At 63.1% G+C, this 56877-nt stretch carries 56 protein-coding genes and 3 pseudogenes (1 of these 59 only partly in view); 34 read left to right on the top strand and 25 right to left on the bottom strand.

Features of this window, described 5'->3' with window-relative positions:
* The 4 genes in view from B4383_RS09290 to B4383_RS09275 are tightly spaced (at most 13 nt apart) and all read left to right on the top strand, a layout consistent with a single transcriptional unit that may run on beyond the window.
* On the top strand, window positions 1-414 hold the 3' end of the coding sequence (locus tag B4383_RS09290) for an oligosaccharide flippase family protein (protein ID WP_078290436.1). The gene continues 885 nt to the left of window position 1, outside the view; only the last 414 of its 1299 coding nucleotides appear in the window; its start codon lies beyond the left edge, outside the window; the stop codon is at window positions 412-414.
* Window positions 411-1415 carry a glycosyltransferase gene (locus tag B4383_RS09285; protein WP_078290435.1) on the top strand — a complete coding sequence of 335 codons (1005 nt, stop codon included), beginning with the start codon at window positions 411-413 and terminating at the stop codon, window positions 1413-1415. Before B4383_RS09290 ends, B4383_RS09285 begins: the two co-directional genes overlap by 4 nt.
* On the top strand, window positions 1402-1983 hold the full coding sequence (locus B4383_RS09280; RefSeq protein WP_078290434.1) for a YdcF family protein: 582 nt from the start codon (window positions 1402-1404) through the stop codon (window positions 1981-1983). The genes B4383_RS09285 and B4383_RS09280 overlap by 14 nt, the downstream gene beginning before the upstream one ends.
* A gap of 13 nt (window positions 1984-1996) precedes the next feature.
* Window positions 1997-3142, top strand: coding sequence for a glycosyltransferase (locus B4383_RS09275; protein WP_078290433.1), 1146 nt, complete (start codon window positions 1997-1999; stop codon window positions 3140-3142).
* Here B4383_RS09275 and B4383_RS09270 read toward each other — a convergent pair.
* The gene (locus tag B4383_RS09270; protein WP_078290605.1) at window positions 3139-5526 is read right to left on the bottom strand and encodes a hypothetical protein; all 2388 of its coding nucleotides are present in this window, start codon (window positions 5524-5526) and stop codon (window positions 3139-3141) included. The two genes, B4383_RS09275 and B4383_RS09270, sit on opposite strands and share 4 nt — an antisense overlap.
* Window positions 5527-5957: 431 nt before the next feature.
* On the opposite strand from B4383_RS09270, the gene B4383_RS09265 reads away from it, so the two are divergent.
* The 10 genes and pseudogenes from B4383_RS09265 to B4383_RS09220 all read left to right on the top strand — a co-directional run bounded on the left by B4383_RS09265 (window position 5958) and on the right by B4383_RS09220 (window position 16512).
* Window positions 5958-6815, top strand: coding sequence for an ABC transporter permease (locus B4383_RS09265; protein ID WP_078290432.1), 858 nt, complete (start codon window positions 5958-5960; stop codon window positions 6813-6815).
* 1 nt (window position 6816) lies between these two features.
* Window positions 6817-7674: an ABC transporter permease gene (locus tag B4383_RS09260; RefSeq protein WP_078290431.1), complete on the top strand. Its 858-nt coding sequence runs from the start codon at window positions 6817-6819 to the stop codon at window positions 7672-7674.
* Window positions 7675-9242 (top strand): annotated as a pseudogene (locus B4383_RS09255) (MlaD family protein).
* Entirely contained in the window at window positions 9239-10297 is a 1059-nt protein-coding gene (locus tag B4383_RS09250; protein ID WP_078290430.1) for an MlaD family protein, read from the top strand. The pseudogene B4383_RS09255 and the gene B4383_RS09250 overlap by 4 nt, the downstream one beginning before the upstream one ends.
* Window positions 10290-11336 carry an MlaD family protein gene (locus B4383_RS09245; RefSeq protein WP_078290429.1) on the top strand — a complete coding sequence of 349 codons (1047 nt, stop codon included), beginning with the start codon at window positions 10290-10292 and terminating at the stop codon, window positions 11334-11336. The genes B4383_RS09250 and B4383_RS09245 overlap by 8 nt, the downstream gene beginning before the upstream one ends.
* The gene (locus B4383_RS09240; RefSeq protein ID WP_078290428.1) at window positions 11336-12463 is read left to right on the top strand and encodes an MCE family protein; all 1128 of its coding nucleotides are present in this window, start codon (window positions 11336-11338) and stop codon (window positions 12461-12463) included. Before B4383_RS09245 ends, B4383_RS09240 begins: the two co-directional genes overlap by 1 nt.
* Window positions 12463-13743: an MlaD family protein gene (locus B4383_RS09235; RefSeq protein ID WP_078290427.1), complete on the top strand. Its 1281-nt coding sequence runs from the start codon at window positions 12463-12465 to the stop codon at window positions 13741-13743. Before B4383_RS09240 ends, B4383_RS09235 begins: the two co-directional genes overlap by 1 nt.
* Complete coding sequence (locus B4383_RS09230) at window positions 13740-14990, top strand: MlaD family protein (RefSeq protein ID WP_078290426.1); 1251 nt, start codon at window positions 13740-13742, stop codon at window positions 14988-14990. The genes B4383_RS09235 and B4383_RS09230 overlap by 4 nt, the downstream gene beginning before the upstream one ends.
* 37 nt (window positions 14991-15027) lie before the next feature.
* Window positions 15028-15696, top strand: a complete 669-nt coding sequence (locus B4383_RS09225) for a hypothetical protein (protein ID WP_078290425.1) — start codon at window positions 15028-15030, stop codon at window positions 15694-15696.
* 18 nt (window positions 15697-15714) lie between these two features.
* Window positions 15715-16512 (top strand): mannan-binding protein, encoded by a 798-nt coding sequence (locus tag B4383_RS09220; protein WP_139360648.1) that lies wholly within the window; start codon window positions 15715-15717, stop codon window positions 16510-16512.
* 68 nt (window positions 16513-16580) lie between these two features.
* On the opposite strand, the gene B4383_RS09215 is transcribed toward B4383_RS09220, so the two are convergent.
* From B4383_RS09215 to B4383_RS09195, 5 genes are all read right to left on the bottom strand, one after another.
* Window positions 16581-17861, bottom strand: a complete 1281-nt coding sequence (locus tag B4383_RS09215; RefSeq protein WP_078290424.1) for an acetyl-CoA C-acyltransferase — start codon at window positions 17859-17861, stop codon at window positions 16581-16583.
* Between the two features lie 78 nt (window positions 17862-17939).
* Complete coding sequence (locus B4383_RS09210) at window positions 17940-18308, bottom strand: hypothetical protein (RefSeq protein WP_078290423.1); 369 nt, start codon at window positions 18306-18308, stop codon at window positions 17940-17942.
* A gap of 4 nt (window positions 18309-18312) precedes the next feature.
* Window positions 18313-18687, bottom strand: coding sequence for a DUF4345 family protein (locus tag B4383_RS09205; protein ID WP_078290422.1), 375 nt, complete (start codon window positions 18685-18687; stop codon window positions 18313-18315).
* A gap of 144 nt (window positions 18688-18831) precedes the next feature.
* Window positions 18832-20016: an NAD-dependent formate dehydrogenase gene (locus B4383_RS09200; protein ID WP_078290603.1), complete on the bottom strand. Its 1185-nt coding sequence runs from the start codon at window positions 20014-20016 to the stop codon at window positions 18832-18834.
* Between the two features lie 156 nt (window positions 20017-20172).
* Entirely contained in the window at window positions 20173-21063 is an 891-nt protein-coding gene (locus B4383_RS09195; protein WP_078290421.1) for a LysR family transcriptional regulator, read from the bottom strand.
* Window positions 21064-21187: 124 nt separating this feature from the next.
* On the opposite strand from B4383_RS09195, the pseudogene B4383_RS09190 reads away from it, so the two are divergent.
* Window positions 21188-22272, top strand: a pseudogene (locus B4383_RS09190) (FUSC family protein); the annotation flags it as partial.
* 230 nt (window positions 22273-22502) lie between these two features.
* Here the strand turns inward: B4383_RS09190 and arsC are convergent.
* Window positions 22503-22844, bottom strand: a complete 342-nt coding sequence (gene arsC / locus B4383_RS09185; RefSeq protein ID WP_078290420.1) for an arsenate reductase (glutaredoxin) — start codon at window positions 22842-22844, stop codon at window positions 22503-22505.
* 410 nt (window positions 22845-23254) lie between these two features.
* On the opposite strand from arsC, the gene B4383_RS09180 reads away from it, so the two are divergent.
* From B4383_RS09180 to B4383_RS09165, 4 genes are all read left to right on the top strand, one after another.
* Window positions 23255-23428, top strand: a complete 174-nt coding sequence (locus B4383_RS09180; RefSeq protein WP_078290419.1) for a CsbD family protein — start codon at window positions 23255-23257, stop codon at window positions 23426-23428.
* Window positions 23429-23513: 85 nt separating this feature from the next.
* Window positions 23514-23693 (top strand): DUF6131 family protein, encoded by a 180-nt coding sequence (locus tag B4383_RS09175; RefSeq protein ID WP_078290418.1) that lies wholly within the window; start codon window positions 23514-23516, stop codon window positions 23691-23693.
* 55 nt (window positions 23694-23748) lie between these two features.
* Window positions 23749-24000, top strand: coding sequence for a hypothetical protein (locus B4383_RS09170; protein ID WP_139360647.1), 252 nt, complete (start codon window positions 23749-23751; stop codon window positions 23998-24000).
* Between the two features lie 101 nt (window positions 24001-24101).
* Window positions 24102-25373 carry a fatty acid desaturase gene (locus B4383_RS09165; RefSeq protein ID WP_078290416.1) on the top strand — a complete coding sequence of 424 codons (1272 nt, stop codon included), beginning with the start codon at window positions 24102-24104 and terminating at the stop codon, window positions 25371-25373.
* Here the strand turns inward: B4383_RS09165 and B4383_RS26620 are convergent.
* From B4383_RS26620 to B4383_RS09155, 3 genes are all read right to left on the bottom strand, one after another.
* Complete coding sequence (locus tag B4383_RS26620) at window positions 25370-25528, bottom strand: DUF6307 family protein (protein WP_176126695.1); 159 nt, start codon at window positions 25526-25528, stop codon at window positions 25370-25372. The two genes, B4383_RS09165 and B4383_RS26620, sit on opposite strands and share 4 nt — an antisense overlap.
* Before the next feature lie 156 nt (window positions 25529-25684).
* A complete protein-coding gene (locus tag B4383_RS09160) occupies window positions 25685-26245 on the bottom strand; it encodes a hypothetical protein (protein ID WP_078290415.1) in 561 nt (186 codons plus the stop codon).
* A 184-nt stretch (window positions 26246-26429) separates the two neighbouring features.
* The gene (locus B4383_RS09155) at window positions 26430-27233 is read right to left on the bottom strand and encodes a GAF and ANTAR domain-containing protein (RefSeq protein ID WP_078290414.1); all 804 of its coding nucleotides are present in this window, start codon (window positions 27231-27233) and stop codon (window positions 26430-26432) included.
* Between the two features lie 410 nt (window positions 27234-27643).
* Here B4383_RS09155 and B4383_RS09150 point away from each other — a divergent pair, with 410 nt between their 5' ends.
* The 3 genes from B4383_RS09150 (at window position 27644) to B4383_RS09140 (ending at window position 30149) form a co-directional block, all read left to right on the top strand.
* Window positions 27644-28525 (top strand): slipin family protein, encoded by an 882-nt coding sequence (locus B4383_RS09150; RefSeq protein WP_078290413.1) that lies wholly within the window; start codon window positions 27644-27646, stop codon window positions 28523-28525.
* Window positions 28525-29373, top strand: a complete 849-nt coding sequence (locus B4383_RS09145; protein ID WP_078290412.1) for a universal stress protein — start codon at window positions 28525-28527, stop codon at window positions 29371-29373. The genes B4383_RS09150 and B4383_RS09145 overlap by 1 nt, the downstream gene beginning before the upstream one ends.
* A 230-nt stretch (window positions 29374-29603) precedes the next feature.
* A complete protein-coding gene (locus B4383_RS09140; protein ID WP_078290411.1) occupies window positions 29604-30149 on the top strand; it encodes a DUF5994 family protein in 546 nt (181 codons plus the stop codon).
* A gap of 27 nt (window positions 30150-30176) precedes the next feature.
* Here B4383_RS09140 and B4383_RS09135 read toward each other — a convergent pair whose 3' ends face one another.
* Window positions 30177-30791: a TetR/AcrR family transcriptional regulator gene (locus tag B4383_RS09135; RefSeq protein WP_078290410.1), complete on the bottom strand. Its 615-nt coding sequence runs from the start codon at window positions 30789-30791 to the stop codon at window positions 30177-30179.
* Window positions 30792-30856: 65 nt separating this feature from the next.
* On the opposite strand from B4383_RS09135, the gene B4383_RS09130 reads away from it, so the two are divergent.
* Window positions 30857-31300 carry an MmpS family transport accessory protein gene (locus tag B4383_RS09130; protein WP_078290409.1) on the top strand — a complete coding sequence of 148 codons (444 nt, stop codon included), beginning with the start codon at window positions 30857-30859 and terminating at the stop codon, window positions 31298-31300.
* Window positions 31297-34167: an MMPL family transporter gene (locus tag B4383_RS09125; RefSeq protein ID WP_078290408.1), complete on the top strand. Its 2871-nt coding sequence runs from the start codon at window positions 31297-31299 to the stop codon at window positions 34165-34167. The genes B4383_RS09130 and B4383_RS09125 overlap by 4 nt, the downstream gene beginning before the upstream one ends.
* Before the next feature lie 3 nt (window positions 34168-34170).
* Here the strand turns inward: B4383_RS09125 and B4383_RS09120 are convergent, their stop codons facing one another.
* On the bottom strand, window positions 34171-34650 hold the full coding sequence (locus B4383_RS09120) for a MarR family transcriptional regulator (RefSeq protein ID WP_078290407.1): 480 nt from the start codon (window positions 34648-34650) through the stop codon (window positions 34171-34173).
* Between the two features lie 63 nt (window positions 34651-34713).
* Between B4383_RS09120 and B4383_RS09115 the strand changes: the two genes are divergently transcribed.
* Window positions 34714-35082 (top strand): VOC family protein, encoded by a 369-nt coding sequence (locus B4383_RS09115; RefSeq protein ID WP_078290406.1) that lies wholly within the window; start codon window positions 34714-34716, stop codon window positions 35080-35082.
* Window positions 35083-35119: 37 nt separating this feature from the next.
* On the opposite strand, the pseudogene B4383_RS09110 reads toward B4383_RS09115, so the two are convergent.
* Together B4383_RS09110 and B4383_RS09105 are read right to left on the bottom strand one after the other, a co-directional pair.
* A pseudogene (locus B4383_RS09110) lies at window positions 35120-35862 on the bottom strand (SRPBCC domain-containing protein).
* A 53-nt stretch (window positions 35863-35915) separates the two neighbouring features.
* The gene (locus B4383_RS09105; RefSeq protein ID WP_078290405.1) at window positions 35916-37427 is read right to left on the bottom strand and encodes an NAD(P)/FAD-dependent oxidoreductase; all 1512 of its coding nucleotides are present in this window, start codon (window positions 37425-37427) and stop codon (window positions 35916-35918) included.
* Window positions 37428-37501: 74 nt separating this feature from the next.
* Between B4383_RS09105 and B4383_RS09100 the strand changes: the two genes are divergently transcribed.
* The 4 genes from B4383_RS09100 to B4383_RS09085 are packed head-to-tail and all read left to right on the top strand — an operon-like array spanning window position 37502 to window position 40369.
* On the top strand, window positions 37502-38134 hold the full coding sequence (locus tag B4383_RS09100) for a TetR/AcrR family transcriptional regulator (protein ID WP_078290601.1): 633 nt from the start codon (window positions 37502-37504) through the stop codon (window positions 38132-38134).
* Between the two features lie 25 nt (window positions 38135-38159).
* Window positions 38160-39257, top strand: coding sequence for an alcohol dehydrogenase catalytic domain-containing protein (locus B4383_RS09095; RefSeq protein WP_078290404.1), 1098 nt, complete (start codon window positions 38160-38162; stop codon window positions 39255-39257).
* Complete coding sequence (locus B4383_RS09090; RefSeq protein WP_078290403.1) at window positions 39254-39697, top strand: thioesterase family protein; 444 nt, start codon at window positions 39254-39256, stop codon at window positions 39695-39697. Before B4383_RS09095 ends, B4383_RS09090 begins: the two co-directional genes overlap by 4 nt.
* A 6-nt stretch (window positions 39698-39703) precedes the next feature.
* Window positions 39704-40369 (top strand): enoyl-CoA hydratase/isomerase family protein, encoded by a 666-nt coding sequence (locus B4383_RS09085; RefSeq protein WP_078290402.1) that lies wholly within the window; start codon window positions 39704-39706, stop codon window positions 40367-40369.
* Here the strand turns inward: B4383_RS09085 and B4383_RS09080 are convergent.
* The 3 genes from B4383_RS09080 to B4383_RS09070 all read right to left on the bottom strand — a co-directional run bounded on the left by B4383_RS09080 (window position 40331) and on the right by B4383_RS09070 (window position 43010).
* A complete protein-coding gene (locus B4383_RS09080) occupies window positions 40331-40762 on the bottom strand; it encodes a hypothetical protein (protein ID WP_139360675.1) in 432 nt (143 codons plus the stop codon). The genes B4383_RS09085 and B4383_RS09080 overlap by 39 nt on opposite strands.
* Window positions 40759-41187, bottom strand: coding sequence for a MarR family transcriptional regulator (locus B4383_RS09075; protein WP_078290400.1), 429 nt, complete (start codon window positions 41185-41187; stop codon window positions 40759-40761). Before B4383_RS09075 ends, B4383_RS09080 begins: the two co-directional genes overlap by 4 nt.
* 89 nt (window positions 41188-41276) lie before the next feature.
* Window positions 41277-43010: a hypothetical protein gene (locus B4383_RS09070; RefSeq protein ID WP_078290399.1), complete on the bottom strand. Its 1734-nt coding sequence runs from the start codon at window positions 43008-43010 to the stop codon at window positions 41277-41279.
* Window positions 43011-43363: 353 nt separating this feature from the next.
* Here B4383_RS09070 and dinB point away from each other — a divergent pair, with 353 nt between their 5' ends.
* The gene (gene dinB / locus B4383_RS09065) at window positions 43364-44569 is read left to right on the top strand and encodes a DNA polymerase IV (RefSeq protein WP_078290600.1); all 1206 of its coding nucleotides are present in this window, start codon (window positions 43364-43366) and stop codon (window positions 44567-44569) included.
* Here the strand turns inward: dinB and B4383_RS09060 are convergent.
* Entirely contained in the window at window positions 44566-45279 is a 714-nt protein-coding gene (locus B4383_RS09060; RefSeq protein WP_286143823.1) for a polysaccharide deacetylase family protein, read from the bottom strand. The two genes, dinB and B4383_RS09060, sit on opposite strands and share 4 nt — an antisense overlap.
* Window positions 45261-46043, bottom strand: a complete 783-nt coding sequence (locus B4383_RS09055) for a VOC family protein (RefSeq protein ID WP_078290398.1) — start codon at window positions 46041-46043, stop codon at window positions 45261-45263. Before B4383_RS09055 ends, B4383_RS09060 begins: the two co-directional genes overlap by 19 nt.
* 119 nt (window positions 46044-46162) lie before the next feature.
* Between B4383_RS09055 and yaaA the strand changes: the two genes are divergently transcribed.
* Complete coding sequence (gene yaaA, locus B4383_RS09050) at window positions 46163-46909, top strand: peroxide stress protein YaaA (RefSeq protein WP_078290598.1); 747 nt, start codon at window positions 46163-46165, stop codon at window positions 46907-46909.
* On the opposite strand, the gene B4383_RS09045 is transcribed toward yaaA, so the two are convergent.
* The 3 genes from B4383_RS09045 to adh all read right to left on the bottom strand — a co-directional run bounded on the left by B4383_RS09045 (window position 46899) and on the right by adh (window position 50684).
* Window positions 46899-48626 (bottom strand): hypothetical protein, encoded by a 1728-nt coding sequence (locus tag B4383_RS09045; RefSeq protein WP_078290397.1) that lies wholly within the window; start codon window positions 48624-48626, stop codon window positions 46899-46901. The two genes, yaaA and B4383_RS09045, sit on opposite strands and share 11 nt — an antisense overlap.
* Window positions 48627-48727: 101 nt before the next feature.
* Window positions 48728-49186, bottom strand: a complete 459-nt coding sequence (locus B4383_RS09040) for a DUF779 domain-containing protein (RefSeq protein ID WP_078290396.1) — start codon at window positions 49184-49186, stop codon at window positions 48728-48730.
* Complete coding sequence (adh, locus tag B4383_RS09035; protein WP_078290395.1) at window positions 49167-50684, bottom strand: aldehyde dehydrogenase; 1518 nt, start codon at window positions 50682-50684, stop codon at window positions 49167-49169. The genes B4383_RS09040 and adh overlap by 20 nt, the downstream gene beginning before the upstream one ends.
* A gap of 870 nt (window positions 50685-51554) precedes the next feature.
* Here adh and B4383_RS27395 point away from each other — a divergent pair.
* Window positions 51555-51617: an LEPR-XLL domain-containing protein gene (locus tag B4383_RS27395; RefSeq protein WP_078290597.1), complete on the top strand. Its 63-nt coding sequence runs from the start codon at window positions 51555-51557 to the stop codon at window positions 51615-51617.
* Window positions 51618-52510: 893 nt separating this feature from the next.
* Window positions 52511-54511: an MDR family MFS transporter gene (locus B4383_RS09025; RefSeq protein ID WP_078290596.1), complete on the top strand. Its 2001-nt coding sequence runs from the start codon at window positions 52511-52513 to the stop codon at window positions 54509-54511.
* Here B4383_RS09025 and B4383_RS09020 read toward each other — a convergent pair.
* Window positions 54474-55025 (bottom strand): TetR/AcrR family transcriptional regulator, encoded by a 552-nt coding sequence (locus tag B4383_RS09020; protein ID WP_078290394.1) that lies wholly within the window; start codon window positions 55023-55025, stop codon window positions 54474-54476. The genes B4383_RS09025 and B4383_RS09020 overlap by 38 nt on opposite strands.
* Window positions 55026-55116: 91 nt before the next feature.
* On the opposite strand from B4383_RS09020, the gene B4383_RS09015 reads away from it, so the two are divergent.
* A complete protein-coding gene (locus tag B4383_RS09015) occupies window positions 55117-56028 on the top strand; it encodes an LLM class flavin-dependent oxidoreductase (protein ID WP_078290595.1) in 912 nt (303 codons plus the stop codon).
* A gap of 18 nt (window positions 56029-56046) precedes the next feature.
* Here the strand turns inward: B4383_RS09015 and B4383_RS09010 are convergent, their stop codons facing one another.
* Together B4383_RS09010 and B4383_RS09005 are read right to left on the bottom strand one after the other, a co-directional pair.
* The gene (locus B4383_RS09010; RefSeq protein ID WP_030094381.1) at window positions 56047-56334 is read right to left on the bottom strand and encodes a hypothetical protein; all 288 of its coding nucleotides are present in this window, start codon (window positions 56332-56334) and stop codon (window positions 56047-56049) included.
* A gap of 112 nt (window positions 56335-56446) precedes the next feature.
* A partial coding sequence (locus tag B4383_RS09005) for an SRPBCC family protein (protein ID WP_176138393.1) occupies window positions 56447-56877 on the bottom strand: 431 nt, incomplete at its 5' end.

Raw genomic sequence — 56877 nt, 5'->3', positions numbered from 1 at the left:
TTGCGCGGCGCCGTCGCGGTGGCCGTGCTGGCCTCGGCCCTGCTCTGGGTACTGGCCGCACCGATCGTTCACCTCATCTTCGGAAGTGAATTCCTCGGGGCCGTCGGCCTGTTACGCGCCGAGCTTCTCATTCTTCCGGCGAGCACGATCAGTTCATACATCAGCACCGCGCTGCTACCCGTGCGTCAGGACACGCATGGAGTTCTCATCGCGTCGGTGGTGGGGACGGCCGCCTCGGTGGCAGGGCTGATCACTGCGTCCTGGAGCCACTCCGTGTGGGCATTGATCGGCGGCGTCATTGGCGCCGAATTCTGCGTCGCCATCTGGTATCTAGTCCGCGTTAGACATCTGTCGGCACAGGAGCGGACCGTGGACGTCGTGGCCGACATGACACAAGAAGGTATTCCGCGATGAAGATCCTCTTTGTCGGAGATGACTGGGTGGGCAGTAATGCCCGGTCAATGGCAGACGGATTCCGCCAAGCCGGCCATGACGTAGTCGTCGTCGACACCACGCGGGTCACCTTGCCCACCCGGTTGTCACCGGCGTGGGTGTACTCGAAGGGAATGCGCCGGCGTGCACCCTGGCTGCAGAACTCCGTACACGACCTTATCGACGGTATCGCACGAGATTTCGTCCCCGACCTGCTCTTCGGGTTCAAGACCATCCATCTGGATCAGGCTCGCCTGCTTCAGGTTCCGGCAGCCATCCGCGTGCACTACAGCCCGGATGACGTTGGGAACCCCTACAACACGACGACCGATTACCTGACGCACGAAAGCGCGTGGGATCTGGTGGTCACCACTAAACAACACAACATGCCCGAGTTGCAGGGCCGGGGAGCGCGTCGAGTGAAGTTCGTACGCAGCGCCTATGACCCCGCATGGCATCGCCCCTGCGCCAAAAGATTTGCACAGCAATATCTTGTGGGATTCATCGGAGCCAGACGCCCAGACCGATCCGGCCTGATCGCTCGACTCGGCAGCGAGCACGGAAAGGATCTGCTGGTTCGTGGTCCGGGCTGGCGACGGATGCCCTCGCTGCAGACCACCGGAGCCACGATTGGCGGAGCCGTCTACGGCGATCACTTCGCGACCACCGTGGCATCGGTGACCGCGAACCTGGTCTTGCTGAACTCCGACAACCGTGACACTCACACCTGCCGAACCTTCGAGATACCGGCGTGCGGTGGGCTGTTCGCCGGGCAACGCACCGACGAACACAGCGAACTGCTCAATGACGGAACCGAATGTCTGCTGTTCTCCGACGAGGCTGAACTTCGCGAGATTCTGCACTGGTGTGCGCGCCACCCCGCGCAAGCCGCCAAGATCGCCGAGGCGGGCCACCTGCGCGTGACCCAGGAACCGCACCGATACGTCGACCGTGCCAGGGAGATCATCGATGAGCTTCAGTGACACGAAGGAAGCACCCCACAGACCACGGTGGCGCAGTCGGATCCTCGTGGCCTGCATCACGATCACGGTGCTCATCGCGGGGTTCGTGACAGCTGGTTGGCGGGTGTACATGCATCCGCAGACCGATCCGCTACGGCCGGCCGATGCCATCGTGGTACTGGGCGGCACCCCATACGAGCGCTTCGATGTCGGGCTGGACCTCGCGCAGCGTGGATACGCACCGTACCTGCTCATCGCGCAGTCGACCGGAGCGGATGACCGCAATATGGACAAATACTGCAAGGGGCATTTCACCTTCACGGTCAGCTGCTTCATCCCCGATCCCTGGACAACCGAGGGCGAAGCCCAGGAAATACGCTCCAAGGCACAGGAACTCGGCTGGCATCACATCATCGTCATCACCTTCACGCCGCATGTTTCGCGTGCCCGCTACATCGTCGGAAAGTGCTTCGATGGCGAGCTCACCATGGTCGCCAGTCCCACACCTTCCGGAGTTGCCTTCTGGTCGTGGATGTTCGTCCGCCAGTCGGGCAGTTACGTGAAGGCCTTTTTGACCCCCGGATGTTGAGGAGCCACCACAGATGAACTCATCGCGTATCGCAATCGTCCACGAACGCTTCACCGAGTTCGGCGGCTCGGAACTGGTCGTCGCCGAGTTTATGAAGACCTGGCCGCAGGCCAAAGTCTTCGCACCCATCACCGAACCCCAGTGCCGCCGACAGGTGATGGAGGCCGCGGGCCGACTGGACGGCGCAGCGCACAAGCCGATCTACGGGACCTGGCTCGATGATGCATACGCCCTCACCGGACGCAGGTCGCACGCACCACTGCTTCCCCTGGTCCCCAGTGCCCTGGGGAGACTGCCGCTCGGCAATGACCTTGATGCGGTGCTGATCAGTCATCACTCGTTCGCCACCCAGGCGGCATTCGCCACCGAGGCGCCCGTCGTCGCGTATGTGCACAGCCCGGCCCGCTGGGCGTGGGATCGCACATTTCGTGATCACGAGATGGCAAGCCGTGCAGGTCGAATTGCCCTGTCCGCGTTAGGACGGCTCGCCCGCCGTGGAGAACTACGCGCAGCACCTCGCCTGTCGCACGTCATCGCCAACTCACACGCCGTGGCCGAGCGGATTCGCGAGTGGTGGGGGCTGCCGTCTACCGTGATCAGCCCGCCTGTGCGCATCGACCGGTTCTCTCCCGCTCCTTCGATACCCCGGGAGGACTTCTACCTGTGCGCAGGAAGGCTGGTCCCGTACAAGCGCGCAGACCTGGCCATCAGAGCCGCCCAACGGGCCAACTGCCGCCTGGTGGTGTTGGGCGAGGGGCGATTCCGCGAGCATCTCGAAGCCATCGCCGGACCCGAGACCACCTTCCTCGGCGCCGCATCTGACGAGGTCCTCCTCGACATGTACCGACGATGCCGCGCCCTACTCATGCCCGGCGTCGAGGACTTCGGGATCGTCCCCGTCGAAGCAATGGCTTGCGGGACACCGGTCTTGGCCTTAGGTGCGGGAGGCGCCCTGGACACGGTGGATCCGGGTGTCACCGGTGAGCACGTGCAGGCCGGCCCGGATGACGCCGTGGTGGCGCAGCTGGCCGCGCTGATGCGGAACTTCAACCCGACCGACTACAGCACCGACGCCATCCGGGCACAAGCATGCGGGTTCTCACCCGAGGCGTTCCGTTCCCGGATTGCCGACACCGTGCTGGGGGCCGTGCACGCCTAGTCGCCCGCGGCGTGCTTTCCTCCGCTCGAACCGGATCCGCTGTGGGAACCCGAACCGTCTGAGCCGCCACCCGCGTTCGATCCATGGGAGCCGCCGTCGGATGCGCGGTGCTTACCGCCCGAGTCACTGGGCGCCGCGACCTTGACCTTGGTCGAGGTACCCGAGGTACCCGAGGAGTCTTCGTGGTGCTTTCCACTGTCGGAGTCGTTCTTGGCCACGGACGAGTTGCCTGAATCCTTGTTCGCCTCGGCGGCCTTGGATTCGGCCTGCGCGGATGTCACGGATTCGACGGTGTTGGTGACCGTGGAGGTGATCGCGCCCCTGGTCTGCTTGATGGTGCCCTTCGCCGAATCCTTGAGCGCACTATTGGCCTTGTCGACCTTGTCCTGCAGTTTCTCCTTCATCACCGGCTTGGCGGGCTTGTTCTTATCTTTGGGGTCATCCTTCGCCTCTGCCTTGGGGGCATCTTTCGCGATGTCCTTCGCGGGATCAGCAGCGGGTTGAGCCGCGGGTTCACCGACCGGGGAAGCACTGGACTCCGAAGCGCTGGGTGCGGGCACGGAAAGTTGTGCAGGCGTGGCCTTCTCTACGACCTTCTCCTTGGCGGCAACGAGGTTCGAGGTGAGATCCAATGTCGGAGCCTCGAGCTGCTTGATGGCGGGGATCCTCGGAGTGCCCAGTTCCTTGGCCGCCGGCGCGGGAGCCTCAATGTGCTTGGCTGCCGACGCGGGTGCGTCCGCGGCCGCGAGGGCGTTCGGCACCGAAGACGAGAGCGGCGCCGGGGCCGCGCCGATCAGGCTGCCGAGTTGCGTCATCACGTCCTTGTAGAACTTGGAGGCCTGCAAGGTGTTCGATGCCGCCCCGTTGAACAGGTTCCCGTACTGCTGAGTCAGCAGGTCCGAAATCGGTGTCATGGCGGGCGTGACCAACCCCTTGTACAACGGGGTGAGCGCCTTCGCGAGTTCGACCGTCGGATCAGGGATTCCGAGCGCCGTGCTGATCAAGCCCGAGACAGTGATGAGCTGGGTGGGCACAATGCTACCCGTCGGAATCAGGTTGGGCGGGATGATTCCGAGTGGGGTATTGGCTCCGGGTGCCGTGCCAAGCTGGAATGTCGGCATGAGACCAACACCGAAGAGCGATGGCAGAGTAAAGCCCATCCCCTCGGTCCCCATGTTGAACCCACCCAACGAGTAGACGATCGGTATCGGCAACGGCCCGGAGAACGGCGTCTGCAACACCATGACGTTCTGCCCGTTGTTGATGTTGAATCCGTTGGTGCCGATGTAGTTTCCGGTCGTCACGTTGAGATTCGTCATGCCGAGCCCGAGCATCGGAATGGAGAAGTTCGACAGCGTCGTACCAATCGGCGAGTAGATGCCGTTCTGCGTCGGGATGAGAACGTGTGCGTTGAACTGACCGGCTTGCCCCAGCCCAAGCGGTGCCTTGATGCCGTTGGCCCACATCGGGATCGACAGCACGGTCTGCGGAACGTTCACCGCCCCGCCGTCGACGACCAGGGTGGGTGCTGTCGCCCACCACCCCGTCTCCATTCCCAGGGGGAATGTGTAGTTGCCGGCGCCCATCGGGACCCAGGCCGTCACGTTGGGCAAGGTGCCGTCGGGCAGGATGCGGACCGAATCAGGCAAGATCCCCAAGGGGTCCAGCGAGGCCGGAATCTTGATGTTGAGCCCACTCGGCGTCTGTACAAAGGTGTTCGTGATGGTCGTCAGACCACTGGCTTGCAACAGCGGCCAGTTGTAACCCGCCGTGAACTTGTCCTGCTCGGCAATCAGCCCGTCGACGATGTCGCTCAGGGGCGGCAGCTGGCTGACGATCGGCCCGATGATCGGGTTGTTGAACACGGTGTCCAGCGCGTTGGCCAGACCATTGACCAGGTTCGCACCCGGAATGGTCGTCGGCAGCGGGAGGTCTACGAAACCCTGCCCGGGGATCTTGATGGCCGGAATGACCCCGGGAACAGCCGTCGGGAGCGGGGTGCTCGCGAGATTCCGCAACACATCGGGCAGATCGGCGATCTTGGTCAGATTCGAGTGCGTGAGGGTCGTGCCGAACGTCGGGAGCAATCCGCCGGATCCCTGTGCGAGGGGATTCCACGCTCCCCCGGCCGCCGACCCCATCGCATTAGTCCCGGATAAGTAGCTATTGAGCGCGTTCTTATAGTTGGTGACCGCACCCTTGTAGTCCGGCGCCGCCGCAGCGGCCTGCGCCGTAGGCGCGACGAAAGCCAAGCTGGCCGTCGCGGCGACGGCCCCCGCCACGGTCACGGTGCGTTGAACAACGACCTTTGTGGATGACTTCCGATGTCGCTTAGACAAGACCGCAACCCTCTCCTTTGAGGAAACCTGAAACGTGAACAGCACTGTAAACGTGTGACCCACCTCATAGCCGGGATTTGAAAATCGTGTCTACCTGCGATTTGTCTGGTAACACTCCATGCCCAGACTCGCCTCGGTCGCTGCGCTCGCCGCGAGCAGGGGCCGTACTCACGCAAAGTGGTTGACCAAAGTTTGCTAGATCCGTCAACAAGCGTTTACGTCGAGCAACTAGACACCCGAAGCAAACACTCCAATCACCTGGCCGCCGGGGTACTACAAGCCCAGTAGACGACCGTCAATTTACGTTCACGCGTGAATCCATTTTCACGATTCGTGTGCATCCAGGAACCGAATAGCCCATGATGGCCGAGACGTACTCGTAGATTGCTGGGATTTGTGTTCCAGGTCACACAGGGAGCTGTATTGATCGCCGTAGCCGCAACCACTCTGAGCTGCGTCTGTGTGGGCCGCTTGCGATGACCACACAGGACGAGCGCCACGCCACCACCGATGGCATCGCGGCCATCCAGGATTGGACCACCGGATACGTCAAGCGTCACCCTCTTGAATCACTCAAGACCGTCGGTGAGCAGTTCATGCTCGGCGTCCGCACTATTCAATGGTTCTTCATCGACCTGTTCACCGGCCAGTTCCAATGGCAGGAGTTCGTCCGGCAGGGCGCATTCCAAGCCGGCACCGCCGTCGTCCCCGTCATCCTGGTGACCCTGCCCATCGGTGTCACACTCTCGATCCAGTTCGCGCTGCTTGCCGGACAGGTCGGTGCGACCTCACTGGCCGGCGCCGCCAGTGGTATCGCGATCATCCGTCAGGCTGCCTCCTTGGTGGCCGCCCTCTTGATGTCCGCCGCCGTGGGCTCGGCCATCACCGCCGACCTCGGCTCGCGCACTATGCGTGAGGAGACCGACGCCATGGAGGTCATGGGCGTTTCGGTGATCCGGAGGCTCGTCGTCCCCCGCTTCGCCGCCGCCATCATGATCGGTATCGCGCTTACCGGCGTCGTCTGCTTCGTCGGCTTCCTCGGCGCTTACCTATTCAATGTCTATTGGCAGAACGGCGCCCCAGGCAGCTTCGTCACGACCTTCTCCGCCTTCGCGACCCCCGGCGACATGATCCTGGCTCTCATCAAGGCCGTCATCTACGGCGCCATCGTGGCGGTGGTGGCCTGCCAGAAGGGGCTGTCCACCAAGGGCGGCCCGATCGGCGTCGCCAACTCAGTCAACGCGGCGGTCGTGGAATCGATCCTGCTGCTGATGACGGTAAAACTCGCCATCAGCCAGCTGTACATCATGATGTTCCCGCGGACGGGGCTGTGACATGACCGCGTCAACTTATGTACCCCCGATTGCGCGACCCTTCGTCGGGATCTACAACAAGGCACAGAAGCCGATCACCCGGCTTGGCCACATGGTCGCGTTCTTCTTCCGTGCGATCGCAGGCGTCCCCGTCGTGTTCCGGCATTACTGGAAAGAGTTCCTGCGGCACCTGTCCGATATCGCCTGGGGCAACGGCTCTCTGGTGGTCGGTGGCGGTACCGCCGGCGTCATGATCGTCCTCGGCATCATCGCCGGCGGACTGGTGGCCATTGAGGGTTACAACTTCCTGGATCTGTTGGGCCTCGGACCGGCCACCGGCATCATCTCGTCATTGGTCAACACCCGCGAACTCGCCCCGATCATGGCCGCGATCGCCTTCGCCACCCAGGCCGGGTGCCGCTTCACCGCACAGCTTGGCGCCATGCGCATCTCCGAAGAGATCGACGCCATGGACTCCATCGCGATTCGACCCATCCCCTACCTGGTGACGACACGACTGATGGCGGCCACCGTCGTCACCATTCCCCTGTACGTCGCGTGCCTTGCCGTCAGCTACCTGTCCTGCCAGATCATGGTGGGCATCATGAGCGGCGGATCCATCGGCTCGTACCTGCACTACTTCGGCATCGGCGTCAGCGGTATCGACATCTTCTATTCGGTCATCAAGGCCATCATCTTCGTGTGGCTCGCTTCGACCATCCAGTGCTACTACGGCTTCTACGCCAGCGGCGGCCCCGAGGGCGTGGGCGTAGCCGCCGGGCACGCCATGCGGGCCGCCATCACCCTGGTCATCATCGTCAACATGCTGCTCACCATGGCGCTCTGGAGCGTCGACGCGGGCGCGAGGTTGGGCGGCTAAATGGCGGCGAATTCCTTTGAGACAGACGGCCGCGGACCATCCGAGAAACTTCTTCTGGGCACCGGCGTTGTCATGATCGTGGTGGCCTCCCTGATCACCGGACTCATGTTGTTGAAGTCCACGGGACGTCTCAACGACTTCATCCGGGTGGTTGCCGACCTCAACAACGTCGGCGACGGATTACCGCAGAAATCCGATGTGAAGTATCACGGCGTTCTCGTCGGTGAGGTGGACGGCGTTACGCCCGCCTCCAACGGCCAGCCCAACTTCGTACACATCAACCTCAAGCCGCAGTACGCCAAATCCATCCCCAGCACCGCCACCGCCCGTGTGGTCCCCAGCAACGTGTTCGCGGTCTCGTCCGTGCAGCTGGTCGATCGCGGCCCAGGCGCTCCCATTCGCCCGGGCGCGCATATCGCCGAGGACACCCAGCTCCCGACCGTGCTGTTCCAAACGACGGTGAGCAAGCTGCGTGATGTGCTCACCGCGACCGGCCGTGGCCGCGACGACCACTCCACCGGCATCCTGGCGGCCCTCGGCGCCGCGACCGACAACCGGCGCGTCAAGCTACTCACCGGCGGCGCGCAGTTGAACCGTCTGATCGCCCAACTCAACGACATCGTGGTGACCGATACCGGTCCCTCCACGGTCAAGGCGCTGCTCGACGCCACCGAGGGCCTCAAGCAGACCGCCCCCGAGCTGATCGACTCACTGCATCAGGCCGTCATACCGATGCAGACCTTCGTCGAGAAGCGCGAGCAGCTGACCAGCCTGATCAACGGCGGTCTCACCACGGTGGGCACCACCCGGCAGGCCTTCGACAACCACACCGATCAGCTGATCGGCATCACCACTGACATCACGCCCGTCATCGGCACCTTCGCGAACAACGCATCCAAGTTCCAGATGATCTTCCAGAAGGCAACCCAGTTGGGCATCAAGTGGTTCGAAGAGCCCTGGAAGTCGGACGTAGACACCCCCAACATGCGGGTGAATCTGTCGATGACCCCCGGCTCCACGTACACCCGTGCGGATTGCCCCCGGTACGGCGACCTCAAGGGACCCAGCTGCTTCACCGCACCCGAACTCGTGGTGCGGCCCGATCTGCCGGAAACACTGCTACCCCAGAACTACAAGGTGCCCGCGGATCTGCAGCCACCCCGCGGAACCGTGGTCGGCCCCGACGGGAACCTGATGGCGGTCGGTCCGCCGTATGTCGTACCGCCGGGCGGGCCGAACCTGACGGATCCGAATCCCCCCTGCCACCGTGGCAGCCGAATCCATCACCGCGTATCCCCGGCACCGCCGACCCCGATCTGATGGAGCCGCCACCGCCCCCGCCCCCACCGCTCCCCGCCGCACCCGTTGCGCCGGGTGCACGTGACGGCGGCGGTGCACCGATCGCGCCGGCATCCTTCGGCGGGACGGTAGGCCCGGTCGGCAGCGTGGCCGAACGCGCCCAGCTCAGTGTCATCACCGATAAGCCGGCCAGCTCCTCCACTCAGCTGCTGCTCGGTCCGGTCGTGCGAGGCACCACGGTCTCGCTCGCGAAGGAAGGATCCCAATGAAGTTCCGTGGTCCGTTGATCGCGCTCGTCGTCTTCATGGCGATCGCGATGGTGTTGACGTGGCTGGTGTACGCCACGCTGCGCCGTGATGTGGCGGGCGGTACCACGTCCTACTCGGCGATTTTCACCGACGTCTACGGCTTGCGCGACGGCGACGACGTGCGCATGGCCGGTGTGCGCGTCGGTCGCGTCGAGAAGATCGAGCTGGTCAACAACAACCAGGCCAAGGTGAACTTCGCCGTCCAGGATGACCAGAAGCTGTTTGGCAACACCCTCGCGTCGGTGACGTACCAAAACATCGTGGGCCAGCGGTATCTGGGCCTGTCGCTGGGTAAGACGGGTGACACCAATGTGCTTCCCGCCGGATCGACGATTCCGCTGGAGCGCACCGATCCTTCCTTCGACGTGACCACGCTGCTCAACGGCTACGAGCCGCTGTTCAGCACGCTCTCTCCCGAGCAGGCCGACAACCTCACCAAGGGTGTTATTCAGTCTCTGCAGGGCGATCAAGCCTCGATCACCGCACTGGTCGACCAAACGTCCACGCTGACAAAGACTTTCGCTGGCCGCGACCAGGTACTGGGCAACGTGATCACCAGCCTCAGCACCGTGACAGGCAACTTGGCCCAGCAGAACGACAGCCTCGACAAGGCCATCACCAATACCCGGAAAGCGGTGTCGGACTTCGACTCTCGGAGACCGGAACTAGTCAGCTCGGTAGGCTCGCTGGCGCAAACCATGCGGCGCCTGTCGAAGATCACCGACGAGGTATACCCGTCCCTTGACGAGCTCATCACTCGCCAACCGGGCTTCGCCAAGCACATGGTTGAGATCGAGCCGAAACTAGCCTTCCTCGGCGGCAACCTGCCGCTGCTACTGAAAGGGCTGGCCCGCATCACCGGTGACGGGGCCTACGGCAATGCCTACATCTGCGACCTGAACATCACCGGTTTCTTCCCGGGCCTCAACGATGTGGTGCCGATCATCGTCAACGCCGCGTCGCCGGGCAATGTGGCCCAGCACTCCCCACGATGCAGGAACCTGGCCGATGGCTGAACAATCAAGATGGCAGCGGATCAAGAGCCGGCCGGTCGAGACCTATAACAAGACCTGGTTGGGGTTCATCGCCATTGCGGTGATCGGCGCCCTGGTGGGCGGCATGCTGTTGGTGAAGGCCATCGGTTTCGGCTACACCACATACACCGCCGAGTTCGCGCAAGCGGCGTCGCTGCGGGCGGGCCAACCCATCACAGTGGCGGGCATCCCGATGGGCACCGTCACCGGCATGAAGCTGGTCGGAGATCACGTCGAGGCCAAGCTGTCGGTCAGCGATGACGTGAAGCTGGGCAAGGACACTAAGGCCGCAATCCGGGTGACCACCATTCTGGGCTCCCGCTACCTGGACCTAAGCCCCGAAGGCCCGGGATCGTTGCCCAACAAGACCATTGACCTGGCCCACACGGAGGTCCCCTACGACCTGCAGGCGACCCTCAAGGATGCGACGAACACCTTCGATCAGGTCGACTTCGACAAGGTGGCGCAGTCATTGAGCATTCTGGGCAAGCAGCTCGACGGGCTGCCCGAGGTGGTCCCACAGGCCATGCAGAACATCCAGACACTGTCCTCGATCATCGCCGAACGACGCGATCAGCTCGGCACGCTACTGAAGAGCAGCGAGAAGGTGACCAACACGCTGCACCACCAGCAGCAGGGCATCGGAACGCTGATCAACCAGGGGCAGAACCTGATCGGTGAGTTCGTGGTGCGTCGTGGCACATTCCACGCGATGATGCAGTCGCTGACCAACCTGATCCAGCAGCTCAGCAAGATCGCCATCAAGGACCGGCCACAGCTTGACGACATGCTCAAGACGCTGCATCAGCTCACCGACATGCTCGGCCAACACGATGACTTGCTGCGCAACATCTTACAGATCACACCGGTCACGTTGCGTGGTGTTGCCAACGCCACCGGAACCGGCAATGCCATCGAGTTCAACGCGCCCAACGGCCTGGCCGTCGATTCCTGGATGTGCGCAATCAGCGGGCGTGCCAAGCAATTCGGGCTGATCCAGTACTTCAAGGACTGCAAGTGATGAACAGCAAGGGCGCCGGAAAAGGCAAGGCGGTCGCCGTCATCGCAGCCATCGCGGTCGTGGTCGCGGGGATTGTGGGTGCGGGAGCGTACTACGTGAAGTCGCAGTTGGACCACATCACGCTGACCGCCCAGTTCGACAACGCCTCCGGGCTTTACGAGTCGAATGTTGTCGCGGTACTGGGCATGCCGGTTGGCAAGATCACGAAGATCACACCGCAATCGGGATACGTCGATGTCCAGTTCACCGTCGACAAGGACGTCAAGGTGCCGGTCGATGTACAGGCCGTCACGCTGTCCACCTCGATCCTGACTGACCGCCAAGTCGAGCTATCCCCTCCCTACCGGGGCGGGCCGACCCTGCAGGACGGCGACACCATCGGCCTGGATAAGACGAAGACACCGGTCGAGTTCGACCGGGTGCTGGGCATGCTCGACAAGCTATCGGTATCGCTCAAGGGCGACGGCCACGGCCAGGGGCCCGTCGGCGACATCATCAACGCGGCCGCCGGAGTCACGGACGGCAATGGCGACAAGATCAAGTCGGGGCTTGATGAATTGTCAAAGGCGTTGCGGCTCAGCTCGGAAGGCGGCGTGACCACCCGCGAACAGATGACCACCATCATCAAGAACGTCAGCTCGCTTTTCGACGCGGCGGCCGCCAACGACGGGAAGCTGCGCGAATTCTCCACGACCATCCACCAACTCAGCAACATCATCGACGATGAGGCCCTTGGGACGGGTACCACCGGACGCCAGCTCAACGCTCTGATCACGCAGGCCGGCGATATCCTGGAAGCCAACCGCGACCACATCAAGGCCGCGGTCCTCAATGGCAACACCGCCCTCAAGACGGTTGTCGACAACCAACGCGAACTCGCCGAAACCCTCGACGTAGCGCCCCTGGCCGTGGAAAACCTGTACAACACCGTCGACCAGGACAACGGATCGTTTCGCGCACGATTCCTCACGGACAAGCTGCTGTTCGAGAGCCAGACCGGCAAGGAGATCTGCAACCTGATGGGCCTGCGCCAACTGGGTTGCAGCACAGGCACATTGCAGGACTACGGACCCGACTTCGGCCTGTCCTATGTGCTCGACGGGCTCGCGGCGATGGGGCAAAAGTGATGACTACACGTAAACGACTGGCCGCTATGGGCACAGCAACGATGCTGGCTGCCACCGTCCTCTCGGGCTGCGCGACCAATGGCCTAGGCGACCTGCCCTTGCCCGCGCCCGGAGTCGGTGCCGGCGGCTACCACCTCACCGCATTGTTCTCGAACATCCTGAACCTCCCGAATAACGCGAAGGTGAAGTTGGCCGGTGCCGATGTCGGCCAGGTCGACGACATGCGGGTGAGTAACTACACCGCCATCACCACACTGCGCATTCAGGACGGGGTACGGCTTCCCAAGGACAGCACTGCCGAACTGCGTTCCGCCACGCCGCTGGGCGATGTCTTCGTCTCGATTCGTCCCCCGGCGGACGCGACGTCGGATTCGCCCATCCTCAGGGAGGGCGACACCATCGGCCTAGATTCGACGACGGCCGCGGCGACCGTGGAATCCGTGCTGAGCTCGGCCGCGCTCGTCTCCAACGGCGGAGCGGTACGCAACCTGACCAACGTCATCAACGGCTTCGGTAAGGCAACCGGCGACCAGGGCCAGGCGTTCGGTGACCTGATCAAGGACTCCAATCGGCTACTGGGAACGTTGAATACGCGATCGGCGCAGATCTCGGAGGCTCTCACGCAGACTTCCCGGCTGGCCGACCAGCTCGACACCAAGAACCAGGAACTGACGGACATCGTGAAAGAGGCCGACCCGGCCACCGAGGCGCTTGCCGCCAACACTGCGCAGCTATCCCAGCTGGTTCTGCAGATTGGCGCCACCACCAAGCAATTGCAGAAGTTCCCGTCGATCGCGGGCACCGATACGAGCGGACACAGCCTCATCAAGGACGCGAACACAGTCGCCAAGGCCTGGAACGACGTAGCGCAAGATCCAACCGTTGATATCAATGCGCTCAACCGGCAATTCACATCTCTTATAAAGGTCACACCAAGCGACACAATCTCCGTGAGGGTAAGCATCGACCGACTGATTCTCGGGTCGATGCCGGATGCGGGATTCAAGGGCGACGTCGGCACGCACGGCCCCAAGCGCTACAACTGGGCTCAGCTGGTCGGTTCCTTCAAGTACACGCTGTGGCGCCTACAAGAACGTGTCGTGGGCAAGGGCGTGTACGGCGACGACATCCCGATGCGGCCGAGCCCAACCGAACCCGGTGTGATCGAGCGTGTTCCACCGGGCAACCTGCCTGCCCCGGGGCAAGCAGAACCCGCGTCGGCTCCTGCCCCCGCTCCCGCACCTGGAGCCACCCCCGGACCGGAGGCGATGGGCCGGTGATCGACACTCTCGCCAATGGCCTCGTCGGCTCGATTCGTGCCGCACACCGCAAGAAAATGGTGCTCTCCGGCATCGCGCTGGCCACCGTGCTGCTGGTCTCGATCGGTTATCTGACGGTGGGCGCCTTACGCGTCAGCCCGTTCTCCGGCACCTACCGCGTCAAGGTGCAGCTTCCCGAATCGGGCGGCCTGCTGCCCAACCAGGATGTCGCGCTGCATGGCGTGAAGGTTGGCACCGTGCAGTCGCTGGCTATCACCCAACAGGGAGTCGACGCGATCGCCGAGATCCAGTCGAAATACAAGATCCCCGTCTCGGCGAAGGTCCGGGTCACCGGCCTCTCACCTGCCGGTGAGCAGTACATCAACTTCGAGGGCGCCTCGAACCAGGGCCCGTTCCTCAAAGACGGCAGCGTCATCTCCGAAGGTGCTCAGGTTCCTGTCACATTGGCCAAGCTGTTGGCCGATGCGGATGGTCTGCTGGCGCAGGTGGACCCCAAGAAGCTTGAGCTCATCAAGAAGGAACTGAGCCTGAGCAAGGAGGGGCCGCGCAAGCTCACCGAGATCATCGATGGCGGCACCTTCCTGCTGAGCACCCTGGACTCGGTGCTGCCGGAGACCACCAGCCTGCTCAAGACCAGCCGCGTGGTGCTGACCCTGGCCGCCGACAAGAACGCCGGCATCAAGGCCACCGCCAATGAGCTGGGCCGCACGCTGCGCGGTGTGGAGAAGATGCAGAACGGCTACCGCACGCTTGTCGACCAGACACCCAAGACACTTCACGCGGTGGACAATCTGTTCGCGGACAACTCGGACACCATGGTGACGCTGCTGGCGAGCCTTGCCACCGCCTCCAAGCTGCTCTACCTGCGCGTCCCGGCCCTCAATGCACTGTTCCCGAACTACCGGGGTTCGGTATTCGACGCGTTGATGAGCATCATGCATGAGGGTGGCATCTGGGCGACCGCCGACCTCTACCCCCGCTATGTGTGCGACTATCCGACGCCGAGACTCCCGGGCTCGGCTGCCGACTACCCCGAGCCGTTCCTGTACGCCAACTACTGTGCGGACGAGGACCCGGCAGTCCTGATCCGTGGCGCCAAGAACGCGCCGCGACCAGCAGGGGACGACACCGCCGGACCGCCCATGGGCGCCGACATGGGGAAGAAGGCCGATCCGACACCGAAGGGACGGTTCCAGGTACCGACCACCTATGGTGGACCGACACTGCCGATCGAACCCCCGCGTTGACGCCTGACCTGCGAATCAGATTCAAGGAGCTACTACCGTGGTCGCTATGACCAAAGAAGACGTCGACTCCACAAGCGACGCCGACACGGACAAGGTCGACGAGAAGGAAGCCGCGGACACTGCCGCGGAGACCAACTCGACCGACACCGACGATGCCGAATCGACCGCTGTGTCTGATTCGGATGCGCCCAGCCTTGACGACGAAGAGGGCTCGCCATCAGCAGTGACGTGGGTGCGCTACGCCGTGATCGGGGCCGTCGCGGCAATCCTGGTGGGCGCTCTCGTCTTCTCGGGTGTCGTGGGCTGGAAGGTCTGGCAGCAACACCAGATCGACGCGGCCGGAGAACAGGCTCAGGCGATCGCTGTCCCCTTTACGGAGATCTTGACCAGCATCGACACCAACAGCGTGGACGAGAACTTCCGGCAGATCCTCAACGGATCCACCGGTGATCTCAAGAACGAGTTCACCAAGGCCAGCGTGCAGCTGCGTCAGCTGCTGATCGACAATAAGGCCGCCGCGCACGGCAAGGTCGTCAACTCGGCGATCCAATACAAGTCTCCGGACAAGGTTGTGTTGCTGATGATGGTGGATCAGAGCATCACCAACACCCAGCGGCCCGATCCGCGGATCGACCGTAGCCGGATGAAGATCACCATGGAAAAGATCGATGGCCGTTGGCTAGCGAGCAAGCTGGAGTACCTGTAAACCGCCGGAAAGGTCATCATGCGGATTTCTAAGCTCTTCACCGGGCGGGTAGCCCGAGGGGTTACGGGAGGGGCAGCCGCTGCCCTGGTAATCAGCGCGGCGATCAGTAGCGCGCCGTTGGCGTCAGCATCGGCGCAGTCCTTCTGCGGCGAACTCGGTGGCAACTTCGACGGGCTCTACTGCCACACAGTGGTGACCTCGCCGCGTAAGGCAGATCGCGATATCAAGGTCGCCATCCCCGAGTTGGTGGACAGCAACCCCGCCATCCGTGAGTACCTGCGCAATCTGTACAACAACTGGAAAGCCAAGGGCGCTGACATGATTCAGGACAGCTATGGCGAGGAGAACTTCCAGATCTTCAACCACGGCAGCACCACGTCGATCGTGTTTCACGAGGACTATCACGCCAATGGTCCGCAGGTGAACAACGCGTACCGGACCTTCAACTACGACGGTGGCAAGCGCCTGATGCTCGCCGACATTCTCAAGGGCGGCGATTTGAACGCCATCCCGCCGATCGCCGAACCCTTCATCATCGAGGCACTGGACCGGGCGGCGCCGGGGCATACCCCACAGACCTATCCGTTCACGCCCGACCGGTGGACTCCGGACAAGGTGTATTCAGGCGCCTACAAGGCCTGGGCGCTGACACCGGACGAGTTGATCATCTACATGCCGGATTACCCAGTCGCCCATGACTATCCGATCGATTACTCCCCGGGCCAGCGGGTGTACTCGATGGACGGCGGTACCGTGGAGGCGCATATCCCGATCGGCGCCATCGCACCGATCCTGAAGCCCGGGTACGGGGGCTAGAACGCAGTCAAAAATGCCCGCCTACGAGCGACAATGCTTGTAGGCGGGCATTTTCCGTTTCTGAAGGATTACTCCACGCGTTCGAGCACGGCGCTGGCGCCGTGACCACCGGCCGCACAGATGCCCAGCAGCGCGGTGCTTTTCCCGCTGAGCGCCAGCTCGTTGGCCATGGTGGTGACCATGCGGGCGCCGGTGGCACCGAACGGGTGACCAATCGACACCGAGCCGCCGTGCACATTGACCTTGTCGATATCTGGTGTGCCGACGGCCTCCGAGCGTCCGAGCCGATCGGCCGCCCACTTCTTGGAGCCGAGCGCTTCCAGCACCGAAAGGGTCTGCGCGGCAAAGGCTTCGTGGATATCGATGTAGTCCACGTCGGCGAGGGTCAGTCCCGCCTTCTCCAGCGCCCGCGGCATGGAGATGGCCGGCCCGATGAGCACCTCGTCGGCGGGATCGACGCTGACGTAGCTCCAGGACCGGAACGCGGCCAACGGCCGCAGACCAAGCGCACGCGCCTTCTCCTCGCTCATCAGCAGCACGGCGGCAGCACCATCGGTCAGCGGACTGGCGTTACCGGCGGTCACCGTGCCGTCGCGGTTGAAGACCGGCTTCAGTGTCGCGAGCTTCTCCACACTCGTGTTCTCACGGACCAGTCCGTCGCGGGTAACGCCGTTGACGGGCACCACCTCACGATCGAAGCGTCCCGACCTGATGGCGGCGGCCGCGCGATGGTGCGAGCGCACCGCGAACTCGTCCTGCGCCTCGCGGGTGATGCCGTGGATCTTGGCCATCTTGTCGGCCGACTCCCCCATCACCTCACCGGTGGTCCGCTCTTCGATCTTGGGCCGGCGCGGCAGCAGTCCGGTGAACGGCGCCAGGCTCAGCGCGGCGTCGAGATAGTCCTTCGGCTTGGGCTTACCCAGGGCGAGCGGGGCTGCGGCGTGAATGAGCTTCTGCGGCAGGTTGACTCCGGCATTGGAGGTGGAATCGGAACCACCGGCGATCATGACGTCATACTCACCACGCTCGATCGCCGCGGCCGCGGTGGTGATGGCCTGCAGACCGGACGCGCATGCACGGGTGACGGTGTGCCCCTCGACTCCGTGGCCAAGCTTGAGATCGAGCGCGATCTCACGAGCGATGTTTGGCGCACCCGCCGGCAAGATGACACCGCCCCACACGATGGCCTCGATCTCATGGGAGGAGATCTTGGTGTTATCGAGCAGACCACGCACAGCCTCGTCGGCCAGTGCGATGGTGTCGATGCGGGTGAAGTCGCCGAAGGCCCGGACGAACGGAGTGCGCGCGCCCGCGACGATGACGGCGCGGCGCTTGGCAGGAGCGGTCATGGCGGCGAGCTTACTCGCGAGTCAGTTGCCCGTTTACGCGGGTGCATCAAACGTAAAAATTTGCATCGATCCCCCCGGTCAAGACACTAAATCACTGGCAAGCTTGGACGCACCCAAGGCCATAAAGCCGCCGGTGAATGTCGCCCAGAAGACCGCCGCCGGTCGCGGCAGATCCCCACGCACCACGTGGGCGACACCGTGAGTGGTGTCGATGGTGTCGACCATCAGCGCCAATCGCTGCCAGCGCGGCCGCTCCGACTCAGGGCATGTTAGATAGCCCACGCCCAGCGCTAGCGCGCGTGCACCAAATATCCTTGTCACATAAGACAATTCAGGGGTGACTGGCACACGACTCAACCGCGCCATCAATTGCGGTGCCGCCAGACCGACGATTCCCGAAGCGACACGTCCGACCGCGATTCCTCGCAATGCTCCATTAAGGCTCATATCGTCAGGTGTCCGATCGCTCCGTGAGCGCCGCACCCGCGGCCACCTCCAACGCTGCGAAAAATCCGGTGGGCCACGGCCTTACCCGACGTTCAAACCCGCCCGACGCCAATCGCGTCAGCCCCATGCCATAGCTGGCATAACGAACTGCGGCACGTAGACCGGTGGATCGGGGGCTGTCGTCACCAGCCTGTGCCAGGGCCAGCGCGAAGGCCAACGGGATGCCTCCGTACACGGCGCGAATCTCGGTGCGTGACTCGCTGGTCGGTGCGTTGCCGCCGAACATCTGCGGCACCAGTGCGGGTTTCACCAGGGCAAAAATGCCGATTCCCGCGTAAATCCCGGCCGCCGCTTTACGCAGTGTTGTGTTGTGGCTCATGAAGGCGATGGTGCCAGGACGAGGAGGCCCAGGCACTGCCAATCGATGCCAGATCCGGCCGGATCCATGCCAACTGTTGTTGAGGTGCGCCGCCAACCCGGCCGCTGTCCGGAAATCCGTCCCCGACAGCGGCCCGTGTGTGGGCTAGGTGCCCGCGCCGGGGCTAGCCGAGCCATCCGCGGTGTAGGACTTGGCGCCGGTACCGGCCAGCTGGCCGCCCTCGACGATCAGGTATTCGTCACGGATGGGCCGCCGCTCAAAGAAGTCTTCGAGGATCTCCCGGGTCCCGGCCGCATACCTGGCCTGCGCCGACAACGTGGTGCCGGAGACGTGCGGCGTCATCGCCTCGTGCGGCATGGTGCGCCACGGGTGATCGGGGGCCGGCGGCTGCGGGTACCAGACGTCGCCGGCGTAACCGGCAAGCTGTCCACTGCGCAGGGCGTCGACCACCGCATCGCGCACCACGATCTCGGCACGGGCGGTGTTCACGATGTACGAGCCGCGACGCATGGAGTTGATCAGGTTCGTGTCGAATAGGTGATAGGTCTGCGGGTGCAGCGGGGCGTGGATGTCAACGACGTCCACGGAGCCGACCAGAGACTGCACATCCGGGTGGTACGTGAGCCCCAGTTCCTGCTCCACCTCGGCGGGCAGCCGACGAGTGTCAAAGTAATGTAGCCGCACACCAAATGGCTGGAGCCGACGCATGACCGCCTGCCCGATGCGCCCGGCCGCGATGATGCCGACATCGAACCCCTCGAGGTCGTAGGCCCGCTCAACGCTGTCGGCGATGTTCCAGCCGCCGTCGACTACCCGCTGGTGTGAAGGCAAGTAATTACGCACCAGTGCCAAGATCTGCATGACGGCATGCTCGGCGACACTGATGCTGTTGCAGTACGTCACCTCGGCGACGGTGATACCCGCCTTGATCGCCGCATCCAGGTCTACGTGGTCCGAGCCGATGCCCGCCGTCAATGCCAGCTTCAGCTTGGGCGCCTTGGCAATCCGCTCCGCACTGAGATACGCGGGCCAGAAGGGCTGGGAGATCACCACATCAGCGTCGGGCAGCTCCTTCTCGAACACCGAGTCGGGCCCATCCTTATCGGAGGTAACCACCAGCTCGTGCCCCTGCGCCTCCAGATAACGGCGCAGGGCAAGCTCCCCGGATACACATCCGAGCAGTTCACCCGGGGTGAAATCGATGGCCGACGGGGTAGGCAGGCTCTGCCCATCGGGATAACCGCCGATGATCGGGATCGAATCCCGGGCGTATACGGGCGGATAGCCCGTTACCGGGTCGGGGTAGAGCACACACAAGATCTTCGCCATGACCACTCCTCCACGGCGGTCGCAGGGCCGCCAGTTCTATTGATGCAGACGGCTTTCCAGCTATCCGATGCGTTCATTTCGACGCATCTTCAGTGTCCGGTGCGCAGTGACGGGGTGTCCAAGACCAAGTTCCGACCGCCCAATAGGTAGAGCCGATCAGGGCTGGTCGAGCGGTGCCGCCGTCTGCGCCAGTGCACGCGCCAAGAGCGACGCGGGCTCACCCGCGGTGCGCACCAGGGCCACCGGCGAGCCAAGTGTTGGCGCCTGCAGCTCCACGACTCGCGAACCTGCCGGTGCCGGCACGGTGGCGAACCAGGTCCGCGCGACGATCGCCGCCCAGCGGCCCGTCCCGACGAGGGCCAGCAGTGTCGCGACGGAGTCGGCCTCCAGGCGAGGCGACACCGTCAGTCCATGCTCGGCAGCAGCCTCATCGATCCGATCACGGTCACGCATACCCTTGTGCAACAAACATATTGGCAGGCTTAGAGCCTGCGACCAGTCGATCGGGTCGGGGGCGTCACGCAACAACCCCTCGCCCGCCACCAGCACGTACCGCTCCTCATAGAGCCGGGTCAGCTCGAGCCCTTCGGTCTGCAGCCCATCGTCGTAGACCACACCGGCATCGAGTTCGAACCGGCGGATCCGGTCCAGGATCTCCGCGGAGCGCAGGCTCGATTCGATCCGTACCCGCACCAGCGGGTGTTCGGCGCAGAACGCATCGGCCATCAGGGCGACCCGGGTGGCCGCGCCGGGCACCACACCCAGACGCAGTTCACCGGTGAGTCCGCTGCGCAGTGCAGTCACCTCATGCTCCAGCGCGTCACGGTCCGCGAGAATCCTTCGCGCCCAGAGGACCAGGCGCTCCCCCTCCGGAGTCAAGCCCTCAAAGTTCGATCCGCGCAGTACCAACGGAACGCCCAGCTCGTGTTCGAGCTTGCGGATTGCCTCCGAAAGCGCCGGCTGGGACACGTAGCACGCCGACGCCGCCCGAGCGAAGTGTCGTTCCCGCGCCAAGGCCACGAAATACTCAAGCTGACGGAACTGCATAACTCGTTCTACCACTAGCGATCGGTGCTGCCTATCGCCTCAGCGGCAATGTCTCTTGGACAGGCGCACCGGTGCGCTCACACACTGGTCCCCATTGTCACCACCCGAGGTTGGGAGAACATCCGTGGACGCATCCGCGAGGACGCGCCCCCGGATAGGCGCCCGGCCAGGCCGGCAAGACCACTGGCACGCACTCCGGGTGGCGGCCGGTCTGGCCCTGCCCGGCGTGCTGCTGCTGGCCATGGGCCGGCCCGAGCTACTGGTGTACATCGTCTTCGGCTCTTTCGCCGGGATCTATGGCCGCGCCGAATCTGGCTGGTACCGCGCACGCCAGCGGATACAGGCGGGTGGTCTCCTCTGCGTGGGAGTCACTCTCGGAGTGACGCTTTCGTCGCTGCGTGCGAGTACCTGGATGCTGGTAGCGGTGGAGGTGGCGTTCGCGACGGCAGGGTCAGCGGTGACCGACGCACTACGTCTGCGGCCAACGGGACCCTTCTTCTTCCTTTTCGCGATCGGCGCCACCGCCACCGTTCCGGCCGACCTCGTGGCTCCGCTCAGTGCCATCGGACTGTGCGTGGCGACAGCATTGCTGTCGGTCCTGATCGGCTGCGTCGGGTCGCCCAGCGGGATCTCGACTCCGTGCGTGCAGCACCGTCGCCTGCCCCCAGGTACCGGCACCCATGCACTGCGATATGCGCTAGCCGTCTCGATGGCCGGAGGGGCGGGATTAGTACTGGGCTTCGATCACGCCAATTGGGCGATGGCAGCCGCAGCCGTGCCACTGGCCGCCATCGACCCCGGACGGCCGTCGAATCGAGAGGTATCGGGAGCACTGGCACGGTCCGCACACCGCATCGTGGGAACCCTAGCGGGCCTGATGTTCACCGGAGCGCTGCTAGCCCTGGGGCTTCCACCTGTCGCCGTAGGCGCACTGGTGATAGCGCTGCTGTTCCCCACCGAGCTGTTCATGGCACGTCACTACGCGCTGGCGATCGGCTTCTTCACCCCGCTGGTGATGCTGATGACCGAATTGGCCGACCCCACAGAACCGTTCACCCTCATGCTGTATCGCGGCCTAGACACCGCAATGGGCGTCGCCGCCGGAGTGCCTGCCGCCGCGCTGGTGGGCAGACGGGGCGCGGTCCGTTAGACCTGCGCCAGATCTCTGGCCAGCCGGGTGGCGCCGACGCTCATGTAGCCGCCGGTCAGAGCCACCAGTGCGGCAGCGCTGGCGCGGGGAGTGTCTCCTCACGGCTCACCTTGGCGAGGAGGTTAGGTGCGGCCAATGAAGTGACGCCGTCCGATCGCCAGTCCCCGCAACGCACCCCCAAGGTTGTTGCTGGCAGATTCTGGATTCATATGACCTATCGTGCCGACAGCTACTTGCCCGAGCCCACAGCTACGTGCCAAATCTGCCCGAAATCAGGACATCTGCAGAATCAGAGGATTTCGTCGACGGCCTCAGTGGGGCGTGCCATCCGGGTTCCCTTCGACGTCACCACGAAGGGACGCTGGATCAAGCGAGGGTGCGCAACCATGGCCTCAAGCAAGGCGTCATCGGACGCATCCGCCAGGCGGAGGTCTTTGTACTCGGCCTCACCGGTACGCACTGCCTCACGCACGGTAAGGCCCGCGTCCAGAATCAGCTTCTTCAGCTGCGACTTGGTGGGCACATCATCGAGGTACTTCACGACGGTGACGGTGGCACCCGCCTCCTCGAGCCGGGCCAGCGCCTGACGGGACTTCGTGCACCTGGGGTTGTGGTAAATCGTTGCGTCCACAGCTTCAACTTACTAGCGCAACCGACAATTCGGCCTTGAAACACCAGCCGGACGCCAAACGTGCGCGACGAATTGCAGCTCAATCAAGCGTCGTCATGTCATTAGTCGGCGCGATTTCGTCGGCGGAATCCACCTATGTGCAGAAGGGCTAAGGTGGCGTAACATCACAGATAGCTGGGTATTTCAGCTGGTCTGGGAAGAATTTCGCCGTCCGCCGCGGAGTTCCGGGAGCATTCGCTCCGCAACCCAACATTTCCGTGATCGTAGCTGCGCCAGAGGTCTGCCATGATCGCTCTTCGTCCACCAAAGTGGTTGAAGGACACGATGACTCCTGCGAATACGAATCGCACCCAGCGACCCATGTCCGCCATCATCACGGCTCGCGATCACCCAAACGAGGGAATCCCCACATGAGCATCGGCAAGAAGATCACCTACAAAGCCCAAGCGGCAGCAGGCGCCGTCAAGAAATACCTCGGCCGCACCACCGGCAACAGCCGCCTGCGGGTCGAGGGGCGCGTTGATCAGTTCGAGGGCAACGTCAAACAAGCAGGAGAAAACGTCAAAGACGCGTTCAAACATTGAGCTGCGGCCCGACCGACCACGCTGACGACCAGGTCTGATCCCGTCTCATCTCTCCGAACATCCGCAAAGAAACTAGGCAAACATCATGATCGTTCTAGGCATCGTCCTTATCGCCCTGGGGCTCCTTCTCCCCAGCCTCGTCCCTACCTTCGCCTTCGCCCACATACTTCTAGTCCTAGGGGTCATCCTCCTGGTCGTCGGCGTGGTCTTGATGGTCGCGGGGCGGACGGGACACGCACTTGGCGGCCGGCGCCACTACTACTGACCCGAGGCGTGCGCGAACGCAACTGACCATGGACGACCTATCCAAGGAAACACACATGAGCACTATCTCCCTTGCTATCGCCGTCGTCTCGGTTGGGCTGTTCGTGCTCTCCATCGTGTTGGCATGGCAGGCCCAAAGGATGCGAAAGCAGCAGCATCACAACAAGACCGGGACCATCCGTGGCCAAGGCACTACCTCCCGCGATCACTTCAACCAGCAGCAAGACCGAGCAGAAACGCTAGACGCGGGAACACAGCAGGAGGGTGAAACTCCGGGCGCCGTCCCCAAAGAAGCGCAGAACCTGTAACAGTCCGCCAAACCACACCGACGACGTACCGGCACTTCGGTCGATGACGTGGGCCGGGAGGTGCACGTGGGTGCGGTGGTTCGGCAGAAAGCAAGGAAACTATGGCGATTACCGACGTTCCGGCGTTCGCCCACCTGACACACGCCGATATTGAAAGCCTGGCTGTTGAACTGGACGCGATCCGCCTAGACGTTGAGGAGTCCCGTGGTCATCGGGACGCGCGCTACGTCCGTCGCACCATTGCCGCGCAGCGCGGACTCGAGGTGGCCGGCCGAGTCTTGCTGACGGCCAGCTCACATCGTTCGGCGTGGTGGGCTGGCACTGCGACGCTCGGCGCCGCCAAAATCATCGAGAACATGGAGATCGGCCACAACGTCATGCACGGCCAATGGGATTGGATGAACGATCCCGAGATTCACTCCTCGACATGGGAGTGGGACATGAGCGCGGTGTCCAAGCACTGGCGACTGACTCATAACGTCATGCACCACAAGTACACCAACATCCTCGGCGTTGACGACGACGTGGGCTACGGAGTGCTGCGGGTTACCCGCGACCAGCGCTGGTCACCGGTGCACCTCGGCAACCTGTTTGTCAACGCTGTCCTGGCGATAGGGTTCGAGTGGGGAATCGGCCTGCAATCCTTGGAACTTGAAAAGTTCTTCACAGGCCAGTCGAACCGCAAGATCGCTCTTGTGCAGATCCGCGAGTTCCTGATCAAGGCCGGCCGACAGGTGTTCAAGGATTACGTCGCTTTCCCGGCGCTGACCGCACTGTCGCCCGCCGCGACCTACAATTCGACCTTCTCGGCCAACGCTATCGCCAACGTGATCCGCAACATCTGGGCCAACGCCGTGATCTTCTGCGGCCACTTTCCCGATGGCGCAGAGAAATTCACCAAGACCGACATGGCCGGTGAGCATAGAGGACAGTGGTACCTGCGCCAGTTGCTCGGCGCCGCGAACTTCGATGCGGGACCAGCACTGCGGTTTATGAGCGGCAACCTCTGCCACCAAATCGAACACCATCTGTATCCCGATCTGCCGAGCAACCGGCTCCACGAGATCGCCATCCGGGTCAGTGAGATATGCGACAAGTACGACTTGCCTTACACCACAGGATCATTCCTGATGCAATACGCCAAGACGTGGCGCACCATCGCCAAGCTCTCACTGCCCGACAAGTACCTGCGTGACACCCCCGATGACGCGCCAGAGACCCGAAGCGAGCGGATGTTCGCCGAACTCCGGCCGGATTTAGCGGACGGTCAGGCAAGTACCGCCCGCAGTCAGGGGTTGAAATCCGCGATCAGGGCGGTGCATCAGTGGAAGCATCGCCCGCACACCGGAAGATCACCGAGATACCTTCGCTAGCGCACCTTTTCGGGAATTGAGTTCAAGGCACGTAGAACCTCAACCGCAAGCTCGCCGGCGGTACTGCTGTCGAGCGATGACGCAGACATCAGCGCTTGCTTAACCAATTCAACGCGTTTGTCATAAGGAGAGGTGAAGGTCGTCTGAGAATCCATGATCTCTGTCCTATTCAGTCAGGCTTGTTTCGAGCACCGCGAGGATGCTCCGCCTGACACTGTCAACGCTACTCCTCGCACGGACGGGCCCAGGCGTTTGTGTCATTACCGTCAGTGACGCCTCATGTTTCGAGTAATCCGCACGTAAGTGATGCGTCAGCCATCTCTCTCGCTGAGGATGAGTTGCGCGATGGCGTGCCGGCTGGTGCTGATGCGGACAGCCTGGGCGTCAAGATGCTGCCAGGCCAGTTGGGGCGTGTAGCCGCGGCCGATTAGAACTCCGATGGCCTGGTTGATGTCGGTAGCTGCTTGCAGCTGGTTGGCGCTCGCACTGTCTACCACGGTGAGATCCTGGTCAAAGACGAGGTCAGTCAGTGGTTGCGTGACGAGCAAGGCCAGGTCTGCAGCGAGTTTGACGAACGCTCCCGGCACTCCAGAATGCAGAACGAGGGCAACTGGAAGACGGTTCCGGCCGCCCGACAGCATTATGCGCAGCGAGGCACGGATGTCTACGGTCGCTGGCCCATCGGCCATGAGAGTGAAGGTGATCGGCAGATCACTTTCGGAGACAATCACACTCAAGCCCAGATAGGCCGGTATCGCCGCAGCAGCATCTGCGGCCAACTGGCGCAAACTATCGGCAACGTTGGCCCCAGGCGCATCCAACGCCTGGGTGAGGATCGCCAGATCAGCGGCCATCGCCGCAGTGATCTTCACGAGGCGGATACTCCCTAAGCGCTCCCGAGCGCTGTCGAGTCGGGCAATACAGCGCATCGCGATTGCTGTGCGCCGCGGAGAACCTGGGTGTGCGGGTCAGGGCCCGTATCCGTCGCTGTACTCCACTTTCAACCCTACGCGGGTACACACAATGCGCCTCCGCTACCGGCCACAGGCAGTGAACTCAGCGCGCCGAGTGCCGGGCGCGCGCCCGGCGAACCGCCTCATCGACGATGCGTTGCGCCACGTCCGCCAACTTGCGGTGCTCGGCTTGGCTGATCGCCCGCAATTGCGTAAACGCGTCCTCGGCACTGCGTCCGCTGCGCCCTCTAAGCAGGCCGATCGCTTGATCAATTACCGGTCGCGTGGACAAAGCTGTATGCAACTGTGCGACTAAAGCCCTTGCTTGAGCGAGCAATTGAGCGTTACGTACCGCCACCGCGGCCGGTTTGGCGAACAGCTCGCCCAGTTCCGCCGCCCGCTCATCGAAGACGTCCTTGCCATGGGAGTACACATTGATCGCGCCGACCACGTGCCCCGGCAATAGCAGCGGTAGCGAAAGAGCGCTGTGCACCCCTAGCCTGCCTACGCGAGGACCGAACCGTGGCCACATTCTCTCCCCTCCCAATGAGCCGGAACGCACCGTGCGGCGCTCCAGTGCCGCCGTGATGCAGGGGCCTTCCTGAAGCATGGTGTACTGAATGTGGTCAATCTCAGAGACAAACGGCGCACTTGCTGCCAGCGCTTCGACCATATTGTCCGGATGGTCCACCCGCAACAGCGTCACCCCGGCACCATCAGCACCCGGAATGGCATGCACTGCGAAAGTTGCTACCTCCGCAAGTAATTCAGGCAACCCTTGACTGCCCGCCACCAGGCCAGCCAGATCACCGAGAGCGTTCTGCAGATCAACAACGTCGGCGCTGATGTAATCCGGACTCGTCGGCCCAATCACCGGATCGGGCGCCCCTTCGCGAAAATCAGCCACTGCTCTTGCCCATGCTCAATAGTTCGGCTCTAGCTCTGCCCAGAGCATCGTCTCTAGCCGCGCCCGGAAAGCTCGTCATTCCGAGACTACCCGTCAGGGCCGCGAACGACTAGCAACACCGGGTGCCGACTTTGAAAGTGGATACTTCCGAATGCATCTGGGTGCTCGGAGAAACGGCGTAGCGCGTTGAATCACCGGGGTGTAGCGTCAAAGGCAGCTGAGAATTACAGCTGGTCTGAGAAAGGTTCTGCTGCCCGCCGTAGAACTCGAGGAGCGAGAGCTCCGAGTCCTGACATACCCGGTGATCGTCTGCCCGTCGGGATCGCCATGCCCAGCTCGACTGATTTGCCCCCGCGCCTATCGCAGCGTTCGCCACCCAGTCTCCGACCTGATGCACCAGGGGCACGGCCATGAAGACTCCGATCATCGTGGCAGCCATCCTGATACTGCTGGGCCTGCTGGCACTGGCAATGTCCGTTCGTATTGTCAAACAATATGAGAACGGCGTGCTGTTTCGGCTGGGCCGAGTGATCGGCCAACGAGCACCTGGCCTGCGGTTCATTTTCCCATTTGTCGATGTGTTGCATCGTATTTCATTGCGGATCGTGACGATGCCGATTCAGTCTCAGGGCATCATCACCCGCGACAATGTCAGCGTCGATGTGTCTGCCGTGGCCTACTTCAAGATTATTGATGCGGTGAAATCTGTTGTGGGAATTGAGAATGTGCATGCGGCGATCAATCAGATCGCACAGACAACGCTGCGCAAGGTGGTTGGCCAGCACACGCTGGACGAGATCTTGGCCGAGACCGAGAAGATCAACCTTGATATTCGCGGGATTCTTGACGTCACGACCATCGAGTGGGGTGTCCAGGTCACCTTGGTGGAGCTCAAGGACATTCAGCTGCCCGATAGTATGAAACGGGCGATGGCGCGCCAGGCCGAGGCGGAGCGGGAGAAGCGCGCGAAAATCATTGCTGCGGAAGGCGAGTCCTTAGCAGCAGCCGCGCTCGGTGCGGCCTCGGACACCATGATGGCCCATCCGCTGGCACTACAGCTACGCAACCTGCAAACCCTAGTCGAGCTCGGCGTCGACAAAAACACCACGGTTGTGTTCCCCGCTCCCTTGATGTCAACCATTGCCGAGCTCGGTGCGTTCCTCTCACACGAGGGCGCGGCCGCCGCCAGGTCGTCGCCTCCGCCCCATCAGGTTGCGGACGAAATCAACGGCGTTGCGGCCAACGCCGGACGACGAGCAGACTCCGCGGAGCCCGAAAACTGGAGGCTCTGATGTTCAATACTGACCAGAGCGGGCCAGTGGTGGTCGGAATCGACGGGTCGAAGGCCGCTCTTTTCGCCGCCGAATCAGCGATTGACGAGGCGATTAGTCGTGATGTGCCGCTAAGCCTTGTCCACGTGACGCGACCGCTCGTGACCACGAAATCACCCGCAGCCGAAGGTCGGCATGATGAACGGTTCGCCGAATCATCTTTACGCGCAGCCGCAGCTGCGATCGAGGCGATCGGCAAGCCGGTCAAAGTGGACACCATTCTTATCCGCGGACTGCCCTCTGACGCGCTTGTCTTCGAGTCAAGAAGTGCCAGTCTCATCTGTATCGGCGCCGGCCGATTCGCGCACGCGGCCCTCGGCTCGACGGCCACCAGGCTCGCCGAGCGCGCCCATTGTCCCGTTCTGATCGCTCGCGCACCGATGCCGGACCAGCCGACAGAGCTATCCGTGCTGGAAAACGCAGCGGCCGGTAGCAGCTGGAACGCTAGCCGACAGAACTGGATCGCTGTGTGCCTCAATGGTTCTAAGGACAACCGGAATGTCGTTGACCACGCCATACGCGAGGCGCGGCTACGTCAGCTACCGGTACTTGCCATAAGCACTTGGCCGCTTAAACTCGGCGAGGGGACGAATCATGAACTCGAGCGCCGCGTCGCCAGCCTGCATGAGCAATACGGCGACGTTCACATCTACCCGGTGACAACCCGCGCCCGAATCGCCCGCTTTATCGCCCGCTGCCACGAACCAATTGCGCTCGCGGTGATCGGTACATCGGAGGCCAGGCAGGCGGTCCGGCTCTGCCGATCATCACGTGAACAATGCTGCTCGGTTCTTGTCGTACGGCCTTAGTGCGGGTTGTGAAGTGGCATCTACATCATCCAGAACTGGCCCAGAATTGCAGAAATACAATGGATTTGGCGTACTGGCATGGGAGAACCGGCAACCTGATCCTTCTTCATTCGTTCCATCAATAGGAGTAAACTGGCGCATACGACGGTGTTCAGATACTCGCTCACCGATAGGGTGCTGTGTCGTCGGAAAAATGGTCCCGGTTACGGGGCCCAGGGTAGGAGCGTCTGATGACGCATCATGTGTTTTCTAAACCCCGAAGCGGACCGGCCGTTCGTCTGCGATTGAAGCCAAAGGCACCACCAACCGGGCACGTCGATGGCGCATGGTGGCCTTACTCCAGGGATCTGATGGGCGAGCTGCCACAGCTGCTCAGGATTCTCAGTGTCCGTTTGGGTTCGATCGACCGGATCACGTATCGGGTCTCGGAGTGGTCGATAGACTCGCGGCGGATACTGTTTCTCAATCGCCTAACCCATCTGAATTGGTCACTTAGCCAGCCGAGTAACACCATCAGTGTCGAGGGAGCGGACGGGGCGCATCTCACCTTGTTGATCGTCCCACCGGACACGGAGGCCGTACCCGCCCACACCACCATGATGACAGCGGCCGCTCCCGGCAACACGGCGACCGTCGCCCAACTGCTACCGGCCAACCCAACGGAACTCGGCACGTGGATCGATACATTCGCGGCGCAGAACCGATGGGATTCTGAAGGCGGCGCACAGATGGTCGAACACCGCGATCAACGCCGCGCCGCAGGTACCAGAGCGTAAACCCCACCAGAGCTAGAAATCGGCGCGTCAGAGCTTTCGGGTCAAACTCGGCACAATGACATCGTTCACCAGCGTGCGGACCGTGCTGGCCGTTGGCGATCTCACTGGCATCAATGAACGGAACACCAAGTACCCCGGTAGCAGATCCCAGAGCTCCTCGTTGATGGCGGCCGCATCGATCTCACCGCGTTCGACGGCCGCGGCAAGTACGTCGTCGAGCAGCAACTTGCGCTGATCGACAAACTTCGTCCGAAATGCCTTGGTCAATTCGGGGTTTCGCTCGATCTCGATCAGCAGACCACGCATGACGGGCGTATTGCGCCGCACGTCCGCGAGTGCGTTCATCCCGATCTGCAACAGGTCCTCGCGTAGCGAGCCGGTATTCGGCCGAACCAGCTGCGCACGCATTCCCTCGATGAAGGCCGCCAGCACCAGCTCCGCCTTCGACGGCCAACGCCGATAGATCGTGGCCTTGCTCGCCTTGGCCTCCGCGGCGACTTCGTCGACCGACAGTCGGTCGTATCCGTGCTGCTGCAGCAATCGCAGGGTGACCGCGAGCAGCTCCACCTCCCGTGGGGTCCACTGGGAGTCCTGTCGCTTCTTGGCCGCCTTAGTCAACCCCGTTGACACACCACTCACCATGGGAGTACGGTACCGTACCGTTCCGCATAGATCGGTCAGCGACTATCGAGAGGGCGTGGGCGCTGGTGCAAGGCTGGTTCTGGAATCTGCTCAAACGATGGTGGACGGTACTGGTCGCGGCCGCAGTAGTGGCGGTGGTGGCCTTCGGCGTTACCCGGCTACACGGCGTCTTCGGCTCGAACATCGAGCTAACCCGCCCCGGCACCGAGGCCATGGAGAACACCAACTACAACCCCAAGCGCGTCTTGCTCGAGGTCTTCGGCACGGCCGGGAGCACCGCGACCATCAACTTTCTTGATGAAATGGCGCAGCCGCACCGCGTCGACAATGCGCCGCTGCCGTGGTCGCACGAGCTTGTCACCAACGACCCCACCCTGTTCGCCGACCTGCGCGCACAGGGCACTGGTGACGCAACCGGCTGCCGCATCACTGTGGACGGCGTCGTCAAGGACGAAAGGACCGTCACCATCGTGAACGGCTACACCACCTGTCTGGACAAGTCCGCATGAGTGCCGGCCACGCACAGGAGTCGCGGGCAGCGAGGATCATCCGCCGGCTGGCGGTGCCCATTGTTTTGTTCTGGGTGGCGATCGCGGCAGTGACCAATGCCTCCGTGCCGCAGCTGGAAGTGGTCGGCGAAGAACGTTCTGCCCCATTGAATGCCGCCGACGCACCGTCCACCATGGCGATGCGGCATATCGGCAAGGTCTTCAACGAGTTCGACTCAGACAGCTCGGCCATGGTCGTGCTCGAGAGTGACAAACCCCTTGGTGCGCAAGCGCATCAGTTCTACGACACGCTGGTGCAGCGACTGAAGGACGACCGTGAACACGTGCAACACGTCGCCGACTATTGGGGCGATCCAATCACCGCGGGCGGTTCGCAGAGCAAGGACGGTAAGGCCGCATACGTGCAGGTCTACGTCGCCGGCAATCAGGGTGAGGCGCTCTCCAATCAATCCGTCGACGCCGTACGCCGCATCGTCGCGGACACGCCCGCCCCGGACGGGGTCAAGGCCTACATAACCGGCGAGGCCCCGACGATCACCGATCAGTTCGAGGTAGGCAACGCGGGCTCTGCCCAGGTCACTATCATCACCTTCGCGGTCATCGCCATCATGCTGTTAATCGTCTACCGCTCGCTCACCACCACGGCACTGGTGCTGGTGACGGTGCTGGTGGAACTATCGGCAGCGCGCGGAATTGTTGCGGCACTGGGCCATACGGGCGTCATCGACTTGTCGACCTACGCCACGAACCTTCTGACTATGCTCGCCATCGCCGCCGGTACCGACTACGCGATATTTTTCGTCGGCCGCTATCAGGAAGCACGCTCCGCCGGTGAGGATCGCCTGACCTCTTACCAGACGATGTTCAAGTCCACCGCGCACGTCATCATCGGATCGGGTCTGACTGTTGCGGGCGCGTTGCTCTGCCTATCGTTTACGCGACTGCCCTACTTCCAGACCCTCGGTGTGCCTGCGGCGCTCGGCGTGCTGGTGACCCTGGTCGCGGCGCTCACCATGGCGCCGGCCGTACTGGTGATCGCCACCCGCTTCGGACTGATGGAACCCAAACGCGCAATGCGCACGCGCGGTTGGCGCCGGATCGGCACGGCCATCGTGCGCTGGCCCGGACCCATTCTTGTCGTCTCGTGCGTGGTGACACTCATTGGACTGCTCGCATTGCCCGGATACAAGACCACCTACGACGGCCGGATCTATATGCCCGCGTCAACCCCCTCCAACGTGGGGTACGCCGCCGCCGAACGACACTTCTCCGTCGCACGGCTCAACCCCGAGCTTCTCATGATCGAAACCGATTTCGATATGCGCAACTCCGCAGGCATGGTCCTGCTGGAACGGGTCGCCAAGTCCGTTCTCCATGCCCGCGGCGTGGCCCTGGTCCAATCCATCACCCGGCCCCTCGGTACTCCCATCACCCACTCCTCCATTCCCTTTCAGATCAGTGCATCAAGCGCCAGCCAGCTGATGAACCTGTCTCAACAGGAGAACCAGGCCCTGTACCTGTCTCAACAGGCCGACCAGATGACGCAAACCATCGCGGTGCTGAATAGCCAACTGGCGCTTCAGAAACAGAGCGCCGCGATCACGCACGAACAAACCCAGGGATTCCAGCAGACCGTCGCGGTCGCCCAGGACTTGCGGGACAAGATCGCCAACTTCGATGACCAGTTCCGGCCCATACGCAACTACTTCTACTGGGAACCGCACTGCTTTGACATCCCCTTCTGCGCCGCACTGCGATCCATCTTCGATGCCCTCGACGGCATCGATGAACTGGTCGACGCGCTGCAATCGGTGACCGGGAGTCTCACCAAGCTCGACGCGCTACAGCCCAAACTCGTCGATCTCATACCGCCGCAGATCGCGATTCAGGAGAAGAACCGCGACCTGACCCAGTCCAATTACGCCATTAACAACGGCACCAACACACAGAATGAGGAATCGACCCGCACCGCAACAGAATTGGGCAAGGCCTTCGACGACGCGAAGAACGACGACTCCTTCTACCTGCCACCGGAGGCATTCGACAACCCTGCGTTCAAACGCGGCATGAAGCTGTTCATGTCCCCGGATGGCAAGGCCGCGCGCATGATCATCACCCATCAGGGAGATCCGCAGACCTCCGAGGGCATAGAGCACATCAACGCGATCAAGGAAGCAGCGTTCGATGCCGTCAAGGCAACTCCGCTGGCCGACGCCAAGATCTATGTGGCCGGAACCGCCTCTGCGTACAAGGATATCGCCGACGGTCAGAAATACGATCTGATGATGGCCGCGCTGGCCTCGCTTGGCCTCATCCTGCTGATCATGATGTTCCTGACGCGCAGTCTCGTGGCGGCCATGGTCATCGTGGGAACGGTGGCGTTATCGCTGGCGGCCTCCTTCGGGATGTCAGTAGTGGTGTGGCAGTACATCTTCGGGATTCCGCTGTACTGGGTCATCTTCCCGCTGGCGGTCATCATCTTGCTGGCGGTCGGGGCAGACTACAACCTGCTGTTGATCTCCCGATTCAAGGAAGAAACCGGAGCAGGCTTGAAGACGGGCATCATCCGTGCGATTGCCGGCACCGGAGGGGTCGTCACCGCCGCTGGCCTGGTCTTCGCGGTGACGATGTCGTCCTTCATCTTCAGCGATCTGCGGGTTCTCGGCCAGATCGGTACCACCATCGGCCTCGGGCTGCTCTTCGACACCCTGGTGGTGCGGTCGTTCTTGACGCCCGCGATAGCCACCATGCTGGGCCGCTGGTTCTGGTGGCCTCTCAATGTGCGATGCCGCCCATTACCGCAACCATTTGGGCCGAAACCCGTTGGCGCCGATGACGCTACCGGACCCATCCCGGCGGGCGGATAACGCTCAACCGGGCTGCGCCAAGAGCTGGGCGCCGCCGTTACCGTCCCGCAGGGAATGAATCATGCTCTGCAGGATCCGGAACGCGCTAGACTGCTCGGTGTCGGTGAGACCGGCCAGCATTCTGACCTCGACGGACCGGACAGCGACGGTCGCCTTCTCCAGGCTCCGTCGGCCGCGAGGCGTGAGCCGCGTGGGAAGAACCTTCCCGACAGGGGCCTCCGCAGGCCTGGTCACGTGACCCTCTCGTTCCAGGGCCTGGAGCAGTACGTTCATCGACTGCCGTGTCACGAACGCGCCCCGCGCGAGTTCGGAGTTCGACAAACCCGGGCGCTGAGCCAGCAGCTCGAGACAGGAGTAATGCGTCACGCTCATCCCGAGCGGCCGCAGCACCTCCTCCATGGCCACGCGCAGGACGCTTGATGCCTCTTTCAGCAGGTAACCCAGTGACGTTTCCAGGTCGACGCCGACACCGTCTTGACTCATGTCAGAATTCTGACATAGATTGATGCTTGTCAGAAAACTGACACGTACTAAAGGAGCATCATCATGCCCGTTACCGGCCCCGACTTCATCTCACTTCAAGCAAGCGACCTCGACGCTTCGCAGGCGTTCTACGAGCAGTACCTCGGCCTCGTCCGCTCACAAGCCGGACCTCCACACGCCGTGGTCTTCGAGACGAAGCCAATCGCGTTCGCGCTCCGCGACCTCGTCCCGGGCACCAATCTCGCGTCCATTACTCAGCCCGGCATCGGCGCCGCGATCTGGCTGCACGCCACCGACGTCCAGGACATTCACGACGCTCTCGCGGCCGACGGTCACACCATCGTCACCGCGCCGATTGACGGCCCGTTCGGCCGGACCTTCACCTTCGCCGATCCCGACGGCTACCAGATAACTCTCCACGACCGCGCCTGATCGGCACACGCCACCGGACGATCGCAGTGGGTAGAATTTACTCGGGCTGCGCCCAGGGTTCGGTCGGCAGCGGGGCTCCGGTCTCCAAGAAGGACTTAAGGTTTGACAACACGGCCGCCCATCCACCGCCGACCTGTGCGCACTCCTTGGGGTCCGTCAGATCTGCATGCTGCACGGTTAACCGGACGATCCCCTGGTACGGCTGGATAAGGAAGGTGACAGTCGATTCCGAGTCCGCACCCGGCTCCGACCAGGTAATCACCAACTTACGCGGGGGTCGCTTTCCTCGACGCTACCGACCACCTCTGCGATTCCCGAATCGTTGCGCTGGTGCCCCCAACGCGAACCCTGTTGCCAGTCAGACACATTCGCATGTCCCCAGTACTGGGCGCTGAGCTCGGGGTCGGTGATGGCCTGCCACACCTTCTCGGGCGTGCTGTTGATGTAGGTGGTGTACACAAAGGTCGGTTGAGACATGCTTGACTCCTCAGCTCGCTGCTTGATCGCGCTCAGCGCTCGCAACCGCGGGCGCTCGAACTTGTCCATCCACCGTTCCTCAATCTCATACAGCGGAACCGGATTGAGATAGTGCAGCTTCTCCCGGCCGTATTTCACCGCGCTGATCAGGTTGGCGGATTCGAGCACGCCCAGATGCCGAGTCACCGACTGACGCGCCACTCCAACGCCTTCGCAGAGCTGACTCAGGGTCTGGCGGTTGCGTTCATGCAGCCGGTCCAACAGCTCCCGCCGAGTCAGGTCGGCGAGAGCCTTGAAGACCACGTCCCCCATGAGAATGGCCGGGTGCTGACTGCACCCGGCCATTACGCAGGTATTTACCTGCCTATTGCAGCAGGTGCCTCGTGGGAGGCCTTCGCCCGGCCGGATGTCGCCGACCCCGCGGCTCCGCGACTGAATCGGACGCCCTTGTCGGCGACCTTTCCGTACTTGAGCACGGGCAGCTCGCGGAAGTAGTTCTGGTACGACCGCCACGGCGCCAGCGGCACCTGGTGCGGCACCGCGCTCTCCGCGCGGGCGACATACCCGGAGACCAAGTCCTCCAAGAACGGCAGCCGCTCGCTGGTCGGGGGCTCGACCGGCCACACCACGGTCTGTCCCGTCTTAGCCATGTAGTTGAGCAGACGGCAGGTGTACTGCGACACCAAATCGGCACGGAGAGTCCACGATGCGTTGGTGTACCCGAAGGTGAAGATGAAGTTCGGCAGGCCTGTCAGCATCAAGCCCTTGTAGCTCACCGAATCCGCGGGGTTCACCTGCACACCGTCCACGACGGGCCTGAGCCCACCGGCCAGCTGAACATTCAGACCCGTTGCAGTGACGATGATATCGGCCTCAAGCTCTTCACCGGACTCCAACATGATGCCCTTGGGCGTGAACCGCACAATACGGTCAGTGACTATGGAGGCAGTGCCCTTGCGCAGGGCGCGGAACAGGTCCGAGTCCGGCACCACGCACAAGCGCTGATCCCACGGGTTGTACTTCGGGGTGAAGTGCTTGTCCAGGTCGAAGTCGGGAAGCTGGCGCTTCAGGAGCGCACGCAGGATCCCCTTCATGCGCTGCGGGTCGCGACGGCTCGTCTGGTAGCTGATAAAGCTGACCATCTGGTTCTTCCACTTCACGATCGGGTAGGCGATCGATGCGGGCAACTTGCCCTGCAGCGCCACCGCAAGCGCGTCGGTGGACGGCAGCGACACCACGTAGGTGGGCGAACGCTGCAGCATGGTGACGTGCCCAGCGGTTCCCGCCATCGCGGGGACCAGCGTCATGGCTGTCGCCCCACTACCGATGACAACGACCTTCTTGCCCGCATAGTCCAGATCCTCCGGCCAATGCTGCGGATGGATCACCTGGCCGGTGAAGTCTTCGACACCCTCGAACTCCGGCGTGAAGCCCTTGTCGTAGTTGTAGTAGCCGGTGCACGCCAGGAAGAACTCGGTGGTGAACTCGACGATCTCACCGTCATGCTCGGCGCGCACCGTCCAGAGTCCCTGCTCGGAGGACCACTCGGCGCCGACGACCTTGTGACCGAAACGGATCTTCTGGTCCACGCCGAACTCGCGCGCGGTGTCGGTGACGTACTCGCGAATGGAATTACCGTCGGCGATGCCCTTGGTGCTCGTCCAGGGACGGAAGTTGAAGCCCAAGGTGAACATGTCGGAGTCGGAGCGGATACCCGGGTAGCGGAAAAGGTCCCAGGTGCCACCGATGCGCTCGCGCGCCTCCAGCACCACGAACTTCTTGCCCGGCACGTCGCGGGTGATGTGGCATGCCATGCCAATACCCGAGATTCCGGCGCCCACGATGACAATGTCGACATGTTCGGTCATGCCAGCTAGGCTATCGACGCAGTGTCGAGAAAGTCAACAGTGTGTCGAGAACTTTATAGAATGTGCAGGTAGACGTGACTAAACCGGCTACAAGAGGCCGCAAAACGACGCGCCCGTCCGGCGATGAACGGATCCAGGCGATCCTGGCGACCGCCGAGGAGCTACTCGGCCAGCGCCCCCTTGCCGACATCTCCGTCGATGATCTGGCACGCGGCGCGGGAATCTCCCGGCCGACGTTCTACTTCTACTTCCCCTCCAAGGAAGCCGTCCTCCTCACGCTGGCCGAGCGAATCATCGAGGAAGCCGACGCCAATGTCGCGAGCATCGACCCGGCCGCCATGACGAGCCCCGCGCAATACTGGCGCGCCGTGATCAAGGCCTACTTCGACGCGTTCGGCTCCCACCGGGCCCTCACGGTCGCGTTGTCCAGCATGCAAGGAACAAGCCCCGAACTGGATCAACGCTGGTCCGAGGTGACGGAAAACTGGGTAGCCAATACGACGGTGGGCATCGAGGCCGAACGCGTACGCAGGGCGGCACCCGCGACCATCCCCGCGCGCGATATCGCCATCGCACTCAACCTCATCAACCAGTCGGTGATGCGGGCAACCTTCACCGGTCAGCAACCCGCCGTCGCGGACCACGACATTGTCGATACGCTGCTCCACGTCTGGCTCAATGCGATTTACGGAGGGGTCTGTGCCTGAGAGTCTTCGCGCGAGCAGCTCGTCCATGCGAATTCGTGCTGCGGTGCTGCACGCGGCACCGATCGAAAGGCCATACCGCGACACACACCCACTGAAAATCGTTGAACTGGAACTCGACCCACCGGGCCCCGGTGAGGTGCTGGTCCGCATCGAAGCCGCGGGGCTGTGTCACTCTGATCTGTCGGTCGTCGACGGCAACCGGATACGTCCGGTGCCCATGGCGCTCGGGCACGAGGCTGCCGGCGTCATCGCCGAGGTCGGCCCCGGTGTTCGCGACGTCTCCCCCGGCGACCATGTGGTGCTGGTCTACGTGCCGAGCTGCGGCGCCTGCAGGTACTGCTCGTCGGGCCGCCCCGCGTTGTGTCCGGACGCCGCAGCCGCTAACGGCCGCGGTGACCTCATCCGCGGCGGCACCAGACTGCACGACCTCGACGGCTCCGAGGTCCGTCATCACCTGGGCGTCTCGGGTTTCGCCGATCATGCCGTGGTGGACCGTAATTCGGTGGTCGTCGTCGGCAAAGACGTACCGCTGGACACGGCAGCACTGTTCGGGTGCGCCATGCTGACCGGCTTCGGAGCGGTCACCCACACCGCTTCCGTGCGCCCCGGCGACTCGGTCGCGGTCCTCGGACTGGGCGGTGTGGGGCAGGCCGTGGTGATGTCCGCGGCGGCCGCCGGCGCCGGCGAGGTGCTGGCCATCGACCCTGTGCCCGCCAAACGCGAGCTGGCCCTTGAACTCGGGGCCACCAGCGCGTGCGCACCGGACAACGCGCCCGGCGGTCACGACTGGGTGTTCGAGGTGGTCGGATCGGCAGCAGTGCTGGAACAGGCCTACGCGCTCACCGGCCGAGGCGGAGGCACCGTATCGGTGGGTCTGCCACATCCGGATGCGCGAATCAGCCTGCCCGCGTTGAGTATCGTCGCCGAGGGCCGCAGCATCCTGGGCTCGTACATGGGATCGGCCCAGCCGCAACAGGACATCCCGGCGATGCTCGCATTGTGGCGCGTCGGACGGTTGCCGGTGGAAAAACTGAAGTCTGGAGAGCTACCCCTCGACGACATCAACATTGCGCTGGACGCACTGGCCGACGGACACGCGGTGCGTCAGGTAGTCCGCCCATGACCAAGCCAGAGCTGCCCACCAAAGCAGACTTCCCGGTGCACCGCCTGCACCAAACCCGTTGGGCCGATAACGATGTGTACGGACACGTCAACAACGTCGTCTACTACGCCTGGTTCGACACCGCCGTCAACGGCTGGCTGATGGACGCCGCCGGATGCGACATTCGCGACCTGCCCGCCATCGGCGTCGTCGCCGAAACCTCCTGCAAGTACCTGGCCGAGGTGTCCTTCCCCGACGAACTGTCCATCGGCCTGGCCCTGGAACATCGCGGCCGCAGCAGCGTCATCTACAAGCTCGGGGTGTTCACGGTCGTCGACGGCGTCGTCGAAGACACTCCCCGCGCCCTGGGCCGGTTCGTCCATGTCTACGTGGACTCCGACGCCCGCACCCCCGTACCCATCCCCGAGCAAGTAGCGACAGCTCTCGAACAGTTGAGGTAGCGACACATGCCAGCACTGCAGCGCTCCGAAGGCATCTACACCCTCGAGCTCGGCACCGACGAGAACCGTTTCACCACAGCGAATATCGAGCAGATCAACGCACTGCTCGACGAGGTACTCGCCGATGACACCCCGTCCGCGCTGGTGGTCACCGGCAGCGGCAAGTTCTTCTCCAACGGATTGGATGTCGACTTTCTGGGCGCCAACCCCGACAAGCTCAGCTGGTACATCACCGAGGTTCAGAAGATCCTGGCGCGCTTCCTGGTGTTTCCGACACCCACCGTCGCCGCCGTCAACGGTCACGCCTTCGGCGCCGGAGCCATGGTCGCGCTGGCATGTGATTACCGGGTGATGCGTACCGATCGCGGCTTCTTCTGCCTTCCCGAGGTCGACCTCGGGATGCCGTTCACCCCCGGCATGTCGGCGCTCTGTCAGGGGAAGATGACACCCCAGGCGGCATCGGCAACCATGCCCAGCGGCCGACGTCTCGGCGGATCCGAATCCCTGAACTACCAGATTGTCGACGCGGCCGTTGCAGAAGATCAGGTGCTCTCTACCGCAACGAGTTTCGTGTCACCACTGGTAGGAAAGAACCGGGACACACTCGGCACCGTCAAGTATGGGATGTATGGCTCAATCGTGCCACTGCTGCTCGCCGGCCTGGGGTCGTGACAGCAGGGCAACGATGGCCAGCGCGACCGCGATAGCCGACGCCGCGATCGCGACCCAGAACCCGTAGCCCGTCACGATCGGCACCTTGATGTTGTTGCGGTAATACAGCAGTTCCAGCCCCAAGAGCACGAGTGCCAGTACACCCGCGGCAACCGGGGCGATGCGGTGCAGAATGTGCTGGCCCACCATGCATCCGGCCACCACGAGTAGCGCCGAAACCAGCAAGATCATCTGGCCCGCACCGAATCCCGCGGGCAGCACCACCGATCCGGTAGCGCTGCCGATGGCGTTGGCCCTGCCGCCGCCGCTGGCCGACGTTCGCAACCACGGAAGCCAGACACTGAACCCGATCACCAGACCGGTGAACGCGATCAGCCACCCAGCGCGCCTCATGGCAGTTGACTCGGAACGCATTTGGCCAGCATGGCCTTCAACGCGCGGCGCTCGTCAGCGCTCAGCTTCTCCATGACCTCGTTCTCGCCCGCGGTCACCGCCTCCACCGCCTTGTCCAGCTGGGTGCTGCCGCGCCGGGTCAGGCGAGCGGGCAGCGACCGGCCGTGATCCGCGTTCTCCGGACGGCTGATCAGACCCTCCTGCTCCAGCCGGTGCAACACGGCATTCATAGCCTGCCGGGTAACCATCGCCTGCCGAGCCAGTTCGGAGTTGGACATGCCCGGATAGGTGCGCAGGATCTGCATGCAGATGTACTCGGGCAGGCTCAGGCCCATGGGCTCCAACCGGGCCGCCACCTTGCCGCGCAGTGATGTCGCGGTACGGGTCAGCAAGTACCCCAGGGTCGCGGTTCCGTCGATATCCATGTCAATGATGTTGACTTATGTCAGTGCCGCTTACAAGCAGGTCCCCGCGCCATGTCTGGCGCGGGGACCTTTGAGCTTGTTACCGGGGACTAGTCCGACGACGCCTTGTGCGAGTCGCTGTGCGAAGAACCGTTCGAGGCGCTCGAGTGCGAATCACTCGATGAGGAGCTCGAAGCGGACTCCGACTTACCGGTGGTCGACGCGGCACTCTCGGGCTTCTTCGCAGCTGAAGAGTCATTTTCGGACTTCTTCGGTGCGGACCCCTTGTCGGACTTGGTGTCCTTGGAATCGGCCTTCTCGCTCTTGTCTGCCTTGGCCGAGTCTTCGGTCTTCGGCGCAACTCCGCCGCTGACCTCTCCGACCTTGGTGGCCGGGGTGGGCAGTTTGACTTTAGGAACGTTGACCTTCGGCTCCGCAGGCTTGACGGCATCAGCCGGAGCCGCGGGCCTGGCCGGCTCTGCCGGGGCCGCAGGCTTGACGGCCTCGACAGGGGTGGCCGCTTCCACCGGCTTGACCGGCTCAGCCGGAGCCGTCACCTTGACCGGCTCCGCCGAGGTGGCGGGCTTGACCGGCTCGGCAGGAGTGGTCGCCTTGACCGGCTCGGCAGGAGTGGTCGCCTTGACCGGCTCCAACGGGGTGGCCGCTTCCACCGGCTTGGCCGACTCAGCCGGAGCCGTCACCTTGACCGGCTCCGCCGAGGTGGCGGGCTTCGTCGCTTCCTCAAGGGTTGCAGGCTTGGCGACTTCCGATTTGGCAACTTCCGGCGTGGCGGCATCGGACTGAACCGCCGCAGTGTTCGTGATCAGCTTCGACGAGGGCGTGACCAAGGAGGTGATGCCTGGAATGGTCGGGATGGTCGGCGGCGTTTGCTTCGTAATCCCTTGCAGATACGACAACACCGCGGCCGGAACACCCGGCAACTGACCAAGAGCCGTCACAAAATCAGTGATCACCTTCTGATTCGCGGCCGTATTCAGCTGACCTGTCGCGTACCAGAAGGGAACGTTGAACGGCAGCGTCAACGCCCCACCCAACACCGTGAACACCGGCTGAATCGCCGTGAACAAACTCGGCGCCGGCGCAGCAGCCGCGGCCGTCGGAGTCGACAGCGCCGCAGTCTTCACCGTCGGAGACGCCGCCGCCGACGTCAACCCCGGAATCGACGGAATCGTCGGCAGCGTCTGCGACGGAATACCCGCCAAGTACGACAGCACCGCAGCCGGAACACCCGGCAACTGACCAAGAGCCGTCACAAAATCAGTGATCACCTTCTGATTCGCGGCCGCGTTCAGCTGCCCCGTCACAAACCAGAACGGAATGTTGAACGGCAGCGTCAACGCCCCACCCAACACCGTGAACACCGGCTGAATCGCCGTGAACAAACTCGGCGCCGGCGCAGCAGCCGCGGCCGTCGGAGTCGACAGCGCCGCAGTCTTCACCGTCGGAGACGCCGCCGCCGACGTCAACCCCGGAATCGACGGCAGCGTCTGCGACGGAATACCCGCCAAGTACGACAGCACCGCAGCCGGAACACCCGGCAACTGACCAAGAGCCGTCACAAAGTTGTTGATCGTGGTCTGGTTCGCGGCCGCGTTCAGCTGCCCCGTCACAAACCAGAACGGAATGTTGAACGGCAGCGTCAACGCCCCACCCAACACCGTGAACACCGGCTGAATCGCCGTGAACAAACTCGGCGCCGGCGCAGCAGCGGCCAAAGGCGTCGCGGCTGGACCCTGGACACCCGGCAAGGTAGCCAGCGAGCCAATGCTCGCGGGCGAAAGCGTGCCGTCGTTCGACGTCAGGACGTAAGCCTGCGTCGACACGGTCCGATGCTGTTCCGGACTGACGCTAGGAGTTTGGATCGTGAGCGCGGAAGCCGACGCGGCGATGCAAATACTGCAAACCGTCGCGGCTGCCGTGGCACGAAGTCGTATACGCACGTAAACCACCCCTTCTGGGCAAAGTTTGTGAATAGGCTGGAAGTAACCTGGAGAACTCGCCATAAACGTAGGGCACACTGCACCATGCCGCCGACCACGAACTCGATAGTTTTCCTAGCCGTAAGTCAAATATCTCCCGGTCGCCACTAAGGATTGCCCCGCGCTTCTCCGAATCAACCAGCGGTTGGGCAAATCAACCCGCTATGACTGTCGGACCCCGGTGCGAGCATCTGTTCATGACTGGAACCGCCAACATCTTGCACGCGGATCTGGACTCGTTCTACGCCTCCGTCGAGCAACGTGATGATCCAGCGCTGCGCGGCCGCCCGGTGATCGTTGGAGGCGGTGTCGTGTTGGCCGCCAGCTACGAAGCGAAGCGATACGGGGTCCGCACCGCGATGGGGGGCCGGCAGGCGCAGCAACTATGCCCTAAAGCCGTGGTGGTTCCGCCTCGTTTCGACGCCTACAGCGCGGCGAGCAAGAAGGTCTTCGAGGTCTTCCGAGACACCACTCCCCTGGTCGAACCGTTGTCCATCGACGAGGCGTTTCTCGATGTCTCTGGCTTACTGCGCATTTCGGGCACGCCGCGCGATATCGCGGCAACATTGCGGGCGGAGGTACGCCGACGGGCAGGTCTGCCGATCACCGTCGGGATCGCTCGCACCAAGTTCCTGGCCAAGGTCGCCAGCAGACAGGGCAAGCCCGATGGGCTGTTGGTGGTGGAGCCGCACCAGGAGCTGTCATTCCTGCGCCCGTTGCCGGTACAGGCGCTGTGGGGCGTCGGTGCGATCACCGCCGAGAAGCTGCGGGTGCACGGCATCCATACGGTCGCCGATATCGCCGATCTCGGCGAGTCCACGCTGGCGTCCATGGCCGGTCGGGCCATGGGTCACCAATTACATTGTCTGGCACACAATGTCGACCCACGACGGGTGCAGGGTGGACGACGGCGACGCTCAATCGGCGCGCAGTGCGCACTCGGCAGACGGCGCCGCAGCGCCGATGAGATCGACGCCATCGCGACGCAACTCGTCGAAAGGACCGCCCGCCGGATGCGTGGCACCGGACGAAGTTGCCGAACGGTGGTACTGCGGTTGCGGTTCGACGATTACACACGCGCGACGCGCTCACACACCGTGTCGCGGCCCACGACGTCTACCGAGCAGCTGCTGTCAGTGGCACGACAGCTTGTTACCCAGGCCACTGCACTCGTTGCCGAACGGGGGATCACCCTGATCGGATTCTCGGTGGCCAACTTCGACCCCTGCGGCGCAGCACAATTGGAACTTCCGTTCACGAGTTTGGCTGAGAATGCGCTGGCACTCGACAGTACCCTTGATCAACTGCGCGACAAGTTCGGCACTCGATCGGTCACCCGCGCCACCTTGCTACATGACGGCGGGCACGAGGAGTGGGGCATCCCCACCTTCGAGGACGTCTAATGACACGGCGCGGCAAGGAGCTGTGACACAGTGACGAACCGATAACCCTGCTTCTGGAGACGTTGCGAAATTTCGGGGATCGCCGAAAGTGACTCCCGTCCAGAGGAATACATCACATGCAGCAGAATGATCGACCCGGGACGCACCCGGGATACAGTCTCCTCGACGATCGCTTCCCGTGTTCGCGGCCCGCCGGAGTCGGGCTCGACATCCCACATCACGGTGATGCGGTCATGGGACGCGAGATACCGCGGCAACCCGTAGAGCTTCTTGCCGTAAGGCGGGCGGAAGGTTATGGCACCGCTGAATCCCGTTGCCCGGATTTGCTTATCGGTGTTCTCCACTTCCTCCCGCACAGTGGTCGGAGTGACGAAGACCAGTCGGCGATGGGTGTAGCTGTGGTTACCGATCTCGTGACCGGCCGCGGCGATCTGGCGTCCCGACCACGGATTCCTTGCGAGATCCTGCCCAACCAGATAGAAGGTGGCTGGAATGTGCGCACGCTGGAGCGTCACCAACACCTCGGAGGTGCGGCCGCTCGGCCCGTCATCAAGCGTGAGCGCGACCACCTTCTCATCGGTGGCACAGTGCGCGACAAGGGTTCCCGCTAGCTGAAAGGTGCGCGCGTTCACCAAGAAGTAGAGCTCCGTCATCGCCGCGAGGACGATGACGAGGCCTACCGCAGTCGCAATCAGGAATCGACGGAGCACAACCAGAAGGTACCGCCGGTGGTGTCCTGAATCAGCGCCATCCGGCCGTAAGGGGTGTCCTGCGCGGCCGTGAGCACCACACCACCGAGCTCGGCGGCCTTGGTCGCACTGGCATCGGTGTCGTCGGTGCCGAAATACACGGCCCAATGCGCCGGCACCCCCTCGGGGAGCGTCCACTGGCCCACTGTCGCGTCGTTAACTCCGGCGATCGGCTCCCCATCATGCTGGGCGCACGCATACCGGAACTCCTCGGAATCGCCCTCTACCTTGGTGTCCCATCCGAGCACCTTGGTGTAGAAGTCGACCGCCTTGTCGTACTCACGGGTGTTCAGTTCATGCCACACCGGCGCGCCCGCCTCGGCGACCAGCTGGAACCCCTTGTGGGCCAGCGGCTGCCACAGCCCCACCACGGCGCCGGAGGGATCACCGAAGAGCCCCATATATCCGAGCTGCGGAACTTCCATGGCCTCCATGCAATGTGCACCACCGTTGTCGACTGCCTTCTGCAGCGTGGCGTTGATGTCATCGGTGGCGAAGTAGGTAGTCCAACTGTCGGGAGCATTCCACTCCGGATTGTTCGCGATCATTCCTGCGACAGCCTTGCCGTCCTTGTGCGCGTTAATGTAGCCCCCGTACTCGGAGCCCGCTTCCTGCAGGGTCCAGCCGAACAACGCGCTATAAAAGGCCCTTGATTTCTCAACATCCGACGAGGCAAGGTCGATCCACGCGGGGGCGCCGAGTGGAGTTTCTTCACGAGTGGGCATGGGGTCTCCTTGTACTGGATGGGGCACTCACCCATATCGACCATCCGGACCACCAAAACTCATCGCAGCTGCGGACCCGCTGCGCCGTGAACGGCGGCCAGTTCGCTACGGTCTGTGGCGTGATCGTGTTGCTGCCGCCCTCGGAAACCAAACGCGAGGGGGGAGATCATGTTCCTCTGCGCCTGGACAAGCTGGCCACACCGTCGCTGAATCCAGTGCGCGCGGCACTCCTTGACGAACTCGTCGCCCTTGCCGCCGACCCTCCGGCATGCAGGAAGGCGCTGGGTATCTCGGCCTCCCAGGACGCCGAAATCCAGCGCAATGCCGAACTACGGATCTCCCCCACCATGCCTGCCCTGCAGCGGTACACCGGCGTGCTGTACGACGCCCTGGACGTGACGTCTCTGCGCGGCGCCTCCGCAACGCGTGCGCGCGAACGCCTGGCTGTCGGCTCGGCGCTGTTTGGACTGCTACGCGCCGACGACCCGGTACCTGCATATCGGCTGTCGGCCTCGTCCAAGCTGCCTGGAAGACCGTCGTTGTCTGCCCGCTGGAAACCGGTACTGGAACCGGCCTTGGCGGAGCTGGCCGCCGACGAACTGGTGGTGGACCTACGCTCGGGCTCGTACGCGGGATTGGGGCGGCTACCGCAGGCGGTAACCGTTGATTGCCTCACAGAACATCCCGATGGGCGGCGCACGGTGATCACCCATTTCAACAAGGCGCACAAGGGAAAACTGGCACGCATCCTCGCCGGCAGCAGGGCCGAGCCCAACGATGCCGCCTCAGTGGCTGCGGTTGCCCGTCGCGCCGGACTTCATATCGAACGCGACAGCAACGCGCTGACGATCATCGTCAGTCAGTAGACCCGGAGTGTGACTTGCCTTCGGAGGAGTGCGTCTTTCCTTCGGAGGAATGCGAATTCCCTTCCGATGCCGGTGAGCTCTTACCGGTCGACGGCTTCTCCGTCGGAGGCTTCTCCGCGGGCTTATCGGTCGTGCCACCCGGGGAGGGGGTCGATCCTTCGCGAACCTTGGTCACCGTAGACACAGCGGGCGCCTTGCCGTCCGTTTCGGCGCCCTTGGATCCCTCGGTCGTCTTGGTGCCGCCGGTGGTGGTGGTTCCACCGGGTGTCGACTTCAGGCTGTCGCGGACGACCTTCACCGGGCTGGCGGTTTCAGGCTTGGCCGGTTCCGGCTTGGTCTCCGCCTTGACCTCAACGGGCTTGGCAGGCTCGGGCTTCGTAGATGCTGCCGCCGCCGGATCAACCTTGGGCTCAACGACCTTCGTGGGGTCGACGACCTTCGTCGGATCAACCTTGGGCTCAACAGCCTTCGTCGGGTCAACCTTGGGCGCGACAGCCTTCGTCGGATCTGCCTTCGTCGGATCTGCCTTCGTCGCGTCCGCCGGAGTATCGGCGGACTTGGCCTCATGCTCGGTTTTGGGCGACTCTGCGGGCGTATCGCCAGGCTTGGCCCCGTGCTCCGTGTGCTCAGTACTGGGAGTCTTCGCATCGACGTCGCGCTGGGTGGTCTCTGACTTCTCGGACGCGGTTTCCGGCTTGGTGACAGCCTGATCGACCTGCTTCGAGGACGTCTCCGGTGTGGTCCCGGGGTCAGTCCCAGGTAGCGATATCTTCGGCACCTGTCCCAGCAGGCTCGACAAGTCATTGAGCGCCGCGGCAATGACCGACGGCACACCCTCAGTCGTACCGATGATCGCCTGTACCGGCACCGTGATCGGCAGCGCCAGCACATGCAGTACCGCGAACGCCAGCTGCGCAAAGTAGGACGGCGTGCCGAACGCCGGGCGCGGGCCCGGGAAGTTGGTCGGCAAGGGCTCCGGTTCCGGAGCCGGCTCCTCAGCGGCGGGCGCTTCGGCCTCCGCTGCCGCCGTCTTCTGCAACGGCGAGGAAGTCTCTGCGACCTTCTGCTGTGCCTGCGCCGCCGTCGGTTGCTGCGGTGAGAACCCGGGTATCTGGCCCAGCAGGCCCGACAAGTCATTGAGTGCCGCGGCTATCACCGTCGGCACACCCTCGGCACTGCCCAGGAAGAACTGCACAGGCACCGTGATCGGCAAGGCCACAACGTGGAACACCGCAAAGGCCAACTGCGCAAAGTAGGACGGGGTGCCAAACGCAGGCCAATGCGTCCCCGGGAAGTTGGTGGGCGGCGCCGGCTCGTCGGCCGCGGGCGGATCTGTGGGCTGCTCGACGGGCGGATCTACCGGCTGTTCTACCGGCGGATCGACGGGATCGAGGGCAGCTGCGGTGATCCCCGGAGCCGAACCGGTCGACGCGGCTTGCGATGCCGTGAGGAGCTTGGCGACTGTCCCGATGAGATCACTGCTACTCGGTACCCCGGTGGCTACTGGATTCGATTGCGCCCCAGCACTGTTCTGAGGAGCGGCCACCGCCAGCAGGTCAGAAGACGACGTGAGAGAGACTGCCTGATTCGTCACGGAACGTGTTGTGGCCGTAGTCGTTAAGGAAGGAACCGGCCGCACGGTGCGCGCGTCCGCACTTGTCCCGACGCACAGACTGCACACCGCAGCAACCGCAGCAGTTCGAATAGCTACATACACTGGATGACACTCCCCTACGACCGACCCGACCAGACTGTCTCCGACAAGGGCAAACTACTACCTCTGGGCACAGCCGACAACACGAAGGAATCGGCAGCGCCTCAACCGTCGGCGCCGGTCCTGACCGGCTGATTCGCCAATGCGAGCACCTCGTCATCGGTGAACAGCCGTGACCGGATGAGAAACCGCACGCCTTCCGGCGCCTCCAGCGAAAATCCTGACCCACGCCCGGGCACCACGTCCACCGTCAGATGTGTATGCGACCAGTAATCAAACTGATCGGCGCTCATCCAGAACGGGGTATCCCCGCTAACCTCGCCGAGCAATACATCCGACGCACCCACACGAAATTCCCCGCGCAAATAACACATGGGTGCGCTGCCGTCACAACAGCCTCCGGACTGGTGGAACATCACAGGCCCATGTCTAGCGACCAGCGAAGCCAACAGCTCGGCCGCCGCCGGAGTGAGCTCGACGCGATTGATCAGGGCCTGACCTTCTTCGCGAAAACTGGGGGTACCTCCCGCTTGCGGGGGATCATCAGAAGAACCCCGCGGCATCGGGCGAGTAGCTCACCAAGAGGTTCTTGGTCTGCTGGTAGTGGTCGAGCATCATCTTGTGGTTCTCACGCCCGATACCGGATTTCTTGTACCCGCCGAACGCGGCGTGCGCCGGGTACTGGTGGTAGCAGTTTGTCCACACCCGCCCCGCCTTGATGCCGCGGCCCAGCCGGTAGGCGTTGGTCATATCGCGTGACCACACCCCCGCGCCCAAGCCGTACAGCGTATCGTTGGCAATCTTCAGTGCCTCGTCCAGCGAGTCGAACTTCGCCACGGAGAGCACCGGGCCGAAGATCTCCTCCTGGAAGATGCGCATGTTGTTGGCGCCGGCGAACACGGTCGGCTGAATGTAGGCACCGTCCGGGTACTCCGAGACCTTGCGAGCGTCACCTCCGGTGAGCACCTGGGCACCCTCTTGCCGTCCAATATCGATGTAAGACAAGATCTTTTCGTATTGGTCGTTACTCGCCTGGGCACCGATCATGGTGTCCTCATCCAGCGGATCACCACCGACGATCGCCTCGACGCGGGGGATCGCGCGGGCGATGAACTCGTCGTAGATGGACGAATGCACGAGCGCCCGCGAGGGACAGGTGCACACCTCGCCCTGGTTGAGCGCGAACATGGTAAAACCTTCGAGTGCCTTATCCAGAAAGGCATCGTCGGCGGCCATCACATCGGGCATGAAGATGTTGGGGCTCTTGCCGCCCAGCTCCAAAGTGACGGGAATGATGTTCTCGGTCGCGTACTGCATGATGAGGCGCCCGGTGGTGGTCTCGCCGGTGAACGCGATCTTGGCGATACGCGGACTCGACGCCAGCGGCTTACCCGCCTCGACACCAAATCCGTTGACCACGTTGATGATCCCCGGCGGAAGCAGGTCAGCAATCAACTCCATCAACACCAGGATCGAGACGGGCGTCTGCTCGGCGGGCTTGAGCACCACACAGTTGCCTGCCGCCAGCGCCGGCGCGAGCTTCCAGACTGCCATCAGCAGTGGAAAGTTCCACGGGATGATCTGGCCGACCACGCCGAGCGGCTCATGGAAGTGGTAGGCGACGGTGTCATGGTCGATCTCGGAGATCGATCCCTCCTGGGCGCGCAGCACCCCGGCGAAGTACCGGAAGTGATCGATGGCCAGCGGGATATCGGCGTTGAGGCTTTCACGTATCGGCTTGCCGTTGTCCCATGTCTCGGCGACCGCCAGCTTCTCGATGTTCTGTTCCATCCGGTCGGCGACCCGGAGCAGAGTGTTCGACCGGTCAGCCGGCGAGGTGTTGCCCCAGGCTTCGGCCGCGGCGTGAGCGGCGTCCAGGGCCTTCTCGATGTCGGGCGCGGTGCTGCGGGCAACCTGCGTGAATACCTTGCCGTCGATCGGCGAGGAATTGTCGAAGTACCGTCCATCGGACGGGGCCACCCACTCCCCGCCGATGAAGTTGTCGTACCGGGGAGTGAAAGTTACTGCGCCGCCCTCGGTTCCGGGTGCTGCGTGCTTCATTGCCTGCTCCTGTCGGTCTAACATCCGAACCCTGTGACGTACGTTACACCCAGGCCAAGGGCAGAGCTACGCCTGGAACCCGAACCCAAATGACTGCCGCCGGGGCGCCTCCGGCACGGACTGAGCGTTCCCACAGACAGCCTCGATCGCCCGGGAATGCAGCAGCCTCATACCCTCCAGCGCGATATCTCCACTGGCACGCGGAGGCTGGTAGATGGCGAGCAGCGCCACCGCATGCCGACCGTCCAGCCACGACACATAGCTGTGCGCGCTAAGGGTGCGCTGCAGGTTCCCTTGGCCCGATGTACTGACGATGTGCGCGGCAGCACCTCCCTGCGCGGTCGGCACCTCCTGACCAACGCTGATGCCTGCGACATCTGGGCCACGGAAGCTCGCATACCCGCAGTCTTGAGCCTTCGTTGTCACATGTTCGCACCTGTGCGGACGATGGGCCAGGACCGCATTCGGCAGGAGCAACGCAGAGATAATCACTGAAACACCTTGTCCCCAAACGAGCACCGACTCCACCTCGGCATCGACCAGGCACGTCCATGCCTCGACGGCATGGTCAGCGCAAACCGCAGGTGCATACTCGGTACACCTCAACATCTCCAGTGCCGACTGGACATGCCTATCGGTAACTCGCCCGCGATCGGCGGCAACCACCGTGAGTCCGATCGGGCGTTCGGACGCCAGTGCCCGTATTCGGCCGATATCGAACTGTTCACCGGCAACCGCCGCACCCGTGGCCCTCGCACACCCGAACACACTCGCCACCGCCGCAGTCACCGCGATCTGATGGCCCACCGACACTGGCGGAACATCCTCTGGCGGAACGACTTCTGGATAGATACCGAATGAGTTCATGAAATTCTCGTCGAGGCAATCGAAGATCGTCTTCTTCTCTCGGCAGAGACCGAAGTCGCGAGATAGCTCCCACACGGCTCCAGCCTCGCTGCTCACGTCGACGCAGTACCAGTTGAAGGTTCTGCAGGTATAGATCCGCGCCAACCTCGACAGGTCGGGCCACTGCGACATTGGCGGCAAGACCAACTTGTCGTCCTCGCCGTACCAGAAGACCGTGAACTCCCGTGAGCTGAAATCCTCCGGACCGAGGTGGTCTCCGACTACACAGAGACTCTCGATCCCTGGCATCCCGTCTGCGTCCCGGAACATCACATCGACGAATCCGTTGTGCACCGTGGTGTAGAACTCACGAAGAGCGTCCGGCACACTCCCCCAAAGCTGTCGGGCGACTGTCGCACGTTCAGCCCACCTCGCCGCTACCAGTTCAGGAGCAGCGTCGGCGGGAACGGGTACAGAGCCGAAGCGATACTGAGCGCCGTCATCGTCTCCGGTCGGGCCGATGACATACAGCAAAGCCAGCGAGCTCATCGACGCCTCTTTGTCCGCCACCCGAACCACCAAAACGTCCCTTCCTTGCTCGGTCAATAGCCCAAGCAGTCGCGGGAACAGCGCCGGAACAGCTTCCCGCCACACCCGTAACGCCCGGTCGATCGCGTCGGTACCACGCAACAAACCGATCTCTCCCCAGCTGTCCGGGAGCTGAGCACGGTCGCTCGGCGCTAGCCCGTCGACATCCAGCACCGAGATAATCAAGTGCGGGAATTCGTTCGGTAGATTAGCAATCACGGATTCACGCGAGAACCAGGAGTCATAATCCATCTGGCAATTCTAATCGTCCCTCGCGATCAGGCTCGGTACGCCAACAACCGACCCTGGTCAAGCACAGCACCTTAGAGTGGGTAACGATGTCTACGCAGTCACCTGAATCCGAAACCGTCGATCAGGAAGCCGCGAGCTCCATGATCAGCGTGCAGCGCCGCAATCTCATCTTCGTCGCGGTCCTGCTCGGGATGCTGCTCGCCGCGCTGGACGGCACCATCGTCGCCACCGCCCTGCCCACCGTTGTCGCCGATCTCGGCGATGCCGGGCACCAGTCGTGGGTGGTCACCAGCTATCTACTGGCCTCCACCGTGGCCACCGCCGTCATGGGCAAGTTCGGAGATCTCTTCGGACGGCGCGCAGTCTTCATCACCTGCATCCTCATCTTCGCGGCCGGATCCCTGCTGTGCGGTATGGCTGGCTCCATGGCCATGCTGGTCGGTGCACGCGCGATCCAGGGCCTCGGCTCCGGTGGCCTCATGGTGACGGCGACCGCCCTCATCGGCGAGATCATCCCCATGCGCGAGCGCGGCCGCTATCAGGGCATGCTGGGCGCGGTCTTCGGGGTGACGACCGTGATCGGCCCGCTGCTGGGTGGTCTGTTCACCGATCATCTGGGATGGCGCTGGGCGTTCTACATCAATCTGCCCATCTCGGCCGTGGTGATCGTGGTCGCGGCCGGGGCCATCCCGGCACTGGCCAAGGCGACACGTCCCGTTATCGACTACTGGGGCATTGTGCTCATCGGGCTGGGCGCCTCGGCACTGACGCTGGCGACCAGCTGGGGCGGCACCACCTATCCCTGGTCCTCACCGATGACTATCGGGTTGTTCGTCGGCTCGGTCGCAGCCATCGCGTTGTTCGTCTGGGTGGAATCCCGCGTGCCCGAACCGATTCTGCCTCCACGACTGTTCCGCGACCCGGTCTTCACCATCTGCTGTGTGCTGAGCTTCGTCGTCGGTTTCGCCATGCTCGGCGTGATGACCTACCTACCCACGTTCATGCAGTTCGTCAACGGCGTCTCGGCCACCGTCTCGGGCATGCGCACCTTGCCCATGGTGGCCGGCATGCTCATCACCTCCACCGGAACCGGCACCCTGGTGGGGCGCACCGGCAAGTACAAACGCTATCCCGTCGCCGGCACCGCCATCATGGCCATCGCACTGGTGCTGCTGTCCAGGATGGACAACTCCACACCGTTCATCCTGCAGTCGCTGTACCTGCTCCTGCTGGGCATAGGTATCGGCGCATCAATGCAGGTACTCACCCTCATCGTGCAGAACACGGCCCGATTCGACGATCTGGGCGTCGCGACGTCCGGCGTGACATTCTTCCGCACCATTGGCAGCTCCTTCGGCGCGGCGATATTCGGGTCACTGTTCTCCAATTTCCTTGCACGCGAGATCAGCTCGGTGAAGGTGCCACCCGAGGCCACTCAGTCGCCACAGGCGCTGCACGCACTGCCGCGTGAGGCCGCGATACCCGTCATCAACGCCTACGCCGACTCCTTGGATCTTGTGTTCCTCTGTGCCACACCGGTTGCCGTCATCGGGTTCGTCGTCGCGCTGTTCCTCAAGGAGGTCCCGCTGCGCGGCACCGACTCGGCCCTTGCCGCGGACATGGGCGAGGGCTTCGGCATGCCGAATTCGGTCTCACCGGACAAATTGCTGGAGATCGCGATCAGCAATGCGATGCGCGGATTCCCACATATCGGCCTGCGGAAGCTACGCGAACACGCGGGAGTATCGATGCCCATCGCTCCGCTGTGGGCCTTGGTGCAGGCCAACCGTTTTCTGCGTGTCACCGGGTCTGCCGAGGTATCCCGAATCGCGCAGTGGTACCGGATACCACCAGAGGTCATCGACCCCGCCTTCAACGAACTCGTCGGGAATGGTTACGCGCTGCGCACCAATGACCACATCTGGCTCACCGACTCGGGGCGACAGGAAGTCGACAAGATCAGCGAGGCGATCAACCAGTACCTCGTCGAACGGCTTTCCCGCACACCCGATTTCGAAGATCGCGCAGACCGCGAGCAGATTCAGGCAGCGCTGGAACGCATTTCACGGCGAATCGTTACCGATACCGACTGGCGCGAGAACCCTATCTCTGCGCTGCCTGGGGCAGCAGCAGCGCGGTGAGCAGCGCCTCGATCCCGGGACGCGGATTGAAGTCCGGCAGCGGGTTGGCAAGCTGCTGATAGATGATGCCGGTGAGATAGTCCTGGAAGATTTCCGCGTGCAGCTGCGGAGTAGTCGGGTTCACGTGGCGCATGAGCTGCAGTGTGCGGGGAATCTGTGCATCCCGGCCCCGCTGTAGCGGCTCTCTCAGATCGGGATGGCTCCAACCCTCCATGAGAAGCGCCATGTACGCCCGCACCCGGGTACTCATCACCCCGACGGCACCTTTGACGTATGCGGTACCTATACCCACCAGGTCGGCCACCGTGGTCGGGCTGATCTCGGTGACAAGCGCCCGCCAGAAGGCCCGACGAAGTTTCTCGATCTCGACGATGACACCCAACAACAGCGCATCACGCGTACGGAAATGATTCGACGTAGTCCCACTCGGCACATTCGCCGCCGCATCTACCGAGCGATACGTGAGACCGCCAACCCCCATGGTGCCCGCCACCTCAATGGCGGCCGCGATCACCTCTGCCCGCCGACCCCTTGGTTGCTCCTCCACCATTTCGAGGGTAGTACGCAATAACGGCGATATGTGCACCGGCTCTAGGGTGGACGACATGCGCTTCTCGATATGGGGACAAACCAATCAATCCTGGGCAGATCTGCTGGATATCGCCCAATACGCCGACAACGGAACCTGGCGCGCCTTCTACGCGGCCGACCACTTCATGTCGCACGCGGACACCGCCGAGGAGCGCACCGACTTCCACGAGGCCACCGCCATCTTTGCGGCGCTCGCCGCGGCCACCTCGCGAATCCGGCTCGCGCCCCTGGTGCTGTCGATGACCTTTCGGCATCCGGCAGTCCTTGCCAACTGGGCGGCGACCGTCGACCACGTCAGTCAGGGGCGCTTCACACTCGGGCTGGGCGCCGGCTGGCAGGAAAACGAACACCAGCGCTACGGGCTCGAACTTGGCAAGCCCGGACCACGCGTCGACCGGTTTTCCGAAGGGCTGCAGGTGATTACCGGCCTGCTCAACGAGCAAGCCACCACCGTGGCCGGCGAGTACTACCAGCTGGAAGAGGGCATCTGTGAACCCAAACCCCTACAGCGGCCACTACCAATCCTGATCGGCGCCACTCAGCCGCGCATGCTGGGTCTGACCGCGCGGTATGCCCACGAATGGAATCAGTGGTCCTCGCCCGGCACCTTCCGCGAGACCTCGGGCCGATTGGACGCCGCGGCCGAAAAGATTGGCCGGGATCCGGCGACGATCTGGCGTTCCACTCAGGCCCGCATCATCGTCACCGACGGCCCACAATCCGAGGCCCGCGCCGCGGAAACCGCTGCGGCATCACCGATTCCAGTGTTGTACGGCACCGCGGAACGCATCGCGGAGCAGATGGCACCATGGGCCCAGGAGGGCGTTGACGAAGTCATCCTCCCGGATCACCTGCTCGGCACCGGATCAGCTCGCCGAGACGCCTATGACGCCCTGGCGCAAGCCCTTCGACCGCTAGCGCACTAATTCGTGCGGCTGCGCGGCTCAGTTACCCCAGCCGCGCTGGCCGTCCCAGCCACCACAGACGCCGTTGTAGCAGCCATGGCCCCAGCCACCTTGCCCGGGATTCCATCCGCCGCACACGCCGTTGTAGCAGCCACCGCCGCCTCCCGCGTCACCGCTGCCAGAGCCGCCGGGATCGGCAAGAACGACCTGGTTGGACGTGGTTGTCGGCACCCCGGTGGTCATCACGGCGGCGGGCGCAGCAGCGATAAGCACCGCGCCGGCACCAGCGGCGAACACCGTTCCGATGAACTTCCGTGTGATTGACATATATCCATATTGCTCCTTATTCCGGAGCCTGCCAACCACCGACACGAACTCGAAACTCATCCAATCACAAACCGTCGCTTGTGTTTTCGCAGGTAGAACGCGAAAAACGCAATTACGACGCGGATGCAAAAACTTGAACGAACTTCGTCAGCGAGGCGTCGATGTCGCTGCGCAGCGCGGCCGCGACCACCGCGCCGATCGGGCCGAACATCGCGGGCCCACCCAAATGGAGAGTGAAATCCACGACCGAACCCGGCCCCTTCGGGGTGATCGTCAACCGCAGCTTGACCTTCACACCCCCCCTGCCCTGCCCTTCCAGGAACAGGCCCGTCGGAGGGTCGTATTTCTGGAGGGTCCATTTGACCCGGTTGTACATGCCCTTCACACACACGATCGAGTCGATCACCGTGCCTTTTTTCAGGGTCTCGGGCAACGCGCTGCGCCATGCGGTGTGAACGCTCAGCCACTCATCGAAACGCCGCAGATCCGAGGCGTGCTCCCAGGCCTCCTGAGGAGGGAGGGGCACATCGATGGAGGAATTCA

The sequence above is a fragment of the Mycobacterium sp. D16R24 genome, assembly GCF_002013385.1.
In the GTDB taxonomy this organism is placed as follows: domain Bacteria; phylum Actinomycetota; class Actinomycetes; order Mycobacteriales; family Mycobacteriaceae; genus Mycobacterium.
The sequence above is the reverse complement of the archived record's forward strand: the minus strand, read 5'-3'. Positions and strand labels throughout refer to the sequence as shown.

What these genes read in the sequence shown, in the direction of transcription:
- B4383_RS09285 (WP_078290435.1), top strand. Translation starts at nt 411, where the DNA reads ATGAAGATCCTCTTTGTCGGAGATGACTGGGTGGGCAGTAATGCCCGG.
- B4383_RS09280 (WP_078290434.1), top strand. Translation starts at nt 1,402, where the DNA reads ATGAGCTTCAGTGACACGAAGGAAGCACCCCACAGACCACGGTGGCGC.
- B4383_RS09275 (WP_078290433.1), top strand. Translation starts at nt 1,997, where the DNA reads ATGAACTCATCGCGTATCGCAATCGTCCACGAACGCTTCACCGAGTTC.
- B4383_RS09265 (WP_078290432.1), top strand. Translation starts at nt 5,958, where the DNA reads ATGACCACACAGGACGAGCGCCACGCCACCACCGATGGCATCGCGGCC.
- B4383_RS09260 (WP_078290431.1), top strand. Translation starts at nt 6,817, where the DNA reads ATGACCGCGTCAACTTATGTACCCCCGATTGCGCGACCCTTCGTCGGG.
- B4383_RS09250 (WP_078290430.1), top strand. Translation starts at nt 9,239, where the DNA reads ATGAAGTTCCGTGGTCCGTTGATCGCGCTCGTCGTCTTCATGGCGATC.
- B4383_RS09245 (WP_078290429.1), top strand. Translation starts at nt 10,290, where the DNA reads ATGGCTGAACAATCAAGATGGCAGCGGATCAAGAGCCGGCCGGTCGAG.
- B4383_RS09240 (WP_078290428.1), top strand. Translation starts at nt 11,336, where the DNA reads ATGAACAGCAAGGGCGCCGGAAAAGGCAAGGCGGTCGCCGTCATCGCA.
- B4383_RS09235 (WP_078290427.1), top strand. Translation starts at nt 12,463, where the DNA reads ATGACTACACGTAAACGACTGGCCGCTATGGGCACAGCAACGATGCTG.
- B4383_RS09220 (WP_139360648.1), top strand. Translation starts at nt 15,715, where the DNA reads ATGCGGATTTCTAAGCTCTTCACCGGGCGGGTAGCCCGAGGGGTTACG.
- B4383_RS09215 (WP_078290424.1), bottom strand. Translation starts at nt 17,861, where the DNA reads ATGACCGCTCCTGCCAAGCGCCGCGCCGTCATCGTCGCGGGCGCGCGC.
- B4383_RS09210 (WP_078290423.1), bottom strand. Translation starts at nt 18,308, where the DNA reads ATGAGCCTTAATGGAGCATTGCGAGGAATCGCGGTCGGACGTGTCGCT.
- B4383_RS09205 (WP_078290422.1), bottom strand. Translation starts at nt 18,687, where the DNA reads ATGAGCCACAACACAACACTGCGTAAAGCGGCGGCCGGGATTTACGCG.
- B4383_RS09200 (WP_078290603.1), bottom strand. Translation starts at nt 20,016, where the DNA reads ATGGCGAAGATCTTGTGTGTGCTCTACCCCGACCCGGTAACGGGCTAT.
- B4383_RS09195 (WP_078290421.1), bottom strand. Translation starts at nt 21,063, where the DNA reads ATGCAGTTCCGTCAGCTTGAGTATTTCGTGGCCTTGGCGCGGGAACGA.
- B4383_RS09180 (WP_078290419.1), top strand. Translation starts at nt 23,255, where the DNA reads ATGAGCATCGGCAAGAAGATCACCTACAAAGCCCAAGCGGCAGCAGGC.
- B4383_RS09175 (WP_078290418.1), top strand. Translation starts at nt 23,514, where the DNA reads ATGATCGTTCTAGGCATCGTCCTTATCGCCCTGGGGCTCCTTCTCCCC.
- B4383_RS09170 (WP_139360647.1), top strand. Translation starts at nt 23,749, where the DNA reads ATGAGCACTATCTCCCTTGCTATCGCCGTCGTCTCGGTTGGGCTGTTC.
- B4383_RS09165 (WP_078290416.1), top strand. Translation starts at nt 24,102, where the DNA reads ATGGCGATTACCGACGTTCCGGCGTTCGCCCACCTGACACACGCCGAT.
- B4383_RS26620 (WP_176126695.1), bottom strand. Translation starts at nt 25,528, where the DNA reads ATGGATTCTCAGACGACCTTCACCTCTCCTTATGACAAACGCGTTGAA.
- B4383_RS09150 (WP_078290413.1), top strand. Translation starts at nt 27,644, where the DNA reads ATGAAGACTCCGATCATCGTGGCAGCCATCCTGATACTGCTGGGCCTG.
- B4383_RS09145 (WP_078290412.1), top strand. Translation starts at nt 28,525, where the DNA reads ATGTTCAATACTGACCAGAGCGGGCCAGTGGTGGTCGGAATCGACGGG.
- B4383_RS09140 (WP_078290411.1), top strand. Translation starts at nt 29,604, where the DNA reads ATGACGCATCATGTGTTTTCTAAACCCCGAAGCGGACCGGCCGTTCGT.
- B4383_RS09135 (WP_078290410.1), bottom strand. Translation starts at nt 30,791, where the DNA reads ATGGTGAGTGGTGTGTCAACGGGGTTGACTAAGGCGGCCAAGAAGCGA.
- B4383_RS09125 (WP_078290408.1), top strand. Translation starts at nt 31,297, where the DNA reads ATGAGTGCCGGCCACGCACAGGAGTCGCGGGCAGCGAGGATCATCCGC.
- B4383_RS09120 (WP_078290407.1), bottom strand. Translation starts at nt 34,650, where the DNA reads ATGAGTCAAGACGGTGTCGGCGTCGACCTGGAAACGTCACTGGGTTAC.
- B4383_RS09115 (WP_078290406.1), top strand. Translation starts at nt 34,714, where the DNA reads ATGCCCGTTACCGGCCCCGACTTCATCTCACTTCAAGCAAGCGACCTC.
- B4383_RS09105 (WP_078290405.1), bottom strand. Translation starts at nt 37,427, where the DNA reads ATGACCGAACATGTCGACATTGTCATCGTGGGCGCCGGAATCTCGGGT.
- B4383_RS09095 (WP_078290404.1), top strand. Translation starts at nt 38,160, where the DNA reads ATGCGAATTCGTGCTGCGGTGCTGCACGCGGCACCGATCGAAAGGCCA.
- B4383_RS09090 (WP_078290403.1), top strand. Translation starts at nt 39,254, where the DNA reads ATGACCAAGCCAGAGCTGCCCACCAAAGCAGACTTCCCGGTGCACCGC.
- B4383_RS09085 (WP_078290402.1), top strand. Translation starts at nt 39,704, where the DNA reads ATGCCAGCACTGCAGCGCTCCGAAGGCATCTACACCCTCGAGCTCGGC.
- B4383_RS09080 (WP_139360675.1), bottom strand. Translation starts at nt 40,762, where the DNA reads ATGAGGCGCGCTGGGTGGCTGATCGCGTTCACCGGTCTGGTGATCGGG.
- B4383_RS09075 (WP_078290400.1), bottom strand. Translation starts at nt 41,187, where the DNA reads ATGGATATCGACGGAACCGCGACCCTGGGGTACTTGCTGACCCGTACC.
- dinB (WP_078290600.1), top strand. Translation starts at nt 43,364, where the DNA reads ATGACTGGAACCGCCAACATCTTGCACGCGGATCTGGACTCGTTCTAC.
- B4383_RS09055 (WP_078290398.1), bottom strand. Translation starts at nt 46,043, where the DNA reads ATGCCCACTCGTGAAGAAACTCCACTCGGCGCCCCCGCGTGGATCGAC.
- B4383_RS09040 (WP_078290396.1), bottom strand. Translation starts at nt 49,186, where the DNA reads ATGCCGCGGGGTTCTTCTGATGATCCCCCGCAAGCGGGAGGTACCCCC.
- adh (WP_078290395.1), bottom strand. Translation starts at nt 50,684, where the DNA reads ATGAAGCACGCAGCACCCGGAACCGAGGGCGGCGCAGTAACTTTCACT.
- B4383_RS09025 (WP_078290596.1), top strand. Translation starts at nt 52,511, where the DNA reads ATGATCAGCGTGCAGCGCCGCAATCTCATCTTCGTCGCGGTCCTGCTC.
- B4383_RS09015 (WP_078290595.1), top strand. Translation starts at nt 55,117, where the DNA reads ATGCGCTTCTCGATATGGGGACAAACCAATCAATCCTGGGCAGATCTG.
- B4383_RS09010 (WP_030094381.1), bottom strand. Translation starts at nt 56,334, where the DNA reads ATGTCAATCACACGGAAGTTCATCGGAACGGTGTTCGCCGCTGGTGCC.